The 52,945-nt window shown below is 58.5% G+C and carries 57 protein-coding genes and 2 pseudogenes; 34 read left to right on the top strand and 25 right to left on the bottom strand.

Translation table 11 applies throughout. From position 1 onward, the window contains the following. Nucleotides 1–373 precede the first annotated feature (373 nt). A complete protein-coding gene (locus ACIPLA_RS14265; RefSeq protein ID WP_401173660.1) occupies nucleotides 374–1,594 on the bottom strand; it encodes a CaiB/BaiF CoA transferase family protein in 1,221 nt (406 codons plus the stop codon). A gap of 13 nt (nucleotides 1,595–1,607) precedes the next feature. After that, on the bottom strand, nucleotides 1,608–2,789 hold the full coding sequence (locus ACIPLA_RS14260) for an acyl-CoA dehydrogenase (protein ID WP_007897013.1): 1,182 nt from the start codon (nucleotides 2,787–2,789) through the stop codon (nucleotides 1,608–1,610). 158 nt (nucleotides 2,790–2,947) lie between these two features. Between ACIPLA_RS14260 and ACIPLA_RS14255 the strand changes: the two genes are divergently transcribed. The 11 genes and pseudogenes from ACIPLA_RS14255 (at nucleotide 2,948) to ACIPLA_RS14205 (ending at nucleotide 12,920) form a co-directional block, all read left to right on the top strand. After that, nucleotides 2,948–3,847, top strand: a complete 900-nt coding sequence (locus ACIPLA_RS14255) for a LysR family transcriptional regulator (RefSeq protein WP_401173663.1) — start codon at nucleotides 2,948–2,950, stop codon at nucleotides 3,845–3,847. A 434-nt stretch (nucleotides 3,848–4,281) separates the two neighbouring features. Continuing rightward, nucleotides 4,282–5,403 carry a Re/Si-specific NAD(P)(+) transhydrogenase subunit alpha gene (locus ACIPLA_RS14250; protein WP_401173658.1) on the top strand — a complete coding sequence of 374 codons (1,122 nt, stop codon included), beginning with the start codon at nucleotides 4,282–4,284 and terminating at the stop codon, nucleotides 5,401–5,403. Between the two features lie 15 nt (nucleotides 5,404–5,418). Next, entirely contained in the window at nucleotides 5,419–5,742 is a 324-nt protein-coding gene (locus ACIPLA_RS14245) for an NAD(P) transhydrogenase subunit alpha (protein ID WP_003187010.1), read from the top strand. Then, nucleotides 5,742–7,193, top strand: a complete 1,452-nt coding sequence (locus ACIPLA_RS14240; RefSeq protein WP_218395817.1) for an NAD(P)(+) transhydrogenase (Re/Si-specific) subunit beta — start codon at nucleotides 5,742–5,744, stop codon at nucleotides 7,191–7,193. The genes ACIPLA_RS14245 and ACIPLA_RS14240 overlap by 1 nt, the downstream gene beginning before the upstream one ends. Before the next feature lie 189 nt (nucleotides 7,194–7,382). Further along, a complete protein-coding gene (locus tag ACIPLA_RS14235; RefSeq protein ID WP_401173655.1) occupies nucleotides 7,383–8,876 on the top strand; it encodes an acetyl-CoA hydrolase/transferase family protein in 1,494 nt (497 codons plus the stop codon). A 319-nt stretch (nucleotides 8,877–9,195) separates the two neighbouring features. Next, nucleotides 9,196–9,411, top strand: coding sequence for a DUF1127 domain-containing protein (locus ACIPLA_RS14230; protein ID WP_007902752.1), 216 nt, complete (start codon nucleotides 9,196–9,198; stop codon nucleotides 9,409–9,411). A gap of 211 nt (nucleotides 9,412–9,622) precedes the next feature. Beyond that, nucleotides 9,623–9,733, top strand: a pseudogene (locus tag ACIPLA_RS14225) (DUF1127 domain-containing protein); the annotation flags it as partial. A 137-nt stretch (nucleotides 9,734–9,870) separates the two neighbouring features. After that, nucleotides 9,871–10,188, top strand: coding sequence for a DUF2388 domain-containing protein (locus ACIPLA_RS14220; RefSeq protein WP_401173653.1), 318 nt, complete (start codon nucleotides 9,871–9,873; stop codon nucleotides 10,186–10,188). Between the two features lie 107 nt (nucleotides 10,189–10,295). Then, complete coding sequence (locus ACIPLA_RS14215) at nucleotides 10,296–10,613, top strand: DUF2388 domain-containing protein (protein WP_401173651.1); 318 nt, start codon at nucleotides 10,296–10,298, stop codon at nucleotides 10,611–10,613. Nucleotides 10,614–10,641: 28 nt separating this feature from the next. Beyond that, nucleotides 10,642–10,962: a DUF2388 domain-containing protein gene (locus tag ACIPLA_RS14210; protein WP_007902760.1), complete on the top strand. Its 321-nt coding sequence runs from the start codon at nucleotides 10,642–10,644 to the stop codon at nucleotides 10,960–10,962. Beyond that, nucleotides 10,959–12,920, top strand: a complete 1,962-nt coding sequence (locus ACIPLA_RS14205; RefSeq protein ID WP_401173649.1) for a DUF4105 domain-containing protein — start codon at nucleotides 10,959–10,961, stop codon at nucleotides 12,918–12,920. Before ACIPLA_RS14210 ends, ACIPLA_RS14205 begins: the two co-directional genes overlap by 4 nt. A 143-nt stretch (nucleotides 12,921–13,063) precedes the next feature. On the opposite strand, the gene trpA is transcribed toward ACIPLA_RS14205, so the two are convergent. Next, the gene (gene trpA, locus ACIPLA_RS14200) at nucleotides 13,064–13,876 is read right to left on the bottom strand and encodes a tryptophan synthase subunit alpha (protein WP_192345250.1); all 813 of its coding nucleotides are present in this window, start codon (nucleotides 13,874–13,876) and stop codon (nucleotides 13,064–13,066) included. Beyond that, nucleotides 13,876–15,105, bottom strand: coding sequence for a tryptophan synthase subunit beta (gene trpB, locus ACIPLA_RS14195; protein ID WP_218395811.1), 1,230 nt, complete (start codon nucleotides 15,103–15,105; stop codon nucleotides 13,876–13,878). The genes trpA and trpB overlap by 1 nt, the downstream gene beginning before the upstream one ends. A 112-nt stretch (nucleotides 15,106–15,217) precedes the next feature. Between trpB and ACIPLA_RS14190 the strand changes: the two genes are divergently transcribed. Further along, the gene (locus ACIPLA_RS14190) at nucleotides 15,218–16,111 is read left to right on the top strand and encodes a LysR family transcriptional regulator (RefSeq protein WP_218395809.1); all 894 of its coding nucleotides are present in this window, start codon (nucleotides 15,218–15,220) and stop codon (nucleotides 16,109–16,111) included. Here ACIPLA_RS14190 and ACIPLA_RS14185 read toward each other — a convergent pair. Next, on the bottom strand, nucleotides 16,108–16,434 hold the full coding sequence (locus ACIPLA_RS14185) for a YqjD family protein (RefSeq protein ID WP_007902771.1): 327 nt from the start codon (nucleotides 16,432–16,434) through the stop codon (nucleotides 16,108–16,110). The genes ACIPLA_RS14190 and ACIPLA_RS14185 overlap by 4 nt on opposite strands. A 154-nt stretch (nucleotides 16,435–16,588) precedes the next feature. On the opposite strand from ACIPLA_RS14185, the gene ACIPLA_RS14180 reads away from it, so the two are divergent. Together ACIPLA_RS14180 and ACIPLA_RS14175 are read left to right on the top strand one after the other, a co-directional pair. Next, entirely contained in the window at nucleotides 16,589–16,804 is a 216-nt protein-coding gene (locus ACIPLA_RS14180) for a dodecin (protein WP_007902773.1), read from the top strand. 129 nt (nucleotides 16,805–16,933) lie between these two features. Then, entirely contained in the window at nucleotides 16,934–17,158 is a 225-nt protein-coding gene (locus ACIPLA_RS14175; protein ID WP_192345248.1) for a DUF1161 domain-containing protein, read from the top strand. A 63-nt stretch (nucleotides 17,159–17,221) separates the two neighbouring features. On the opposite strand, the gene ACIPLA_RS14170 is transcribed toward ACIPLA_RS14175, so the two are convergent. Then, complete coding sequence (locus ACIPLA_RS14170; protein WP_218395807.1) at nucleotides 17,222–18,223, bottom strand: LLM class flavin-dependent oxidoreductase; 1,002 nt, start codon at nucleotides 18,221–18,223, stop codon at nucleotides 17,222–17,224. Nucleotides 18,224–18,461: 238 nt separating this feature from the next. Between ACIPLA_RS14170 and ACIPLA_RS14165 the strand changes: the two genes are divergently transcribed. Further along, nucleotides 18,462–18,893: an OsmC family protein gene (locus ACIPLA_RS14165; RefSeq protein ID WP_008152515.1), complete on the top strand. Its 432-nt coding sequence runs from the start codon at nucleotides 18,462–18,464 to the stop codon at nucleotides 18,891–18,893. A 169-nt stretch (nucleotides 18,894–19,062) separates the two neighbouring features. Then, nucleotides 19,063–19,296, top strand: a complete 234-nt coding sequence (locus tag ACIPLA_RS14160; protein ID WP_048397315.1) for a DUF1161 domain-containing protein — start codon at nucleotides 19,063–19,065, stop codon at nucleotides 19,294–19,296. Nucleotides 19,297–19,302: 6 nt separating this feature from the next. Here the strand turns inward: ACIPLA_RS14160 and ACIPLA_RS14155 are convergent, their stop codons facing one another. Both ACIPLA_RS14155 and ACIPLA_RS14150 read right to left on the bottom strand, forming a co-directional pair. Beyond that, nucleotides 19,303–19,722 (bottom strand): hypothetical protein, encoded by a 420-nt coding sequence (locus tag ACIPLA_RS14155; RefSeq protein WP_218395806.1) that lies wholly within the window; start codon nucleotides 19,720–19,722, stop codon nucleotides 19,303–19,305. Between the two features lie 40 nt (nucleotides 19,723–19,762). Next, nucleotides 19,763–20,179: a hypothetical protein gene (locus ACIPLA_RS14150; protein WP_218395804.1), complete on the bottom strand. Its 417-nt coding sequence runs from the start codon at nucleotides 20,177–20,179 to the stop codon at nucleotides 19,763–19,765. Nucleotides 20,180–20,237: 58 nt separating this feature from the next. Here ACIPLA_RS14150 and ACIPLA_RS14145 point away from each other — a divergent pair, with 58 nt between their 5' ends. Then, nucleotides 20,238–21,329: an aminopeptidase gene (locus tag ACIPLA_RS14145; protein ID WP_401173644.1), complete on the top strand. Its 1,092-nt coding sequence runs from the start codon at nucleotides 20,238–20,240 to the stop codon at nucleotides 21,327–21,329. A gap of 120 nt (nucleotides 21,330–21,449) precedes the next feature. Here the strand turns inward: ACIPLA_RS14145 and ACIPLA_RS14140 are convergent, their stop codons facing one another. The 3 genes from ACIPLA_RS14140 to ACIPLA_RS14130 form a co-directional block, all read right to left on the bottom strand. After that, nucleotides 21,450–21,908, bottom strand: coding sequence for an REP-associated tyrosine transposase (locus ACIPLA_RS14140; RefSeq protein ID WP_401173642.1), 459 nt, complete (start codon nucleotides 21,906–21,908; stop codon nucleotides 21,450–21,452). 175 nt (nucleotides 21,909–22,083) lie between these two features. Next, nucleotides 22,084–22,734 (bottom strand): HAD family hydrolase, encoded by a 651-nt coding sequence (locus ACIPLA_RS14135; RefSeq protein WP_218395799.1) that lies wholly within the window; start codon nucleotides 22,732–22,734, stop codon nucleotides 22,084–22,086. A gap of 45 nt (nucleotides 22,735–22,779) precedes the next feature. Further along, entirely contained in the window at nucleotides 22,780–23,325 is a 546-nt protein-coding gene (locus ACIPLA_RS14130) for a gamma carbonic anhydrase family protein (RefSeq protein ID WP_007902790.1), read from the bottom strand. Between the two features lie 101 nt (nucleotides 23,326–23,426). Between ACIPLA_RS14130 and prlC the strand changes: the two genes are divergently transcribed. Together prlC and ACIPLA_RS14120 are read left to right on the top strand one after the other, a co-directional pair. Beyond that, on the top strand, nucleotides 23,427–25,478 hold the full coding sequence (prlC, locus tag ACIPLA_RS14125) for an oligopeptidase A (protein WP_401173640.1): 2,052 nt from the start codon (nucleotides 23,427–23,429) through the stop codon (nucleotides 25,476–25,478). Next, on the top strand, nucleotides 25,475–25,762 hold the full coding sequence (locus ACIPLA_RS14120) for a YheV family putative zinc ribbon protein (protein ID WP_192345242.1): 288 nt from the start codon (nucleotides 25,475–25,477) through the stop codon (nucleotides 25,760–25,762). The genes prlC and ACIPLA_RS14120 overlap by 4 nt, the downstream gene beginning before the upstream one ends. A 46-nt stretch (nucleotides 25,763–25,808) precedes the next feature. On the opposite strand, the gene ACIPLA_RS14115 is transcribed toward ACIPLA_RS14120, so the two are convergent. Beyond that, nucleotides 25,809–26,453: a dual specificity protein phosphatase family protein gene (locus ACIPLA_RS14115; protein ID WP_192345241.1), complete on the bottom strand. Its 645-nt coding sequence runs from the start codon at nucleotides 26,451–26,453 to the stop codon at nucleotides 25,809–25,811. Nucleotides 26,454–26,712: 259 nt separating this feature from the next. Continuing rightward, a complete protein-coding gene (locus ACIPLA_RS14110) occupies nucleotides 26,713–27,018 on the bottom strand; it encodes a hypothetical protein (protein ID WP_218395793.1) in 306 nt (101 codons plus the stop codon). A gap of 229 nt (nucleotides 27,019–27,247) precedes the next feature. Here ACIPLA_RS14110 and ACIPLA_RS14105 point away from each other — a divergent pair, with 229 nt between their 5' ends. The 3 genes from ACIPLA_RS14105 (at nucleotide 27,248) to ACIPLA_RS14095 (ending at nucleotide 30,893) form a co-directional block, all read left to right on the top strand. Then, entirely contained in the window at nucleotides 27,248–28,306 is a 1,059-nt protein-coding gene (locus tag ACIPLA_RS14105) for a PA0069 family radical SAM protein (protein ID WP_401173637.1), read from the top strand. A gap of 244 nt (nucleotides 28,307–28,550) precedes the next feature. Next, nucleotides 28,551–29,282, top strand: coding sequence for a carbonic anhydrase (locus ACIPLA_RS14100; protein WP_008076209.1), 732 nt, complete (start codon nucleotides 28,551–28,553; stop codon nucleotides 29,280–29,282). A gap of 84 nt (nucleotides 29,283–29,366) precedes the next feature. Then, complete coding sequence (locus ACIPLA_RS14095; RefSeq protein ID WP_401173636.1) at nucleotides 29,367–30,893, top strand: SulP family inorganic anion transporter; 1,527 nt, start codon at nucleotides 29,367–29,369, stop codon at nucleotides 30,891–30,893. A 127-nt stretch (nucleotides 30,894–31,020) separates the two neighbouring features. Here ACIPLA_RS14095 and ACIPLA_RS14090 read toward each other — a convergent pair whose 3' ends face one another. After that, nucleotides 31,021–31,671, bottom strand: a complete 651-nt coding sequence (locus ACIPLA_RS14090) for a hypothetical protein (protein ID WP_192345237.1) — start codon at nucleotides 31,669–31,671, stop codon at nucleotides 31,021–31,023. 370 nt (nucleotides 31,672–32,041) lie between these two features. Here ACIPLA_RS14090 and coxB point away from each other — a divergent pair, with 370 nt between their 5' ends. The 4 genes from coxB to ACIPLA_RS14070 all read left to right on the top strand — a co-directional run bounded on the left by coxB (nucleotide 32,042) and on the right by ACIPLA_RS14070 (nucleotide 36,449). Then, the gene (gene coxB / locus ACIPLA_RS14085) at nucleotides 32,042–33,169 is read left to right on the top strand and encodes a cytochrome c oxidase subunit II (protein WP_192345236.1); all 1,128 of its coding nucleotides are present in this window, start codon (nucleotides 32,042–32,044) and stop codon (nucleotides 33,167–33,169) included. Between the two features lie 82 nt (nucleotides 33,170–33,251). Continuing rightward, nucleotides 33,252–34,844: a cytochrome c oxidase subunit I gene (ctaD, locus tag ACIPLA_RS14080; protein WP_218395788.1), complete on the top strand. Its 1,593-nt coding sequence runs from the start codon at nucleotides 33,252–33,254 to the stop codon at nucleotides 34,842–34,844. Nucleotides 34,845–34,970: 126 nt separating this feature from the next. Continuing rightward, nucleotides 34,971–35,528, top strand: coding sequence for a cytochrome c oxidase assembly protein (locus ACIPLA_RS14075; protein WP_218395786.1), 558 nt, complete (start codon nucleotides 34,971–34,973; stop codon nucleotides 35,526–35,528). 33 nt (nucleotides 35,529–35,561) lie between these two features. Next, the gene (locus ACIPLA_RS14070; RefSeq protein ID WP_218395784.1) at nucleotides 35,562–36,449 is read left to right on the top strand and encodes a cytochrome c oxidase subunit 3; all 888 of its coding nucleotides are present in this window, start codon (nucleotides 35,562–35,564) and stop codon (nucleotides 36,447–36,449) included. 3 nt (nucleotides 36,450–36,452) lie between these two features. Here ACIPLA_RS14070 and ACIPLA_RS14065 read toward each other — a convergent pair whose 3' ends face one another. Further along, nucleotides 36,453–36,656: a twin transmembrane helix small protein gene (locus ACIPLA_RS14065; RefSeq protein WP_008152470.1), complete on the bottom strand. Its 204-nt coding sequence runs from the start codon at nucleotides 36,654–36,656 to the stop codon at nucleotides 36,453–36,455. 70 nt (nucleotides 36,657–36,726) lie between these two features. On the opposite strand from ACIPLA_RS14065, the gene ACIPLA_RS14060 reads away from it, so the two are divergent. From ACIPLA_RS14060 to ACIPLA_RS14040, 5 genes are read left to right on the top strand one after another with little or no spacing between them, the layout of a single operon-like run. Then, nucleotides 36,727–37,467, top strand: coding sequence for an SURF1 family protein (locus ACIPLA_RS14060; RefSeq protein ID WP_401173633.1), 741 nt, complete (start codon nucleotides 36,727–36,729; stop codon nucleotides 37,465–37,467). Beyond that, nucleotides 37,433–38,026: a hypothetical protein gene (locus ACIPLA_RS14055; RefSeq protein ID WP_192345232.1), complete on the top strand. Its 594-nt coding sequence runs from the start codon at nucleotides 37,433–37,435 to the stop codon at nucleotides 38,024–38,026. The genes ACIPLA_RS14060 and ACIPLA_RS14055 overlap by 35 nt, the downstream gene beginning before the upstream one ends. A gap of 10 nt (nucleotides 38,027–38,036) precedes the next feature. Next, complete coding sequence (locus ACIPLA_RS14050) at nucleotides 38,037–39,116, top strand: heme A synthase (protein ID WP_401173631.1); 1,080 nt, start codon at nucleotides 38,037–38,039, stop codon at nucleotides 39,114–39,116. After that, nucleotides 39,104–40,003: a heme o synthase gene (gene cyoE, locus ACIPLA_RS14045; RefSeq protein ID WP_192345230.1), complete on the top strand. Its 900-nt coding sequence runs from the start codon at nucleotides 39,104–39,106 to the stop codon at nucleotides 40,001–40,003. Before ACIPLA_RS14050 ends, cyoE begins: the two co-directional genes overlap by 13 nt. Then, entirely contained in the window at nucleotides 40,000–40,635 is a 636-nt protein-coding gene (locus tag ACIPLA_RS14040; protein ID WP_063341991.1) for an SCO family protein, read from the top strand. The genes cyoE and ACIPLA_RS14040 overlap by 4 nt, the downstream gene beginning before the upstream one ends. A gap of 198 nt (nucleotides 40,636–40,833) precedes the next feature. Here ACIPLA_RS14040 and ACIPLA_RS14035 read toward each other — a convergent pair whose 3' ends face one another. The 7 genes from ACIPLA_RS14035 to zur all read right to left on the bottom strand — a co-directional run bounded on the left by ACIPLA_RS14035 (nucleotide 40,834) and on the right by zur (nucleotide 46,437). Further along, complete coding sequence (locus ACIPLA_RS14035; protein ID WP_123500530.1) at nucleotides 40,834–41,607, bottom strand: MetQ/NlpA family ABC transporter substrate-binding protein; 774 nt, start codon at nucleotides 41,605–41,607, stop codon at nucleotides 40,834–40,836. A 60-nt stretch (nucleotides 41,608–41,667) separates the two neighbouring features. After that, entirely contained in the window at nucleotides 41,668–42,342 is a 675-nt protein-coding gene (locus ACIPLA_RS14030; RefSeq protein WP_401173628.1) for a methionine ABC transporter permease, read from the bottom strand. Continuing rightward, nucleotides 42,342–43,349, bottom strand: coding sequence for a methionine ABC transporter ATP-binding protein (locus ACIPLA_RS14025; RefSeq protein WP_218395776.1), 1,008 nt, complete (start codon nucleotides 43,347–43,349; stop codon nucleotides 42,342–42,344). Before ACIPLA_RS14025 ends, ACIPLA_RS14030 begins: the two co-directional genes overlap by 1 nt. Nucleotides 43,350–43,640: 291 nt before the next feature. Further along, nucleotides 43,641–44,357 carry a PA5502 family lipoprotein gene (locus ACIPLA_RS14020; RefSeq protein ID WP_401173626.1) on the bottom strand — a complete coding sequence of 239 codons (717 nt, stop codon included), beginning with the start codon at nucleotides 44,355–44,357 and terminating at the stop codon, nucleotides 43,641–43,643. A 37-nt stretch (nucleotides 44,358–44,394) separates the two neighbouring features. Beyond that, the gene (gene znuB, locus ACIPLA_RS14015) at nucleotides 44,395–45,183 is read right to left on the bottom strand and encodes a zinc ABC transporter permease subunit ZnuB (RefSeq protein WP_192345226.1); all 789 of its coding nucleotides are present in this window, start codon (nucleotides 45,181–45,183) and stop codon (nucleotides 44,395–44,397) included. Then, nucleotides 45,176–45,955: a zinc ABC transporter ATP-binding protein ZnuC gene (gene znuC, locus ACIPLA_RS14010; protein WP_192345225.1), complete on the bottom strand. Its 780-nt coding sequence runs from the start codon at nucleotides 45,953–45,955 to the stop codon at nucleotides 45,176–45,178. Before znuC ends, znuB begins: the two co-directional genes overlap by 8 nt. After that, nucleotides 45,955–46,437, bottom strand: coding sequence for a zinc uptake transcriptional repressor Zur (gene zur, locus ACIPLA_RS14005; protein ID WP_008076248.1), 483 nt, complete (start codon nucleotides 46,435–46,437; stop codon nucleotides 45,955–45,957). The genes znuC and zur overlap by 1 nt, the downstream gene beginning before the upstream one ends. A gap of 67 nt (nucleotides 46,438–46,504) precedes the next feature. Between zur and znuA the strand changes: the two genes are divergently transcribed. Continuing rightward, nucleotides 46,505–47,425, top strand: a complete 921-nt coding sequence (gene znuA, locus ACIPLA_RS14000) for a zinc ABC transporter substrate-binding protein ZnuA (RefSeq protein WP_401173623.1) — start codon at nucleotides 46,505–46,507, stop codon at nucleotides 47,423–47,425. A 115-nt stretch (nucleotides 47,426–47,540) separates the two neighbouring features. On the opposite strand, the gene ACIPLA_RS13995 is transcribed toward znuA, so the two are convergent. Both ACIPLA_RS13995 and ACIPLA_RS13990 read right to left on the bottom strand, forming a co-directional pair. Further along, entirely contained in the window at nucleotides 47,541–48,491 is a 951-nt protein-coding gene (locus ACIPLA_RS13995) for a homoserine kinase (protein WP_192345223.1), read from the bottom strand. A 59-nt stretch (nucleotides 48,492–48,550) separates the two neighbouring features. Continuing rightward, a complete protein-coding gene (locus tag ACIPLA_RS13990; RefSeq protein WP_008076254.1) occupies nucleotides 48,551–48,838 on the bottom strand; it encodes a DUF2782 domain-containing protein in 288 nt (95 codons plus the stop codon). A gap of 74 nt (nucleotides 48,839–48,912) precedes the next feature. Between ACIPLA_RS13990 and polA the strand changes: the two genes are divergently transcribed. After that, nucleotides 48,913–51,681, top strand: coding sequence for a DNA polymerase I (gene polA / locus ACIPLA_RS13985; RefSeq protein WP_401173621.1), 2,769 nt, complete (start codon nucleotides 48,913–48,915; stop codon nucleotides 51,679–51,681). 300 nt (nucleotides 51,682–51,981) lie between these two features. On the opposite strand, the gene yihA is transcribed toward polA, so the two are convergent. Next, on the bottom strand, nucleotides 51,982–52,623 hold the full coding sequence (gene yihA, locus ACIPLA_RS13980; RefSeq protein ID WP_123500515.1) for a ribosome biogenesis GTP-binding protein YihA/YsxC: 642 nt from the start codon (nucleotides 52,621–52,623) through the stop codon (nucleotides 51,982–51,984). A gap of 191 nt (nucleotides 52,624–52,814) precedes the next feature. Between yihA and ACIPLA_RS13975 the strand changes: the two are divergent. Next, nucleotides 52,815–52,945: pseudogene (locus ACIPLA_RS13975) on the top strand (cytochrome c5 family protein); the annotation flags it as partial.

Below are 52,945 nucleotides of genomic sequence, written 5' to 3'. Positions count from 1 at the left end.
ACCACTTGCGCTTCCGATCTCTCGTTAGCGGGAGGCGAATTCTACAGCGTTACTCGCTGCTGTCAACACCTCTTTTTCTCCGCTTTCGACCGAGATGATCGAACCGCCAAAAGAGCCAAACAACACCGCTCTTTCAACTCCTTCTGGCTTCGATGAACTGAAGCGTAACCACTGCCGAAAACTGCGTAACTCTTTGCTTACCAAGGAGTTTTCCGTTTCGACTGCGCCGGAAGTGGGGCGAATTATAGACGTCCAGAATCTGCCGTCAACCTCTAATTACGCTTTTCTATCAATAACTTGCGGAACGCCGGAAAACTGCGCATTCCCCTCTATATAGGAGAGCAAAACCAGCCCTGCTATATAGAAGGAATGCTCAGAGCACTCCAGACGCCTTGAACCCAGCAACGACTCCGGCATCCAGACCCAACACCCGCTGCAGAACCTCCAGCGTGTGTTCACCCAACAAAGGAGGCGCACTACGGTACTCCACCGGAGTCTCGGACAGACGTATCGGGCTCGCAACCTGCGGCACCATCCCGGCCAAAGCATGGGGCAGCTCAATGGCCAACCCCCGCGCCTGAACCTGAGGATCGGCAAACATCTGAGCGAGATCATTGATCGGTCCGCATGGCACGCCTGCCTGCTCCAGCTGCACCACCCACTCAGCAGTAGTCTTGAACACGGTCGCCTGGCGAATCAGCGGAATCAATACTGCTCGGTTAGCCACCCGCAATTTGTTGGTCGCAAAACGCGGATCATCCGCCCACTGCGGCTGACCAGCCACCTGCGCAAACTTGCGGAACTGCCCATCATTACCCACAGTGAGGATGAAGTCGCCATCGGCTGTAGGAAAGTCCTGATAAGGCACGATATTCGGGTGAGCGTTGCCCAGGCGTTTAGGCGCAACGCCTGTAGTCAGGTAATTCATCGCCTGATTGGCCAGACAAGCCACCTGAACATCCAGCAATGCCATGTCTATATGCTGACCGCCACCGCCCTGATCCCGATGAGCCAAGGCCGCCAGGATCGCTACCGTTGAATAGAGCCCGGTCAAAATATCTGTCAGCGCCACACCGACTTTCACCGGGCCCGCGCCTTCATCTCCTTCGGGGCGACCGGTCAAACTCATCAGACCGCCCAAGCCCTGGATCATGAAGTCGTAACCCGCACGCTTGGCATACGGACCTGTCTGACCGAATCCAGTGATCGAGCAATAGATCAGCTTCGGATTAATCGCCTTGAGCGACTCATAGTCCAGCCCATAAGCCGCCAGGCCACCGACTTTGAAATTTTCAATGAGGATGTCCGACTTCGCCGCCAGCTCACGCACGAGCTGCTGCCCCTCTGGCCGCGTGAAGTCGATGGTCACTGATTGCTTATTGCGATTGGCGGCCAAGTAATAGGCCGCCTCGCTGGTATTCTCGCCATAGGCATCTTTAAGGAACGGAGGCCCCCAGGCGCGCGTGTCATCGCCATTGCCCGGGCGCTCGACCTTGATGACTTCGGCGCCAAGGTCCGCCAGGATCTGCCCGGCCCAAGGCCCGGCAAGCACCCGCGATAAATCCAGTACCCGTAGATGCGAAAGCGCGCCCATGACCGTTCTCCTATTAATAGAACGCCTGGATGCCGGTCTGCGCGCGACCGAGGATCAATGCGTGGACGTCATGCGTACCTTCATAGGTATTCACCACTTCCAGGTTGACCAGATGCCGAGCGACACCGAACTCATCGGAGATGCCGTTGCCGCCCAGCATGTCGCGCGCCATACGAGCGATATCCAGGGATTTACCACAGGAGTTGCGCTTCATCATCGACGTAATCTCGACGGCAGCAGTGCCTTCATCCTTCATACGACCCAGACGCAGGCAGCCTTGTAGCGCCATGGTGATTTCGGTCTGCATGTCAGCCAGCTTCTTCTGGATCAACTGTGTGGCCGCCAATGGACGACCAAACTGCTTACGATCCAGGGTGTACTGGCGAGCGGTGTGCCAGCAGAACTCGGCAGCGCCCAGTGCGCCCCAGGAAATGCCGTAACGCGCCGAGTTGAGGCAGGTAAAAGGACCTTTCAAACCACGGACATCCGGGAAGATGTTCTCTTCAGGGACAAACACGTTGTCCATGACGATCTCGCCGGTGATGGATGCACGCAGGCCAACCTTGCCGTGAATCGCTGGAGCGCTCAGACCTTTCCAGCCCTTCTCCAGTACAAAACCACGAATATCGCCCGCGTCGTCCTTGCCCCAAACCACGAACACATCGGCGATCGGGCTGTTGGTGATCCACATTTTGCTGCCGGTGAGGCTGTAGCCGCCTTCGACTTTACGTGCACGAGTAATCATCGCGCCCGGGTCGGAACCGTGGTCAGGCTCGGTCAGACCGAAGCAACCGATCCATTCACCCGAGGCCAGCTTCGGCAGGTATTTCTGCTTCTGTGCTTCGGTACCGAATTCGTTGATCGGCACCATGACCAGCGAGGACTGCACACTCATCATCGAGCGATAGCCGGAGTCGACACGCTCAACCTCGCGAGCAATCAGACCGTAGCTGACGTAATTCAGGCCGCTGCCACCGTATTGCTCAGGAATGGTGGCACCCAACAGCCCCACTTCACCCATCTCGCGGAAGATCGCCGGGTCGGTCTTCTCATGACGGAAAGCTTCGAGAACGCGCGGCGCGAGCTTCTGCTGAGCGAACTGCTGAGCGGTGTCGCGAATCATGCGTTCTTCTTCAGTGAGCTGTTGATCCAGCAGCAGGGGATCGATCCAGTTGAAGCTAGCTTTACCGCCCATGAGTGAGTCCTCTCGAATCGGGTCAAATAACGTGGAGTGATCCTAGGCCGGGTTTGGCTTCACGACAAACGAGGATTTTGCATACTGTTGTGCTAATTTCTCACTCCGTAACGTCGCAAAAATAGCCTATATGCGATGTATTAGTGAGGTTGACGTACATGCGCAGGAAGATCCCCAGTACAACCGCCCTGATCAGTTTTGAAGCTGCAGCGCGCCACGAGAGCTTTACCAAGGCCGCCCAGGAACTTTCACTCACGCAGGGAGCGATTTGCCGACAGATCGCCAGCCTTGAGGAGTTCCTCAGCGTCGAACTGTTCCGACGCTCGCGGCGCGGAGTGAAGCTGACGGAGGCCGGGCTTTCCTACAGCCGCCGAGTGGCCACCCAACTCGACGCGGTTGAACGCGATACTTTGTCAGTGATGGGCCAGCAAGGCGCCAACATGATCGAACTGGCGGTGGTGCCAACCTTCGGCACTCAATGGCTGCTGCCTCGACTCAAGGATTTTCAGCACAAACACCCGGAAGTGACGGTCAACCTCACCAATCGCACGCGCCCCTTCCTGTTTGCCGACACCGACTTCGACGCCGCGATCTATTTCGGCGACGCCGACTGGCCGGGTACCGAGTCCCACAGGCTAATGGGCGAAAATCCGATGCCGGTGTGCAGCCCCACGTTACTGGGAAAAAAAACCAATCTGACCCCCAGTGAAATCGCCGAACTGCCCCTGCTACAACAGACCACCCGCCCTTATGCCTGGCGCCAGTGGTTCAACTCTCAAAACCTGAATATCCCGCGAGACATGACAGGGCCGCGTTACGAGCTATTCTCCATGCTTGCTCAAGCTGCGATGCACGATATGGGGATCGCGCTAATTCCACCGTTCTTGATTCAGCGCGAATTGACAGAGAAGCGTCTGGTGATTGCCAACGCCCAGGCACTATCGAGCATTAAGGCCTACTACCTGATGATTCCCGAGCGAAAGGTCGAATCAGCCTCTTTAAAGGCATTTCGCGATTGGCTGGTGAATCAGGCACAAGGCTACAGCCTAGAAGGGTAAAGGCTCACACTTATTAGCTGACCCCGTAGTCAGGAAGACAAAAGCACTACAGATATAAGTATTTGTCGCATATTGGCAGACTGTACTGAGGAGTAGCACAAACGTCCTACAAAGGCCTGAATACGTGGCCTTGAGCCTCCATTGGAAGGCAATGACACCTCATTCACCGTGCCGATGTGTAAATTCTTGAATTTTGGACAGAATCCTCACAAGCCACGGCCTGCAAGGGATTGCACCGATCGGTGCGACATTCGGTCACGGGGTGACTTGTAGTTAATTTTCCGTCACCCGTCATAATCCCTTGAAGGGCACAAAGTTCGCCTGCAAAATGCCGCGCCCCGCCCTGATTTAGCGGGATCGTGCTGATCGGCCGCCCCAGCCGCACCATCCGAAGTGCCTGGGTTTACTCAATAAGATCACGCAGGAGATTTGACGTGCACATTGGTGTTCCTCTCGAAACCCAGACGGGTGAAACACGGGTTGCTGCAACCCCGGAAACCATCAAGAAGCTGATCGGCCAGGGTCATAAGGTCACTGTGCAAAGCGGCGCCGGTATTAACGCCAGCGTTGTCGACAGTGCTTATGAAGCGGCAGGCGCGACCATTGGCAGTGCCAATGATGCATTTGGCGCAGAGCTGATTCTCAAGGTGGTCGCCCCCAGCGACAGCGAACTGACGCTGATAAAAAGCGGCACCGTTGTGGTGGGCATGCTCAATCCGTTCAGCAATGAAACCATTGCCAAGCTGGCTGAGTGCGGCATTACCGCTTTCGCACTGGAGGCCGCGCCGCGCACCTCCCGCGCTCAGAGCCTGGATGTGTTGTCCTCCCAGGCGAACATCGCCGGCTATAAAGCCGTGTTGCTGGCTGCTCACTACTACCCACGCTTCATGCCAATGCTGATGACCGCTGCGGGCACCGTGAAAGCGGCGCGTGTGCTGATTCTCGGTGCTGGCGTGGCCGGTTTGCAGGCGATTGCCACGGCGAAACGTCTGGGTGCCGTGATCGAAGCGTCTGACGTGCGTCCTGCCGTGAAGGAACAGATCGAATCTCTGGGTGCGAAATTCGTCGATGTGCCGTACGAAACCGATGAAGAGCGCGAATGCGCCGTCGGTGTCGGCGGTTACGCACGCCCCATGCCGGCCAGCTGGATGCAGCGCCAAGCCTTGGCCGTGCACGAGCGCGCCAAGCAGGCTGACATCGTCATTACTACTGCACTGATCCCGGGCCGCAAGGCGCCGACGCTATTGAGCGCGGAAACCGTGGCACAGATGAAGCCAGGCTCCGTGGTCATCGACCTCGCGGCCGCTCAGGGCGGCAACTGCCCGCTGACCGTGGCCGATCAGGTCGTGATCGAGAATGGCGTGACCATTTGCGGCCCGACCAATCTGGCCGGCGCCGTCGCGGCCGATGCTTCGGCACTGTACGCACGCAACCTGCTGGACTTCCTGAAGCTGGTCTTCAACAAAGAAGGCCAGTTTGAAGTGAACCTCGAAGACGACATCGTCGCCGCGTGCCTGATGTGCCGCGACGGCCAAGTCATCCGCAAAAACGCCTAAGCAGGGATTCAGACGATGGAAGAGCTTATCTCCCCCGGTATCTACAACCTGATCATCTTCGTGCTGGCGATTTATGTCGGTTATCACGTGGTATGGAACGTTACCCCTGCACTGCATACGCCATTGATGGCAGTGACCAACGCCATTTCAGCGATTGTGATCGTCGGCGCCATGCTGGCGGCCGCGTTGACCGTGACCCCACTGGGCAAGACCATGGGCACCCTGGCGGTGGCTCTGGCGGCGGTGAACGTGTTCGGTGGTTTCCTCGTGACTCGCAGAATGCTTGAGATGTTCAAGAAAAAAGCCCCGAAAGCCGTAAAAGAAGAGGCGCCCAAGTAATGAGCATGAATCTGGTAACGACGCTCTACCTGATCGCGTCGATCTGCTTCATCCAGGCCCTCAAAGGCCTGTCGCACCCAACCACATCGCGGCGCGGCAATGTCTACGGCATGCTCGGCATGGCGTTGGCGATCCTCACTACTATCGGCCTCATTTATAAGCTGGGCGCGCTCTCTTTTGAGCAAGGCAGTGCTACTGCCGGCATCGGTTACGTCATCGTGGGTCTGCTGGTCGGCGGCACCGCCGGTTCGATCATGGCCAAGCGCGTTGAAATGACCAAGATGCCGGAACTGGTCGCCTTCATGCACAGCATGATCGGTATGGCCGCAGTGTTCATCGCTATCGCGGCGGTGGTCGAGCCGCAGTCTCTGGGCATCGTTAAACACCTGGGTGATTCGATTCCGGCGGGCAACCGTCTGGAACTGTTCCTCGGCGCAGCCATCGGTGCAATCACCTTCTCCGGTTCGGTGATCGCGTTCGGCAAGCTCTCGGGCAAGTACAAGTTCCGCCTGTTCCAGGGCGCACCCGTACAGTTCAGCGGTCAGCACAAGCTGAACCTGCTGCTGGGTCTGGCGACGCTGGCACTCGGCATCACTTTCATGCTGACTGGCAATCTAAGCGCGTTTGCTCTGATGCTGGCCCTGGCCTTCGTGATGGGCGTGCTGATCATCATCCCGATCGGCGGTGCAGATATGCCGGTGGTGGTGTCGATGCTCAACAGCTACTCCGGCTGGGCAGCAGCGGGAATCGGCTTTTCGCTGAACAACTCGATGCTGATTATTGCCGGCTCGCTGGTGGGCTCAAGCGGTGCGATCCTCTCGTACATTATGTGCAAGGCGATGAACCGCTCCTTCTTCAACGTACTGCTCGGCGGTTTCGGCAATACGGCAGACGCTGCCGGCCCGGCAGGTTCGAAGGAAGCCCGCCCGGTGAAATCCGGCTCGGCCGACGATGCGACCTTCCTGCTGACCAACGCCGACACCGTGATCATCGTTCCAGGCTACGGCCTGGCGGTCGCTCGGGCACAGCACGCTCTGAAAGAGCTGACCGAGAAGCTGACCCATCGCGGCGTGACCGTGAAGTACGCGATCCACCCGGTCGCCGGCCGCATGCCTGGGCACATGAACGTACTGCTGGCCGAGGCCGAAGTGCCTTACGACCAGGTGTTCGAGATGGAAGACATCAACTCCGAGTTCGGTCAGGCCGACGTGGTGCTGGTGCTGGGTGCCAACGACGTGGTTAACCCGGCGGCCAAGAACGATCCGAAATCGCCGATTGCCGGCATGCCGATTCTCGAAGCGTTCAAAGCCAAGACCATCATCGTTAACAAGCGCTCGATGGCCAGCGGCTACGCTGGTCTGGACAACGAGCTGTTCTACCTGGACAAGACCATGATGGTTTTCGGCGATGCCAAGAAAGTCATCGAAGACATGGTTAAAGCCGTCGAGTAATACCCTTCGGCAACCTGAACGCCCCGACTCGTCGGGGCGTTTTTGTTTGTGGCTGTTACCGATCCTGTAACGGTGTTTTGTCTGAAAGGCCCAGAATAGACGGCCCGAATGCGACCTTGGTAGCGGGACGGACACTGATCAAATTCACTAGACTGCGCACCTTGCTTCCGTTGCCCGAGATAACAATCCATGTACCGTGACCGTATTCGCTTGCCTTCGTTGTTGGATAAGGTGATGAGCGCCGCCGAGGCTGCCGCTCTGATTCAGGACGGCATGACCGTCGGCATGAGCGGCTTTACCCGAGCCGGCGAAGCCAAGGCTGTGCCTCATGCCCTGGCCGAGCGTGCCAAGGTCGCGCCGCTGAAAATCACCCTGATGACCGGTGCCAGCCTGGGCAACGACCTCGACAAACAACTGACTGAAGCCGGCGTACTGTCGCGACGCATGCCGTTCCAGGTGGACAGCACCCTGCGCAAGGCGATCAATGCCGGCGAAGTCATGTTCATCGACCAGCACCTGTCGGAAACCGTAGAGCTACTGCGTAACCAACAACTCAAGCTACCGGACATCGCGGTGATCGAAGCCGTGGCAATCACTGAGCAGGGCCATATTGTGCCGACCACCTCGGTAGGCAATTCGGCCAGCTTCGCGATTTTCGCCAAGCACGTGATCGTCGAGATCAACCTGGCGCACAACCCGAATCTCGAAGGCCTGCACGACATCTATATCCCGACCTATCGGCCGACCCGCACCCCGATTCCGTTGGTGAAGGTCGACGACCGCATCGGCAGCACCGCCATCCCGATACCGCCGGAAAAAATTGTCGCGATCGTGATTACGAACCAGTCCGACTCGCCATCCACTGTCCTGCCGCCGGACGGCGACACTCAGGCCATTGCCGATCACCTGATCGATTTCTTCAAACAAGAAGTGGCTGCCGGTCGCATGACCAACAAACTCGGCCCGCTGCAAGCCGGTATCGGCACTATCGCCAATTCGGTGATGTGCGGCTTGATCGACTCGCCGTTCGAAGACCTGACCATGTACTCCGAAGTGCTGCAGGATTCGACTTTCGACCTGATCGACGCCGGAAAGCTGAGCTTTGCGTCGGGCAGTTCGATCACCCTGTCGAGCCGGCGCAATGCCGATGTGTTCGGGAATCTGGAGCACTATAAGGACAAGCTGGTCCTGCGCCCCCAGGAAATCTCGAACCATCCCGAAGTAGTGCGGCGCCTGGGCATCATTGGTATCAATACTGCGCTGGAGTTCGACCTGTACGGCAACGTCAATTCCACCCACGTCTGCGGCACTCGGATGATGAATGGGATCGGCGGCTCCGGCGATTTCGCGCGCAATGCGCACTTGGCGATCTTTGTCACCAAGTCGATTGCCAAGGGCGGCGCGATTTCCAGCGTGGTCCCCATGGTCAGCCACGTCGACCACACAGAACATGACGTGGACATTCTCGTGACCGAAGTAGGTTTGGCCGACCTGCGGGGCCTGGCACCGCGTGAGCGCGCCCGGGTCATCATCGACAACTGCGTTCACCCGGACTATCGCGCAGCCTTGAATGACTACTTCACTGCCGCTTGCGCAGTCGGCGGGCATACCCCGCACATCCTTCGCGATGCCCTGAGTTGGCACATAAACCTGGAAGAAACCGGGCGCATGCTGGCGGTGTAATTAATACAGATTGCAGCTGACGCAAACACAGTTTCGTCAGCGCGCGGTGACAACACTCCATATCGTCAAAAACTGTACTGCTGTACCGGTCTTTTCCTACGGCATTCACCTACCTTTTGCGTTGAAATGATCAAAAACGCACCTATTTGGTGCACATAGGTACAGTTGCCTCAATTTCGACCAGTACACTGCCTTTTAACAGTTAACTGGTCTCTCACAATACAGGTGAACTGTATCTACAGAGACTGGCCAAACGGGAGGATCATTGGCATCAGTTAAACCACTACCTAATCCCGCCATAAGCGGAAGGATGTCAACCATGGAACGTACACTCAGTTCCGAACTGTTCTTCGAAGATACTGCTGCAAAAACCCAGGCTTCCATGCCTCTGCGCGTTATCGCCAACCTGATGCTGTGGCAGCGCCGCATCTCCAGCCGCCATCAACTGGCTCGCCTGGATTCGCGTCTGCTGGCTGACGCAGGGATTAGCGAAGCACAGCGCTACGAAGAGCTGAGCAAGCCGTTCTGGCGCTAAGTTAGCGTCGCTGGCTCTGATCCTACGGATCCACCGCCAGCAACCCGAATTGAACAAACAAAACCCGTCGTGGGAAACCACGACGGGTTTTGTCGTTTTGGAGCGTTCACATTGGGCCGTACAGAAGATATAACCTTAAATAGGTACAGTTTATACATTCAACAAATTTAACCAGTACAATTTCATCGGAGTGTGTCTGGGCCATAGGCGTAGGGCTCGAACCCGACGGTTGCTGGGCCAACTCAATGATCAACAGCTCTCGGATCTGGGCATTAGCCATGCCGAGCGCCTCAACGAAGTGGACAAACCGTTCTGGCGCTAATTTCCTCCCTTGGCAGACAGGGGCTGTTCTAACCGATATGCACAGGCCTAATATCCAGATAGAACGTGGCGATCGCTTTACGACAGGCGTCTGATCCTGAGCCACCTCTAAATCGGTCTATCCAAAGGAGCTACCCCATGTCCCGTCTACGTCTGCTCAGCGCTGCCGCCCTGCTTGCCGTTGCTGCCAATTCCCACGCCACCAGTTTTATCGTGACCACCGATACCATTGTTGACGGACTGAAGGCGTCCTCTGACGCAACGTCGGATGTCTCGTCTTCCTTTCGCGACGACAAAGTCGTCCGTGCTGCTCGTGACGATGCCGCCAGCTTCGTTGCCAGTGAAGGCGCCATTCGTGGTGTAAAACTGGAAAGTGCTCTCGACCATATCCGCCAACAGGCTCCACAACTGAATGCGACCGATGCACAGCTGGCCCAGGCCATCCTGACGATCTAAGCGACAGCCCTGAAGTGGGGCACGCCCGTCGTGTCCCAATGTTTCGGCGCTGGCTCTAGCCCGGGCATTGCGCTAGCCTTGGGACTCGCTTTTAGCTATCGAGTCTCATGCGTTTTCTTTCAAGTATTTCGATCACTGCGGTTTTTCTTGCGGCTTGCTGGTCGGGTTCGGCCCACGCCTTCGATGCTTTCAACCTGTCTACGCAAGGCACCGTGGCCAGTGGTTATGCCTCCAGCATGGTGACCTCAGCGCCCTTCGACCATAAACTGCTGATCGCCGCCCGGGATGACGCTGCCGCGTTCATTGCCAGTGACGGTCAACTGCGAGGATCACAACTGGAGGCCGCGTTGATTTACCTGCGCCGGACCCAGCCAAAACTTCATGCCAGCGACCTTGAACTGGCGCAAGCAATTCTCGTCCAATAGTTATCCCTTGTTCCTCCGGAGTCGTTCCATGCGTAGCCCGCTGATTGCTGCCACCCTTGGCCTGCTGTTGTTGGCCAATGTGGCCCAGGCGCAAACCCTGGTAGCCACCAGTAACATCATCATTCGTGCTTCCGAACGCACGCTTGATTTCACTTCCGACACCACCACGTCCATCCGCGATTCGAAGATCGTCCGTGAAGCCCACGACGATGCAGCCAGTTTCGTCGCCAGCGAGGGTGAAATCCGTGGTGCGCACCTGGAAGCGGCCTTCGACACCTTGCGCACTCGCGTGCCGGAAGCCCGCGACGCCAGTGATCAGGTTCTCGCCGAAGCCATTCTCGCACTGTGAAGTCGCTCGGCGCCTGGCTGCTGGCCGGGGTTGTGTTGCTGCTTGGCAACACAGCTCAGGCCAGCCTGCAACTACGGCTCAAGACCGACGGTCTGAGCCCCGCGCAACAGCAGGCCAGTCAGGCGCTGCTCGATGAAGCCATGCAGGCGTTACCGCCGCGCTTCATCGAGCAACTGGACCGGCGCATTGACGTCGGCTGGACCGACGACATGCCGAGCGATGCTTACGGCCAGGCGTCACTGGTGTCCGAACTCGACCTGAACCGCAATTTGCTCGCCAGCCTCACCAATGGCAGCGCCGCGACCCAAAAAACGTATCGTCCCCACGGCACCGTCCGCCGGGAAATGCTCGCCACGGTGTTGCACGAACTCACCCATATTTATGACCGTGCGCGTCTGTGGCCAGACGCCGAGCGCACGCTGATCCAGCGCTGCAAGCAACGTAACAACAGCTCCGGGCTGATCGGTATCCCCGACCAATGCCGTGGGCAGACGGAGCGACGCTGGACCCTCAGCGATGACCCTCGTCTGCTGGATTTGGCCGGCTGGCCGCAATACGTCGGTCGGCGCGGCGAGCGCGAACAACACAACCGGCAGATTGCCCGCACCCCGGACATCTACGAGACGAGCAGCCCGAAGGAGTTCGTCGCGGTCAACATGGAGTACTTCCTTCTCGACCCAAGCTATGCCTGCCGTCGTCCTGCGCTGTATCGCTACTACAAAGAACATTTCGGTTGGGCGCCCGCCGCCAAAGACACATGCGCCCAATCATTCGCCTTCCTCAATGCGGGTAACGACTTCGCCAAGCAGCCCTTGGGCCAAGTCGATCCGGAGCGGGTTTACGCGGTTGACTATCTTCTGGCCGAAGCCAACCAGAACTGGGTCAGCCGCTGGGGCCACAGCATGCTGCGACTGGTGATCTGTGCACCGGGTCGGCCACGTGGGCCGGATTGTCGACTGGATCTGGATCAGCATCTGGTGTTGTCCTACCGCGCCTTCGTCGGTGACCTACAGCTGTCGAGCTGGGATGGACTGGTGGGTAAATATCCGTCGCGCCTGTTTGTCTTGCCGCTGGCCCAGGTGATCGACGAATACACCAAAACCGAATTGCGCAGCCTCGCATCGGTGCCGCTGAACCTGTCGCATAGCGAGATCGAAGATGTAGTGGAACACGCCGCGGAGATGCACTGGAGTTACGACGGCAACTATTTTTTCCTGTCCAACAACTGCGCGGTAGAAGGCCTGAAATTACTGCGCAGCAGCACCAACAATGCGCAACTGGTCGGCCTCGACAGCATCATGCCCAACGGCTTGCTGGAAGTGCTCAAGGGCCGTGGATTGGCAAACACCAGCGTGCTGGATGATCCCCGCGAAGCACTGCGCCTGGGCTATCGCTTCGACTCCTTCCGCGAGCGTTATCAAGCGATGTTCGAAGTGCTGAAAAAGCATTTGCCGATCAAGCAGGACAAGGTCGAGGACTGGCTGTCCCTGAAAGCTGATGAGCGTCGCAAATGGATTAATCAGGCTGATTTGCGCACCAGCGCGGCGTTATTGCTGCTGGAACAGGCCAGTTTCCGTCAGCAGATGGTGTTGGCCCAGGACGAAGTGAAGCAACGTTATCTGGGCGCTCGGGAATTGAAGAATGGCGGCATGGACAAGGCCAATGCGACCTTGCAGGAGATTCTCGCCAACAGCGGCTTCCTCAGTCGTCCGGCCGAACTGCTCGGCACCGGCGGTTATGGTTTGCCGCAACCGAACGAGTGGACGCGTCTGGAGTCGGAAAGCAATCTGCGCCAGAAGCAGCTGCAAGCGCTGACCGGGGATCTCGACAAGGAAGTGAGAGCGTTGCTCGAACCGAGTCGAGCCGCCGAGATGGCCGCCAACGAAGCCAACCTGAAGCAGGTTGGCGAACATTTGCGCAAGCTGCACAAGGCTGCAGGTGGGTTGGAGTTGCCCTGAAAGCAAAAGATCACAGCCTTCGGCAGCGCCTGCCGAAGGCTGCGATCTTTTTGTGGGCTCCAGAACGTAGCCCTGAAGCCCTCGGTCTTGCTGTTTAGTCTGTGCCGCGAGGCTCTAATTCCTCTGTATCAGGAACTTTACCTTCAGCTGACCCGTGCTTTACGCACGCCTTCGGACAAGGCTGCGCACAAGCTGAGTACGCCCTCCACAGCCTGATCCGGTGTTGAGGCATTAGCGATGTGATCGATCAGCGCCGACCCCACCACCACACCGTCAGCCAGACGCGCGATGGACGCCGCTTGCTCTGGAGTACGGATACCAAAACCGATGCTGATCGGCAGATCGGTATGGCGACGCAGACGGGTGACGGCTTCTTCGACATGTTCCAGAGTCGCCGCGCCCGCACCGGTCACACCCGCCACCGACACGTAGTAAACAAAGCCGGAACTGCCGTTCAAAACAGTCGGCAAGCGCACGTCATCAGTCGTCGGAGTGGTCAGACGGATGAAGTCCAGGCCCGCCGCCTGTGCCGGGTCGCACAATTCACCGTTATGCTCGGGCGGCAAGTCGACCACGATCAGGCCATCGACACCGGCCTCTTTGGCTTCAGCGATGAAACGTGGTACGCCGTACATGTGAATCGGGTTGAAGTAACCCATCAGCACCAGCGGCGTCTCGCTATTGCCTTCGCGGAACTCGCGAACCATTTGCAGGGTTTTCGCCAAGTTTTGTTTGGCGCCCAAGGCACGAATGTTGGCCAGTTGAATCGCCGGGCCATCGGCCATTGGATCGGTGAAGGGCATGCCCAACTCGATCACGTCGGCACCCGCTCCCGGCAAGCCTTTGAGGATCGCCAGAGACGTGTCATAGCTCGGGTCGCCAGCGGTCACAAAGGTCACCAGGGCGGCGCGGTTCTGTTCCTTGAGTTCGGCAAAACGCGTTTGCAGGCGGCTCATCAGTGTTTCTCCTGCTTGGATTGCTGAGAGTGTTCCATGTGGTGCATCACGGTCTGCATGTCTTTGTCACCACGGCCGGACAGATTGACCACCATCAGGTGATCTTTCGGCAGCGTCGGTGCGCGTTTGAACACTTCGGCCAGGGCATGGGCGCTTTCCAGTGCAGGAATAATCCCTTCTAGACGACAGCATTTGTGGAACGCATCGAGGGCTTCGTCGTCGGTCACCGAGGTGTACTGGACGCGGCCGATGTCATGCAACCAGGCGTGTTCCGGGCCAATGCCTGGATAGTCGAGGCCGGCAGAGATCGAGTGAGCGTCGATGATCTGGCCATCGTCGTCCTGCAACAGGAAAGTTCGGTTGCCATGCAGCACACCCGGTACGCCGCCGTTCAGGCTGGCTGCGTGCTTGCCGGTTTCGATGCCGTAACCGGCGGCTTCGACGCCGATGATCTCGACGCTCTTGTCATCGAGGAACGGGTGGAACAGGCCCATGGCGTTGGAACCACCACCGATGCACGCCACCAGGCTGTCGGGCAGACGGCCTTCCTGGGCTTGCAACTGCTCGCGGGTTTCCTTGCCGATCACAGCCTGGAAGTCGCGAACCATGGCGGGATATGGGTGCGGGCCGGCGACGGTGCCGATCAGGTAAAAGGTGCTATCGACGTTGGTCACCCAGTCACGCAGGGCTTCGTTCATCGCATCTTTGAGGGTACCGGTGCCAGCGACCACCGGGATCACTTCGGCGCCCAGCAGCTTCATGCGAAACACGTTGGCTTGCTGGCGTTCGATGTCGGTGGTGCCCATGTAGATCACGCAATCGAGGCCGAAACGCGCAGCCACGGTGGCGGTCGCCACGCCGTGCATGCCAGCGCCGGTCTCGGCAATGATGCGTTTCTTGCCCATGCGCCGCGCCAGCAGGATCTGGCCGATGCAGTTGTTGATCTTGTGCGCGCCGGTATGGTTCAGCTCTTCGCGCTTGAGGTAAATCTTCGCGCCGCCGCAGAACTCTGTCAGACGCTCGGCGAAATACAGTGGGCTTGGACGTCCGACGTAATCACGCTGAAAGTAGGCCAATTCTTCTTTGAACGCCGGATCTTCCTTGGCCGCTTCGTATTCGCGGGCCAGATCGAGGATCAACGGCATCAGGGTTTCGGCGACGTAACGGCCACCGAACGCGCCGAACAGGCCGTTGGCGTCGGGGCCGTTGCGCAGGTTAGTCTGGGTCATGGGTCGCTCCAGTTGTATTCGAGAGGTGACGATGGGGTTCACTCTACCCCTGACATCCCGCACTGAAAACCGATAAGATCGCCGCAACCTGTCAGAAAAACTCACAGATACCATGAGCCACGACCTTCCTCCGCTGAACGCCCTTCGCGCCTTCGAAGCCACTGCCCGCCTGAACAGCGTCAGTCAGGCCGCCGAACAGCTGCACGTCACTCATGGTGCGGTCAGCCGACAGCTCAAGGTACTGGAAGAACACCTCGGCGTGAGCCTGTTCATCAAGGATGGGCGCGGCCTGAAACTCACAGATGCCGGTGTCCGTTTGCGCGATGTCAGCGGTGAAGCCTTCGAGCGATTGCGCAGCGTTTGCGCCGAACTGACCCAAAGCACCGCCGATGCACCGTTCGTGCTCGGCTGCTCGGGCAGCCTGCTGGCGCGCTGGTTCATTCCGCGTTTGGGGCGGCTCAATGCGGATCTGCCGGATCTGCGTTTGCACCTGTCGGCTGGCGAAGGCGATCTCGATCCACGGCGGCCCGGCCTGGACGCTTTGCTGGTGTTTGCCGAGCCGCCATGGCCGGCGGACATGCAAGTTTATGAACTGGCCAGCGAACGCATCGGCCCGGTCATGAGCCCACGATTCGTCGGCTACGAAAGGCTGCAGAGCGCACCGGCAAACGCCCTGCTGACCGAACCCTTGCTGCACACCACCTCACGTCCGCAAGCCTGGCCGAGTTGGGCACAGCAAAGCGGCCTCGACGCCAAGGCGCTGAGGTACGGTCAGGGTTTCGAGCATTTGTATTATTTGCTTGAGGCGGCAGTGGCCGGGCTGGGTGTGGCCATCGCGCCTGAGCCGCTGGTGGCAGAAGACTTGAAGGCCGGTCGCCTGGTTGCGCCATGGGGTTTCTGTGAAACCCCGGCGCAACTGGCGTTGTGGCTACCCAAGCGCGCCGCGGACGGGCGCGCTCGGCAATTGGCGCAGTGGCTTAAAAACGAACTGCGTCAGGCACCTTAATTACCGCGCTTGCACAACAGATAGGCCGCCAGAAGCCCCAGCGCACCAACGGCGACACCGGCTGTAGTCCAAGGGTGTTCCTGGGCGTAGTCACGTGTCGCGATCCCGGTTTCACGGGTTTTGACCTTGACCTCTTCATAGGCATCGGAGAGCAGATGACGCGAATGCTTCAACGCGTTTTCGGCGTTGATTTTCAGCGTTTTAAGGGTTTTACGCGATTCGTCCGAGGCGTCGTCCTTCAGGCTTTCCAACGATTTCAGCAGACTCTCGATCTCGGCTTCCATGCTTTGCAATGAGGCTTTACGTAACGAGGTGTTGGCCATGGTAAATCTCCTGCATTGTTTGAGTTGCGTGTGTTGGTTGGGACTTCAGGGGTTTGAGAAAGTGCAGTAAATCTGAAATTCCCCACGGATTGTTCGACAGAAGACATAAGAAAAATCACTGCTAGGCTGTATTTCACACCCTTAGGAGAACGCCATGACTGACCATCACACCTACAAGAAAGTCGAGCTGGTTGGCTCATCCACCACCAGCATTGAAGACGCCATCAACAATGCCCTGGCCGAAGCCAACAAGAGTCTGAAGTACATGGAATGGTTCGAAGTGACCGAAACCCGCGGGCACATCAAGGACGGCAAAGCGGCACACTTCCAGGTGACGCTTAAAGTCGGATTCCGGATTGCCAGTAGCTGAGCTTAAGCCAGTCTTCTGAACTTGCGCGCCGGCCGAATGCCATAGGGAATGGCAAAGCGCTACGTGGTGAGTGCGTCCGGCCGATAGCTGGATGCGCTCCCCTATTGATCCGACCAGGGAGTGCAACCCATGAAGAAGTTTATTTTGGCGATAGGTTTGTTGAGCCTTGCGGGAACAGCCTTTGCCCAAGGCAAGTCGTGCGACGAGCTGAAAGCCGAAATCTCAGCGAAACTGGATGCCAAGGGCATTTCCAATTACACACTGGAGATCGTCGACAAAGGCGCTGCTGCTGACGGAAAAGTCGTTGGCACCTGTGAAAAAGGCTCCAGGCAAATCGTCTACAAGCAGGGCTGACCGCCCTCGAAAATGAAAAAGCCGACGCAATGGCGTCGGCTTTTTTGTGGGTGCGATTGCGCTTCAGCCCTTCATGACCTGCGCCAGCAACTCATAGGAGTGCAGGCGATCGGCATGTTCGTACAGGTCACAGGTAAAAATCAGCTCATCGGCCTGCGTCTGTTCGATCAGCACTTCCAGCTTGGCGCGAATTTTCTGCGGGCTGCCGACCATGGCCAGGCCAAGGAAATCACCGACCGCTTCTTTCTCATGGGGCAGCCACAGACCGTCCATGGTCTTCACTGGCGGGCGTTGTACCAGGCTTTGGCCACGCATCAACGCGAGAATCCGCTGGTAGACCGAAGTGGCCAGGTAATCGGCCTGCTCATCAGTGTCTGCAGCCACCAGCGGCACGCCGAGCATCACGTAGGGCTTATCCAAAACCGCTGAAGGCTTGAAGTGGTTGCGGTAGACGCGAATCGCCTCATGCATGAAGCGCGGTGCGAAATGTGAAGCGAAGGCGTAGGGCAAACCGCGCTCACCCGCCAACTGCGCACTGAACAGGCTCGAACCCAACAACCAGATCGGGACATTCGTGCCGGTACCCGGCATGGCAATGATCCGCTGGTCTGGCGTACGTGGGCCGAGGTAGCGCATCAGTTCAGTCACGTCTTGCGGGAAGTCGTCGGCGCTGCCGGAACGTTCACGGCGCAAGGCGCGGGCGGTCATTTGATCGGAGCCGGGGGCGCGCCCCAGGCCCAGATCGATCCGCCCCGGATACAGGCTTTCAAGGGTGCCAAACTGCTCGGCGATCACCAGTGGCGCGTGGTTGGGCAGCATCACGCCCCCCGACCCGACACGAATGGTCGAAGTGCCGCCAGCCAGATAGCCCAGCAGAACCGAGGTCGCCGAACTGGCGATCCCGTCCATGTTGTGGTGCTCGGCGACCCAGAAGCGGTTGTAGCCGAATTTTTCCACGTGCCGCGCCAGATCCAAAGAATTGTGCAGGGACTGGGCCGCACTGCCGTTCTCCCGCACGGGCACCAGATCCAGGGTCGAGAACTTGATATCGGATAGTCGTTTCATAAACCTGCTTCTCCAATGGGTAAGCAGGTTTTTTCACGAACGAAAACCTGCCGAGTCTATAAGCGTGTTCTATGCAATGAGGGCATATACCCGAGTTTCAATAGGAGAGACAAAAATCCTACGCGATTAGAGGACCGATCAGATGAGGTGAACTTTGCCTGACGGTCTATCCTCAGAACCCTGGTAACCGAAAACCACGAAGGCGCGACGTTTCGCGCCGGATCTTGAGGAGGCAGACATGGCTATCACAAAGAAAGCATCGGCTCATTGGGAAGGTGATCTGAAAACCGGTATCGGCTCGATTTCCACGGAAACCGGCGTCCTCAGAGAAGCCCCCTACGGCTTCAAGGCCCGTTTCGAAGGGGGTAAAGGCACCAATCCGGAAGAGCTGATCGGCGCGGCTCACGCGGGCTGTTTCTCCATGGCGTTTTCAATGATTCTCGGCGATGCCGGCCTCAAGGCCGACAGCATCGACACCAACGCCGAAGTGACCCTGGACCAGGTAGACGGTGGCTTTGCAATCACCGCGGTAAAGCTGATTCTCAAGGCGAAAATCCCCGGGGCGACCCAGGCGCAATTCGAGGAACTGAGCAATAAAGCCAAAGAAGGCTGCCCGGTGTCCAAAGTGTTGAATGCGAAAATCAGTCTGGATGCGACGTTGGTCAGCTGATAATAATGGGTTGATACGCTAGCTGAGATCGCAGCCTTCGCGGGCTCCCTTGCGCAGGTTGCGGTCTTTTTTTGTCCTGAAACATAACCTGACAGACAAAACTGTGGTCGAATAAATGACAGCAGCTTCAGCGCATCACCATGCGCGCTGCCTTAAGGGAGCTTCAACCATGAAACGTTTTGCCTTGGCGGTTATCTGTTGCACGCTGGCCACATCGGCCCTCGCGGCACCGAAATCCTGTGAGGAACTCAAGGCCGAGATCGAAGCCAAGATCCAAGCCAATAACGTCTCGTCCTACACCCTGGAAATCGTCACCAACGACGAAGTGCACGATCAGAACATGGTCGTCGGTTCATGCGAAGGCGGCACCAAGAAAATCATCTACCAAAAAAATGACCGTTGATTCGTCTCACATGACGCAGTTGGCCAGCCGATCTTCGGCGACAATTTCCCGCTTGGCATTGTAGAGCCGGGCGCTGGGGGTGAACGCTATAGAACGCGCTTCCAGCAGGTAACGCTGGCCGGCCTCGAAATGGTCGTAATTGATGGTCAGGTAGCACAGCCGCTCCAGCGGAGCATTCATCAAGCCTGAGCCACCACCAAACACTTCAAAATCGAAACGCACTCTCAGTTCATGGCTACCCGGGGTGACCTGAAAGTAGCGCCCATCGCTCAGCCGCTGGTTGTCCAGCCGATCGGCCATCAGCAGTTTCCCGCCGGGGCTCGGCGTAGCGAAGTCGACCCATGCCATTTGTGGATCGACCGCCGGCAACGGACTCGTGCAACCGACAAAGGCGCCTGCAGCGAGCAACAGCAACAACCTGCGCATGATGAATTTCCCAAGGACTGATCATTCAGCATAGCGTCGATCAAGTACGTTGGCAGCCTGCCGGTGTGCCCTGTCCAATCACTTTTCGCTGTTGATCATAGAGCTTCGCCCACGGCCGAAAGCCGATGTATCCCGCTTGCAGCTGATATCGCTGACCGGCGTTGAATTCCTTGAATTTCACATTCAACTGGCAGTCGCGCCACAGCGGCTCGGCGTTGGGGCCAATGTTGGTCGGCTGGACAGCAAACAAGTAGCGAACCGTCAGCTCATGGCTACCGGGCTGCACCTCGAAGTAACGCTTGTCGATGGAAGCCTTGTCATCGACTTCTACCGCTTGCAGCGCGGTGTCTTCCTGCCGTGTATCCAGATCGATCCATGCCTGTGAAGGATCAGGGGTGGGTAGTCCAGCACAACCGGCCAGCATCAGCAGGCCTCCCGTCAGCATCAACTTGCGCATAGCGGAGCTCCAATAGGCGGGATAGTCTTGCGGGCAGACTTTCCAGGGATGATTCATTTTGATCAGGCCGCGTCCAAGCCTTGGGTTACTTGATCGCGTTTTACGCATTTTGTTTCCGGGGATGCTTCTTTTGTTATTTAACGGCTGCGCCAGCATCAGCTACTACGGCCAATTGGCCAGTGGTCAGCTGCACTTGCTGCGGGCACGGGAGCCGGTTTCCAGTGTGATTGCCGATCCCGGTCGCGATCAGCAATTGCGCGCGCATCTGGCCCAATCACAAAAGGCCCGGACATTTGCGAGCCAACACCTGCACCTGCCGGACAACCAGAGCTACCGCCTGTATGCCGACATTGGCCGACCGTTTGTAGTCTGGAACGTCTTTGCCACGCCGGAGTTTTCGCTGAAGCCGCAGAACCATTGCTTCCCAATCGCGGGCTGCGTCGCCTATCGCGGGTATTACAGCCAGAGTGCTGCCCGCGGTGAGGCCGCGTTGCAACGATTGCAAGGTATGGACGTGTCGATTGGCGGCGTCGAGGCCTATTCGACGCTCGGTTGGTTCAACGACCCGATCATGAGCTCAATGATGGGTTGGGGCGACGAACGGTTGGCCACGCTGATTTTCCACGAACTCGCCCATCAACGTCTTTATGTGAAAGACGACACCGAGTTCAACGAGTCCTTCGCCACCTTCGTCGAGCAGGAGGGCTCTCGCCAATGGCGCGCATTTCGAGGCATGCCACCGGATAATGGAGCTTTGGTGCGGCAACGCGATCAGTTCATCCAATTGGTTCTGGACACCCGCAAGAGACTGGAGCGGCTATATGCTCTGCCACTGCCTGCCGAGCAAATGCGCGAGCGCAAAGCGGCAGAGTTCGAACAATTGCACCGTGAATACCGGACGCTACGCGACAGCCAATGGGCCGGGAACAAACGCTACGATGCCTGGATTAACACCCCGATGAACAATGCCCGGCTGTTGCCGTTTGGTTTGTATGACCAATGGGTGCCAGCGTTTGCCGCGCTATTCAGACAGGTCGAGGGGGATTGGGTGAGGTTTTATGCGGCGGTGGAGAAATTGGGCGCTTTACCGGTTGAGGAGCGTAAGGCGGCGTTGAACGTGTTGGCCGGATCAGCGAGCTCCGGTGGCTGAGCGGGCCTCTTCGCGGGCAAGCCTCGCTCCTACAGTCGGGCGACGACGGTGCAGGCGACGGACATTCCGTAGGAGCGAGGCTTGCCCGCGAAGAGGCCGGCCCAGGTTCCCCAAAGTCGGCTACAGCCAAATCGCATCCCACAACGGATAGTCCCCGACCTTTTCTACCAATCCCGCTCGCAACGGATTGGCAACGATATATCGAGCAACTGCCTGCAAGTCTTCTTCCTTGCGAATGGCGCGATCATGATAGCCATGCTGCCAAACCGGACCTTGACGGCGAATCGAGCGATTGACCGTCACCGCGATCCGGGACTTGGTACGGGCCATCAAAGTGGATAGTTGAGTGTTCTGTAACTCAATCAACCAATGAAAATGATCTGGCATGACCACCCAGGCTAACGATGTTGCAAGCTCTTCTCGCTCAGCAGTTCTAAAAGCATCGACCACCAGACGCCCGTTCTTGAAGTTTCGAAACAAGGGTTCTCGATTCAAAACCACGGCAGTCAGCAGGTAAATCTGTCCTGACTCCGAATATCGCCCGGAGCGCAATCGATGAGCATGTTTGAGTTCTGGCAATGATGATCCTCCTTGATCGTGGCCGGAGTGTTAAGGCTAGGACGATTAGAAGGGATTGGAGTGAGAACAGTTGCTCAGGATGTGTCTGGGGGAACGCCTTCGCGGGCAAGCCTCACTCCTACGGAATTTACGCGTCTTCCCGTAGGAGCGAGGCTTGCCCGCGAAGGCAATTCAACTAACGCTGCAAAAACGCCTGATGCATCTCCTCCAGCGTCTCAAAGTGATACGCCGGTGCTTCTGCGCTCAATTCTTCCCGGCTGCCAAACCCATAACCCACCGCCGCCGCGTCCAGTCCATTGCTGCGGGCGCCGATCAGATCGTGTTTACGGTCGCCAATCATCAGGGTATTGGCCGGGTCCAGGCCTTCTTCGTTCATCAAGTGCGCAATCAGCTCGACCTTGTTGGTCCGCGTGCCATCCAACTCGCTGCCATAAATCACGTTGAAATGCTTGGCGAAGTCGAAGTGCCGGGCGATTTCCCGGGCGAAAACCCATGGCTTGGAAGTCGCGATGTACAGCTGTCGCCCTTGCTCACCGAGGGTTTCCAGCAGCGGCGTGACGCCGTCGAACACGCGGTTTTCATACAGACCGGTGACCTTGAAGCGCTCGCGATAGAAATTCACCGCTTCCCACGCCTTGGGCTCGTCGAAGTCGTAGAACTGCATGAACGCCTGCAACAATGGCGGGCCTATGAAATGTTCAAGCCTTGTCAGGTCCGGTTCATCGATCCCTAGTTTGCTCAGGGCGAACTGGATGGAGCGGGTGATGCCTTCACGCGGGTCGGTCAGCGTGCCATCGAGGTCGAACAGTACGGTTTGGTAATGCATGAAAATTCCTGGGCAATAGGGAGGCACTTTCCATTATCAAGCGGCTTAGAGTTGGTCGTAGCCTTCGGCCAGGTGCAGATCCTTCAGCTTCACGTAGTTCGCCGCGCTGTAGGTGAAAAAGGCTTTTTCCTTGTCAGTCAGCGGCCGGATCTGTTTCACCGGGCTACCAACATAGAGGAAACCGCTTTCCAGGCGCTTGCCCGGGGGTACCAGGCTGCCAGCGCCGATGATCACATCGTCCTCGACTACCGCGCCGTCCATGACGATGCTGCCCATGCCGATCAGAATCCGGTTCCCCACGGCGCAACCATGAAGCATGACTTTATGCGCGATGGTCACATCGTCACCGATCAGCAACGGGAAGCCATCGGGGTTGAATGGTCCGGCGTGGGTAATGTGCAACACGCAGCCGTCCTGCACGCTGGTGCGCGCACCGATTCGGATGCGGTGCATGTCTCCGCGGATCACTGTCAGCGGCCAGACGGAGCTGTCTTCGCCGATTTCGACGTCGCCGATCACCACCGCCGAGCCGTCGACAAAGGCGCCTTTGCCCAGCAGCGGCGTGTGGTTCTGATACTTGCGAAGGGTCACGATAGGCTCTCTCTCTTTTGCTGATAGCTGCGGTGAGCGTCGATTGTAATTAAGATGGGGCCATGTTTCTTCCCGCATGTTTTCCAGCCAAGGTGCCAACCGTGAGCGTGAACAACCCTCTTCTGCAGTCCTACGACCTGCCTCCATTCTCGGCGATCCGTGCCGAACACGTGCAACCGGCCATTGAAAAGATCCTGGCTGACAACCGCGCTGCCATCGTCGACATCCTGAAAATCCAGGGCAAACAACCGACCTGGGCCGGCCTGGTGCTGGCGATGGATGAGCTCAACGATCGTCTGGGCGCCGCCTGGAGCCCGGTCAGCCATCTCAACGCCGTGTGCAACAGCGCCGAGTTGCGCGAAGCCTACGAGTCCTGCCTGCCGGCCCTGAGCGCCTACGCCACCGAGCTGGGCCAGAACCGTGAACTGTTTCAAGCCTATGAAGCGCTGGCCAACAGCCCTGAGGCCGCCGGTTTCGATGTGGCGCAGAAAACCATCCTGGAACACGCTTTGCGCGACTTCCGTCTGTCGGGTATCGACCTGCCTGAAGCCGAACAAAAGCGTTATGCCGACGTGCAGAGCAAACTGTCGGAGCTGGGCAGCCGCTTCTCCAACCAGTTGCTCGACGCTACCCAGGCCTGGACCAAGCACGTCACCGACGAAGCCGCCCTCGCCGGCCTGACCGATTCGGCCAAGGCGCAAATGGCCGCCGCCGCGCAAGCCAAGGACCTGAACGGCTGGCTGATCACCCTGGAATTCCCGAGTTACTACGCGGTGATGACCTACGCCCAGGACCGCGCCCTGCGTGAAGAAGTCTATGCCGCCTACTGCACCCGTGCGTCGGACCAAGGCCCGAACGCCGGTCAGAATGACAACGGCCCGGTCATGGAAGAAATCCTCGACCTGCGTCAGGAACTGGCAAAACTGTTGGGTTTCTCCAGCTTCTCGGAGCTGAGCCTGGCCACCAAAATGGCCGAGTCCAACGATCAGGTGCTGGGTTTCCTGCGCGACCTGGCCAAACGCAGCAAGCCGTTCGCCGTCCAGGATCTGCAACAGCTCAAGGCCTACGCCGCCGAACAAGGTTGCCCGGACCTGCAAAGCTGGGACAGCGGTTTCTACGGTGAAAAACTTCGCGAACAGCGCTATAGCGTCGCCCAGGAAACCCTTCGCGCGTACTTCCCGATCGACAAGGTTCTGGGTGGTTTGTTCAGCATCGTCCAGCGCCTGTACGGCATCGAGATCGCCGAGCTGAAAGGCTTCGACACCTGGCATCCGGACGTTCGCCTGTTCGAAATCAAGGAAAACGGCCAGCACGTCGGCCGATTCTTCTTCGACCTGTATGCCCGCGCCAACAAGCGCGGCGGCGCCTGGATGGACGGCGCCCGCGATCATCGCCGCACGATCAATGGCGTGCTGCAAAGCCCGGTGGCGAACCTGGTGTGCAACTTCACTCCGGCCGACAGCGGTAAACCGGCCCTGCTGACTCACGATGAAGTGACCACCCTGTTCCACGAATTCGGTCATGGCCTGCATCATCTGCTGACCCGCGTCGAGCATGCAGGCGTGTCTGGCATCAACGGCGTCGCCTGGGATGCGGTCGAGCTGCCAAGCCAGTTCATGGAAAACTGGTGCTGGGAGCCGGAAGGTCTGGCGCTGATTTCCGGTCACTACGAAACCGGCGAGCCGTTGCCTCAGGACCTGCTGGAGAAAATGCTCGCGGCGAAGAACTTCCAGTCCGGCCTGATGATGGTCCGCCAACTGGAATTCTCGCTGTTCGACTTCGAACTGCACGCCACCCACGATGACGGCCGCAGCGTGCTGGAAGTGCTCGAAAGCGTGCGCGACGAAGTCTCGGTCATGCGTCCGCCGGCCTACAATCGCTTCCCCAACAGCTTCGCCCACATCTTTGCCGGTGGTTACGCGGCGGGTTACTACAGCTATAAGTGGGCTGAAGTATTGTCGGCCGATGCCTTCTCGAAATTCGAAGAAGACGGCGTGCTCAATGCCGAAACCGGTCGCGCCTTCCGTGAAGCGATCCTGGCGCGGGGCGGTTCTCAGGAACCAATGGTGCTGTTCGTCGACTTCCGTGGCCGTGCGCCATCGATTGACGCACTCTTGCGCCATAGCGGCCTGAGTGAGGACGCGGCAGCATGAGTGAGGAATCTGTGATCACCAAAAAACGCTTTATCGCCGGCGCGGTCTGCCCGGCCTGCAGCGAGCCGGACAAGTTGATGATGTGGAGCGAAAACACAGTTCCGCATCGCGAGTGCGTGGCCTGCGGTTATTCCGATACGCTGAATGAACAAGGTCTGTCGGTGCCCAAGGAATTGGGCACGCGGGTCAATACTTCGGCACTCAAGGTGCCGGACGCCAAGGTTCAGGCCGTGCAGTTTTTCCCGAACCCGAAGTTGAAGAAGAAACCAGACGAGCAACACTGAGTACCGAAAATCACCTTCCACTGCGCAATGCAGTGGGAGGTATTACTTACTCGACATGGGCCGATTTGAACCAGTTCTTCATCGAACAACTGGCAAACGGACTGGTGCTGCAATCACCATTGGCCAGCGCCGTACGAAGTTTGTCGATATCGGCCTGCATCATGTAACGCACACCATCCTTGAAATGCGTGCTGTCACCAAAGCCGCCTTGGGTCATTTCGTTCAGGGCATCTTCCTTGCTCCAGCCTTGCACCACCACCCGGTACATCGCGGCCATCAGGCCAGTGCGGTCCGAGCCGTGTTTGCAGTGCATAAGCACCGGCCCTTTTGATTCGGCAGTTTGAATCGCACGCAGCACCTTAAGTACATCCGCATCATCCACATGATTGGTGCGATAAGGCAGGTGTACTTGAGTGATACCGGGTGCGGACAACCAGCTTGAGTCCGGTTCGGGCAGGAAGTTGATTACAGTCCCGACGTTGAGTTTTTCCAGCAATTGCACCGAGCCAGCGTCAGGCAATGCGCTGCGATAGAGCATCGGGGACATCTCAAAGAGATTGTGTTGCCTCTCCACTGGTTGAGCCCACTCCGCCGGACGGGGCGAGGAGCTGTCGTCAGCGAGGGCCAACGTCAGGTTGAACAATGAGACCAGCGACAAACACATCGCAGATATATAACGCGCTAGAGGCATGTTTGGATAACTGTTCAGGAAGAGGTGGGAAGATGGCACCCAGCTTCAGTCCTGAACGGTCAAAGGTCTGTGAGCTGACTGTCAAAGAAATGTGAATCAGTCTTTTGAAGCTGCATTGGGGGGGGGAAATCCAGGTTTAATCCGTCAACTCGGATTATCTTCAATACTTAACTAACTGCACCTTGCAATCACGCCTCTAAGCGTTAAATAAAACAAGCCAATCCTGCATGAACTTTCATGCAGGTCTGGCACTATGAAGTCAAGGATTTACAATATTTGAATAAGCCTTGGCCAAAGCCAACAGTTTTGCCTTGTCGTCGCTGTCGATATCACCATCGCCGTCCACATCGCTGTTGACCGACTTTATGCTGAACGACCCGCCGCCATCGCTGGAGACGGCCTCTACGTAGACGGAATCGACCAAGGCCTCTGTCTGTACCTCGTTGACCTCATCCCAACCCAACTCTTTACGGGCAAGTTGCATCGATACTCGCGCTTGTTGTGGATCGACAACACTGGGGGCCAGTAATTGCAAAAAGATACCACGCTGATTAAAAAACGACATAGATTAATTCCTTTTAATAAGTATCCACGAGACTTCGTGTGCAGTCGATAATACTGAGCTTATTAATTTCAGACTATCCGTTATCTATTTCATCGAGTTGCAGCAAGATGCAATTATTGAACAGTTAAGGCAGGCGCTAAACGCTGATCAAATGCTCAAGTGCCGAACGGCACTGGCCGCTTTTCCTCGCCTCGTATACTGTATGCACATACAGCAAAGGTATTAGTCGATGAACACTCCTCTGCCACCCCGCGGTCGCGGCACCGCCACCAATCCGCACAATCGCTTCGCGCCCAATCGTACGGTGGTCGAGGATGACGGCTGGTATCAGGAAGCGCCGATCACCCAAGGCACCGAGGTGCGCATCGAGACGGCAAAAACCATCATTACCCGCAATAATTCGCCAGACCTGCCGTTCGATCGCTCGATCAACCCCTATCGCGGCTGCGAGCATGGCTGCATCTATTGCTATGCACGGCCCAGTCACGCCTATTGGGATCTGTCACCGGGGCTGGATTTCGAAACCAGACTGATCGCCAAGACCAACGCCGCCGACGTGCTGGAAGAACAACTGTCCAAACGCGGCTATCAATGCGCGCCGATCAACCTTGGCTCCAATACCGACCCTTATCAGCCGATCGAGCGCGAACACAAAATCACCCGTAAAACCCTGGAAGTGCTGCTGCGTTACCGCCACCCGGTGACCATCATCACTAAAGGCTCGCTGATTCTTCGCGATCTGGACTTGTTGGCTGAACTCGCCGAGAAAAGGCTGGTGGCTGTAATGATCAGCCTGACCACGCTGGATGATGAACTCAAACGCATCCTCGAACCACGTGCCGCGGCGCCCAAAGCGCGACTGCGGGCGATCCGGGTGATGCGCGAGGCCGGTATTCCTGTGGGGGTCTTGTGTTCACCCATGATTCCGATGATCAACGACAGCGAACTCGAAAGCCTGCTGGCCGAAGCTCATGCGGCCGGCGCGCAAAGTGCGGCCTACATGATGTTGCGCCTGCCGCTGGAAGTGGCGCCGCTGTTCGAAGAGTGGCTGGCCGCCCACTATCCTCAGCGTGCAGCTCATGTGCTAAGCCTGATCCGCCAAAGCCGTGGTGGCGAGCTTTACGACAGTCGGTTTGGCGCTCGTATGCGTGGTGAAGGGCCGTTTGCCGACCTGTTGGCGCAACGCTTCGCCAAAACCATCAAGCGTCTGGGGCTCAATAATCGGGAAGGTTTCAATCTGGATTGCGAAGCCTTTTGTCCGCCGGGTCGCCAAATGTCGTTGATTTAAGGACAATTAGCCCTATGGTTGAGTAGTGAAAACGATACACCGCTTTAGGCTGGTCACGTTTTTTGTGACCTGGAACACTCGTTCTAGAGCGTTTTATTCAGTTTGAGTTAAGTTTCAACGGCTACCTTGTTCATCGAGTGACTGATGGGTCTGGCTCTTCGACCTGGATGTTTTTTAAACAGCCACTGGCTTCACACCGGACAAAACGGGAAAATTCCCCTGACTCCGCCAAAGAGGATGAATCATGAGTGACAAGGATAAACAGCCGTTGGCTGCGTCGGCTTCAGCCCAACCCGAGGCGGAAACCGCCGATGCAGCGCTGCAGCATATCGTTGACGGCTTTTTGCACTTTCATCACGAGATCTTTCCGCAGCAGGAAGAACTCTTCAAAAAACTCGCCACGGCCCAGCGGCCTCGGGCGATGTTCATCGCGTGTGCCGATTCACGCATCGTTCCCGAACTGATTACCCAAAGCGCTCCCGGCGACTTGTTCGTGACCCGCAACGTCGGCAATGTCGTGCCACCTTATGGGCAAATGAACGGCGGTGTTTCCACGGCCATCGAATACGCGGTGCTGGCCCTCGGCGTACAGCACATCATTATCTGCGGGCACTCTGACTGTGGCGCCATGCGTGCAGTGCTCAACCCGCAGAGCCTGGAAAAGATGCCGACGGTAAAGGCCTGGCTGCGTCATGCCGAAGTGGCGAAAACCATGGTTCAAGACAACTGCCATTGCACGGATGAAAACGAGAGCATGCACATCCTCACCGAAGAGAATGTGATTGCTCAGTTGCAACATTTGCGAACGCACCCATCAGTGGCCTCGCGCATGGCAAACGGTCAGCTGTTTATCCATGGTTGGGTCTACAACATCGAAACCAGCGAAATCCAGGCTTACGATGCGGATCAGGGTTGTTTCCTGCCGCTCGATGGCAGCCATCCCATTCCGGTGGCGACGCCCAAAGCGCGCTTCTAAATCCTCCTAAGTATGGTTTAGCCGAGGCTGCCGATCTGGCGGCACGGCTTTGCCACGCCTGAAAAAAACTCCGGGAGAGCCACAATGCGTGCCGCTCAACTAAAAGCTGTTCTGCCACGGGAGCTGCTGGCTTCGGTGGTTGTATTTCTGGTCGCCCTGCCCTTGTGCATGGGCATCGCCATCGCCTCGGGGCTGCCGCCGTCCAAAGGCCTGATCACCGGCATTATCGGGGGCCTGGTAGTCGGCTGGCTTGCCGGTTCGCCGCTGCAAGTCAGCGGCCCGGCAGCGGGTCTGGCGGTATTGGTGTTCGAACTGGTGCGCCAACATGGCATTGCCATGCTCGGGCCGATCCTGCTGCTGGCGGGTTTTCTGCAATTGGTGGCCGGGCGTTTGAAACTGGGTTGCTGGTTTCGGGTCACCGCTCCAGCGGTGGTGTACGGCATGCTCGCCGGGATTGGGGTGCTGATCGTGCTGTCACAGGTGCATGTGATGCTCGATGCCGTGCCCAAGCCTTCGGGGCTGGATAACCTGGCAGCCTTCCCCGCTGCGCTGATTCAGGCTTTGCCGTCGTTTGGCTGGCAGGCGGGTTTGCTCGGACTGTCGACCATTGCCGTGATGTGGCTGTGGGAAAAATTTCGCCCGCATTCTCTGCGTTTCATTCCGGGAGCATTACTGGGGGTCGGTCTGGCAACGGTCGCCAGTCTGATGCTCGCATTGCAGATCAAACGCGTGGAAGTCCCCGCCAACCTGGCGGAAGCCATCGACTGGCTACGCCCGGCAGACTTGCTCAATCTCGCAGACCCGGCCTTGCTGATCGCCGCCTTCGCCGTGGCCTTTATTGCCAGCGCCGAAACCCTGCTCTCGGCCGCCGCCGTGGATCGCATGCACAGCGGTCAGCGCTCGGACTTTGACCGCGAATTGTCGGCGCAAGGTGTGGGCAACATGCTCTGTGGGTTGCTCGGCGCGCTGCCGATGACCGGGGTGATCGTGCGTAGTTCGGCCAACGTTCAGGCCGGCGCCACCACCCGACTGTCGACGGTGTTTCATGGCCTATGGTTGCTGGCTTTCGTGCTGCTGCTGTCGAGCGTGCTGCAAAGCATTCCGGTGGCGAGTCTGGCGGGGGTTCTGGTTTACACCGGTTTCAAATTGGTAGATCTCAAGGCCTTTCGCGGTCTGGGCCGTTATGGCCGGATGCCGATGTTCACCTATGCGGCGACCGCACTGGCAATCATCTTCACCGACCTGCTGACCGGCGTGCTGATCGGCTTTGGCCTGACACTGGCCAAACTGGCCTGGAAGGCTTCGCGCCTGAAAATCAGCCTGATCGATCTGCCGGCAGACGGCGAGATGGAGCTGCGACTGGTGGGGGCGGCGACCTTCCTCAAGGTACCGGCGCTGACCCAAGTGCTGGGGAGCATTCCCGCAGGTGCAACGGTGCATGTGCCGCTCAATAACCTGAGCTACATCGATCACTCGTGTCTGGAGTTGCTTGAGGAGTGGGGCCGGGCCAATGCGGCGAAGGGTTCGAAGCTGTTAATCGAAGCGCGGGGGTTGAAGCGCAGGCTTGAAGGACGGTTACGTACCACAACCGGAGTAGGCTCAGCCGCTTAAGCTACTTGTAGGAGCGAGCGGTGCGGCGATCCGACTTGCCCGCGAAGGCGGCGTGTCAGTCGACATCAATGTTGAATGTCACGCCGTCTTCGCGGGCAAGCCTCGCTCCTACAGGTATTGCATAGACTTAGGCCGCTGGCTGATCCAGCTCAAGGCCCACGCCTAATTGGCGCGACAGGCACGGCCAGCGCTTCCACGCAGCGCCGGTGTCCGGGCTGTTGAGTTTCTCGCGGTAGGCCTCTACCGACTCCAGCGCGAAACTCTCATCGTTAAGCATCTCGTCCACAGCGTGATGCACCGCCTCATCCAGTTGATTGGCAAATTCCTCGCCGATCAGTTGGTGGGCAATCAGGTTGGCAACTGTCATGTCCAAGGGGATCAATGGCTGGCCAAAATGCTTGATGTACAGATCGTTGACCTCTTCGACCAACCGATGTGCCAGATAGGCTTCGTCCAGCAGGCTGTCCAGGCCGACGTGACCAGCCATGATTGCCGGCGGCTGGAGGAAAAACTGCTCCGCGATTGTCAGCACCGGCTTGATCTGCGACTCGATGCCCGCTTCCCTGGCGACTTCATTGGCTGCGTCCAGCAGGTCCGGCACTTGTTCTATATACGCGGCCACAAAACGCGTCATGACGCCGTTGGCATCGACATCCGGCAATTGGATGGCGGAGTGAAGGTGCGGCAGTTGGGTTTCCAGTTGTCGAGTTAACAGGCCGGTCTCGGCCTCGTGTTGTTGGGCTTTTTGGATCTGCTCGCGCAATGCGGCGGTGTTCATGAAAACTCCAGGAAACAAGGCAATGAAATAGGGAAGACATAACTTAGCTGGCTTATGAAAAAGCCTAAGACGCATTTGTCATAATTATTTCATCCTTGAGACGTCTACGTTATATCGATTTGCCACCACTCGTCTGCATCCTTCTCCATTCGTGACATGGAACGCAAGTCCAACCTGTTTCAGTCGATTTACGTCATCGCATTGCGAGGTGGCAGTCGCTGTCTATACTCGGATCTGAATGGAGTTAGCTGATGACGCCCGACTGCATATGCAGCAAGGCTCGGCGATTCAAGTTCGTAGTCTGAAAAAGCCGCTCCCTTGCCGCAGGTGAAAGCCGGCGGGATAAAAAGAACTATAAGGGGAACCCGCAATGATGCGACATCCACATGTCTGGATGGGCCTCCTGTTGTGGTCGATTTTCAGTCAGGCGCAAGCGGCCTGGACTGTGAATATGGCGCCTGGAGCGACTGAAATAAGTCACGCAGTATTCGACCTGCACATGACCATTTTCTGGATCTGTGTAGTGATCGGCATCATCGTCTTCGGCGCCATGTTCTGGTCGATGATGGTCCACCGCCGCTCTACCGGGCAGGTGGCCGCAAAATTTCATGAAAGCACCACCGTCGAAATTCTCTGGACCATCGTGCCCCTGCTCATTCTGGTGGCCATGGCGGTTCCCGCAACCGCCACCCTGATCCAGATGTACGACAACACTGAGCCGGATATCGATATCCAGGTCACCGGTTACCAGTGGAAGTGGCACTACAAGTACCTGGGTCAGGACGTCGAATTCTTCAGCAACCTGACCACCCCCGCCGATCAGATCCACAACAAGGAAACCAAGGGCGAGCATTACCTGTTGGAGGTCGACAAGCCGCTGGTGCTGCCGATCGGTGCCAAGGTGCGCTTCCTGGTGACTTCCGCCGACGTCATCCACTCCTGGTGGGTGCCGGCCTTCGCGGTCAAGCGCGATGCGATCCCGGGCTTCGTCAATGAATCCTGGACCCGTGTCGAAAAGCCCGGCATCTACCGTGGCCAATGCGCCGAACTGTGCGGCAAGGATCACGGCTTCATGCCCATCGTGGTCGAGGTCAAGGAAAAGGCCGATTACGAAACCTGGCTGGGCGAGCGCAAGGCGGAAGCTGCGCAGCTCAAAGAGCTGACCAGCAAGGAATGGACCCTCGACGAGCTCAAGGAGCGCGGTGACAAGGTCTATCACACCACCTGTGTGGCCTGTCACCAGGCTGAAGGCCAGGGCCTGCCGCCGATGTTCCCGGCACTCAAGGGCTCGAAAATCGCCACCGGACCGATCAAGGATCACCTGAGCATTGTCTTCCACGGCAAGCCCGGCACCGCAATGGCGGCGTTCGGCAAGCAACTCTCGGAAGTCGATATCGCAGCGGTCGTGACCTACGAACGTAACGCCTGGGGCAACAACAAAGGCGACATGGTCACCCCTAAAGAAGTGCTGGAGCTGAAACAGGCGGAAAGCAAATGACCCGGTCTATTGCGTGCGTAAGGAACCGCTCGGGACATGACGCCCCGGCCCGCCCAGCCCATCCGTTTGCAGGAGACAGGACATGACAGTTGTAGTCGATGACCATGTTCATACCGGCACCGCCCATGCCCACGGCCCCGCCAAAGGCCTGATGCGCTGGGTGCTGACCACCAACCATAAGGATATCGGCACGCTGTACCTGTGGTTTGCGTTCTCCATGTTCCTGCTGGGTGGCTCGTTCGCCATGGTAATCCGTGCCGAACTGTTCCAGCCGGGACTGCAAATCGTCCAGCCGGAATTCTTCAACCAGATGACCACCATGCACGGTCTGGTGATGGTGTTCGGTGCGGTGATGCCGGCCTTCGTCGGCCTCGCCAACTGGATGATCCCGTTGATGATCGGCGCACCGGACATGGCCTTGCCGAGGATGAACAACTTCAGTTTCTGGCTGTTGCCGGCAGCATTCCTGCTACTGGTATCGACCCTCTTCACCCCTGGCGGCGGGCCGAATTTCGGCTGGACCTTCTATGCCCCGCTGTCGACGACCTACGCGCCGGAAAGCGTGACGTTCTTCATTTTCGCCATCCACTTGATGGGGATCAGTTCGATCATGGGGGCGATCAACGTGATCGCGACCATCCTCAACCTGCGCGCCCCCGGCATGACGCTGATGAAAATGCCACTGTTCGTCTGGACCTGGCTGATCACCGCGTTCCTGCTGATTGCAGTGATGCCAGTGCTGGCCGGCTGCGTGACCATGATGCTGATGGACATCCACTTCGGCACCAGCTTCTTCAGTGCCGCCGGTGGCGGTGACCCGGTGTTGTTCCAGCATGTGTTCTGGTTCTTCGGTCACCCCGAGGTGTACATCATGATCCTGCCGGCCTTTGGTGCCGTCAGCTCGATCATTCCGGCTTTTTCGCGCAAGCCATTGTTCGGCTACACCTCGATGGTCTACGCCACGGCGAGTATTGCGTTCCTGTCGTTCATCGTCTGGGCGCACCACATGTTCGTGGTCGGCATTCCGCTGGTGGGCGAGTTGTTCTTCATGTACGCAACGCTGCTGATCGCGGTGCCCACCGGGGTCAAGGTGTTCAACTGGGCCAGCACTATGTGGCAAGGCTCGCTGACCTTCGAGACGCCGATGCTGTTCGCCGTGGCGTTCGTCATTCTGTTCTCCATTGGCGGGTTCTCCGGGTTGATGCTGGCCATCGCCCCGGCGGACTTCCAATACCAGGACACCTACTTCGTGGTCGCGCATTTCCATTACGTGCTGGTGCCGGGGGCGATCTTCGGGATCTTCGCCTCGGCCTACTACTGGCTGCCGAAATGGACCGGCCACATGTACGACGAAACCCTTGGCAAGCTGCACTTCTGGCTCTCGTTCATCGGCATGAACATGGCGTTCTTCCCGATGCACTTCGTGGGCCTGGCAGGCATGCCGCGGCGGATTCCGGACTACAACCTGCAATTCGCCGACTTCAACATGGTGTCGTCGATTGGTGCGTTCATGTTTGGCGCCACACAGATCTTCTTCCTGTTCATCGTGATCAAGACCATTCGTGGCGGCGAGCCGGCACCGGCCAAACCGTGGGATGGGGCCGAAGGCCTGGAGTGGAGCATTCCATCGCCGGCGCCGTATCACACCTTCACCACACCGCCGGAAGTGAAATGAACGCGCTGGCCTTTGTGGGAGCGGGCTTGCTCGCGAAGCAGGCGACGCGGTCTGGTAGACGGACCGCGTCATCGTTCTTCGCGAGCAAGCCCGCTCCCACAGGGTTCAATGTGGAGGGCTTGCACCATGGCTGATTCGATTTCGATGAAGAAACTGGTCACTCGCCTGTTGCTGGTGGTGGTGGCGATGTTTGTCTTCGGCTTTGCCCTGGTGCCGATCTACGACGTGATGTGCAAGGCGTTCGGCATCAATGGCAAAACCTCCGGGCAGTATGAAGGCGAGCAAACGGTCGACGACTCGCGGCAGGTTCGCGTGCAGTTTCTGTCGACCAATGCCGCCGACATGACCTGGGATTTCTATCCCAAGGGCGATGAACTGGTCGCGCACCCCGGGGCGGTGAACGAGATGATTTTTATCGCCCATAACCCGACTGATCGCCCGATGAGTGCTCAGGCAGTGCCGAGCATCGCGCCCAGCAACGCAGCCGCGTACTTCCACAAGACCGAATGTTTCTGCTTTACCCAGCAAGTGCTGCAGCCCGGTCAGCGAATCGAGATGCCGGTACGGTTCATTGTTGACCGCGACATGCCCAAGGAAGTGAAGCACCTGACGCTGTCCTACACGCTGTTCGATATCACCGCACGTCATCCGCCCGTGGCTGTTGCAGCAAGCACCGGCGGCTAGACGTTAAAGCGTGCCCGATAAGGAGAACAATAAATGGCAACTCATGAACATTATTACGTTCCGGCCCAGAGCAAATGGCCGATTATCGCCACGGTCGGCATGTTCGTCACGGTGTTCGGCCTGGGCACCTGGTTCAACGACCTGAAGGCTGCGCGGCCGGAATCCCACGGCCCGCTGATCTTTTTCGTCGGCGGATTGCTGCTGGCCTACATGCTGTTCGGCTGGTTCGGTACGGTGATCAAGGAAAGTCGCCAAGGGTTGTACAGCGCACAGATGGACCGCTCGTTCCGCTGGGGCATGAGCTGGTTCATTTTCTCGGAGGTGATGTTCTTCATCGCCTTTTTCGGTGCGTTGTTTTATGTGCGCAACATCGCGGGGCCGGCACTGGGCGGTGAAGGCACCAAAGGCCTCGCTCACATGCTGTGGCCGGCGTTTGAATTCACCTGGCCGCTGCTGAACAACCCGGACTCGAAACTCTTTCCTCCCCCCAAGGAAGTCATCAGCCCCTGGGGCCTGCCGCTGCTCAATACCGTGCTGCTGGTGAGTTCCAGCGTCACCGTGACCATTGCTCACCACGCCTTGAAAAAAGGCCATCGCGGCGCACTGAAAATCTGGCTGGCGCTGACCGTGTTGCTCGGTTGCGCGTTTCTCGGTTTCCAGGCCGAAGAATACCTGCACGCCTACCACGAACTGGGCCTGACTCTGGGCTCCGGCATCTATGGCGCGACCTTCTTCATGCTCACCGGTTTCCACGGCGCCCACGTGACCATCGGCACCATCATTCTGTTTGTCATGCTGATGCGGATCATGCGCGGGCACTTCGATGCCGACCATCAATTCGCCTTCGAGGCGGCGAGCTGGTACTGGCACTTCGTGGACGTGGTGTGGATCGGTCTTTTCGTTTTCGTCTACGTGCTCTGAGGCTTACCAAGGTACGTGCGACACCAGTTGGCCGCTGAAAAAACCCCAGGCAATCAAGCCGACGGTTATGGCGGCCAGCGCAACACGAACACTCAAGGCAATGACGAGGCGGTTCGAGCTGCTGTCGTCCTTGACCAGAAAAAACAGGCCGCTGAACAGGCTGACAACCGTGGCAATCAGCATCAGGACGATGGCTGCTTTGAGCATGGTGACACTCCGGGGGACAGGCGATGCATTTGAGTATAGCTATCGCGATTACCGACTTTCTGGCGACGCCATGAAACGCTTCCGGCCGGGCCTCTTGCCGACCCTGGTGGTCGCGATGCTGCTGCCTTTGCTGGTGTCACTCGGGTTCTGGCAGTTGAGCCGGGGCGCGGAGAAAAGCGCGTTGCTGCAAAGCTACGCCGAGCGCCGGGTAGCCGAACCGATGGCCAGCACTGAACTGCAACACGCCGAAGATCCGGCCTTCCGCCGGGTTCGCCTGCATGGCCAGTTCGATGCCGAACACAGCCTGCTGCTGGACAACCGTCAGCGCGACGGCAAGGTCGGGGTCGAGCTGCTGCAACCGTTTCAGGACCGGGCAACCGGGCTCTGGCTGCTGGTCAATCGCGGCTGGTTGCCGTGGCCGGATCGGCGCACACCGCCGTCATTCGCCACACCGACTCAGGCATTGAGCCTCGACGCCTGGGTCTACGTTTCCCCCGGCGCAACGTTCCAGTTGCATACCGACCCAGACGCCACGACCTGGCCACAACTGGTCACCGCCATTGAACCGGCCAGGCTCTGGGCGGCGCTTGACCGTGACGGTTTCGCCTACGAATTACGCGCACAAAGCGGCCCCGCGACCTACCAGGCCGATTGGCCGGTGGTGGCCATGGGGCCGGAAAAACACTTGGCTTATGCCGTGCAGTGGTTCGCCCTGTCGATAGCCCTGCTCGGCCTTTACCTCTATCTCGGTTGGCACAACGCAAAGGAGAACAATAATGGGAGCGGCCATGAATCCACCCGGCATGTCTGAGGCGAAAACGCCGGTAAATCGTCGGCGCGGGCGCTTGCAGTTGTTACTGATCCTGTTGGGAGTGGTGGGTCCGATGATCCTCGCCACCGGCATGTACAAATTGCAGTTCTGGGTGCCGGAGGGCCGCAGTTATCACGGCGAACTGATCGGCAACGGCCAGACCCGCACCGACATCGGCGTACCGGCGCAAGAAGACCGCTGGCAGTTACTGGTGACAGCGCCCAAGGACTGTTCAGTGGACTGCCAGCAGCTGGTGTATCTGGCGCGCCAGATCCAGATCGGCCTCGGTCGCGATGCTTCCCGCGCCAGCCATGCGCTGGCCATCGCACAGCCGCTGAACAGCGATTACGAGACTAAACTTCAACGTGAGTACCCGCAGCTGCAACGTTATTCCCTGGACCCGCCGACCTACAGCAAAGGCGCTCAGAGCAATGACACGCCGCACCTGTGGATCATCGACCCTCACGGCAACCTGGTGCTGCGCTACGACCCGACGGTGAAGGGCAAGGACCTGCTCAACGACCTGCGCCATTTGCTGAAACTGTCGAACATCGGATAAGGGCATCGTCATGGCCAAACCTGGATTTCGCCTCGCGCTGTTTGCCACCTTGCTGGCACTGATTGTGGTGTTGCTCGGCGCCTACACCCGCCTGACCCATGCGGGTCTTGGTTGTCCGGACTGGCCCGGCTGCTACAGCTTTATCAGCGTGCCGAATAGCGAAGCCCAACTGGCCCATGCCGAACTGCACTTTCCCGACGCCCCGGTGGAAGCCAACAAAGGCTGGAACGAGATGCTTCATCGCTACTTCGCCGGCACATTGGGGCTGCTGATCGCGGTGCTGGCGGGCCGCGCCTGGACCCATCGTCATCACCCGGGGCAGCCCGTGAAACTGCCGTTGTTTGTGCTGGCGGTGGTGTTCGCCCAAGCGGCATTCGGCATGTGGACGGTGACGCTCAAGCTCTGGCCGCAAGTGGTCACCGGGCATTTGCTCGGCGGCTTTGCGACCTTGAGCCTGTTGTTTCTGTTGACCTTGCGCCTGTCCGGCGTGTTGCCGGCGCTCACCGTGCCACGGCGTTTGCAGCACTGGGCCACCGCTGGCTTATTGCTGGTGATCCTGCAAATTGCCCTGGGTGGCTGGGTCAGCTCCAATTACGCGGCGGTGGCCTGCATCGACTTTCCAACCTGCCACGGGCAATGGCTGCCACCGACTGATTTCGCCAACGGCTTTCACCTGACCCAACACATCGGCCCCAATTACCTGGGCGGGCAACTGGACAGCGATGCCCGCACCGCGATTCATCTGACTCACCGCATCGGCGCATTGCTGGTCACCCTCGTGCTGCTCGGTCTGGCCTGGCAACTGAAGGCTGTCGGCATGACGCGCCTGGCCGCCATGGTGCTGATCGCCCTGGCCGCACAAATCACTCTGGGCATCAGCAATGTGGTGTTCCACTTGCCTCTGCCGGTGGCCGTCGCCCACAACGCCGGTGGCGCAGCGCTGTTGCTGACGATGGTGCTGGTCAATTATCACGCGCGAACCAGCCTGGTTCGGGTCAAGCATCAGCCCCCAGTACGCTGGCGTCTCAGCCTGCGTAAACACTCGGCCGGGCCCATAACAATAAAAGGAGAAATGCCATGGCGACCCTGATCGGCGAACGTCACAGTCAGGCAATCTGGCGCGATTACCTGGAGCTGACCAAGCCGAAAGTGGTGGTGCTGATGCTCATCACCTCGCTGGTCGGCATGTTTCTCGCGACGCGCGCCGGGGTGCCGTGGACGGTGCTGGTGTTCGGCAATCTGGGGATTGCCTTGTGTGCAGGCGGTGCGGCGGCGGTCAACCATGTGGTGGACCGGCGCATCGACGCGGTCATGGCCCGAACTCGCAAGCGGCCCTTGGCCGAAGGTCGGGTTTCTCCAACCGCTGCGCTGACTTTCGCTCTGGTGCTGGCAGTGCTCGGCCAAGCTCTGCTGCTGGCCTTCACCAACCCGTTGACGGCATGGCTGACCCTCGCCTCCTTGCTCGGTTATGCCGTGGTTTACACCGGCTTCCTGAAACGCGCGACGCCGCAGAACATCGTCATCGGCGGCCTCGCTGGTGCGGCCCCGCCGCTGCTCGGCTGGACCGCCGCCACCGGCCATGTCAGCGCCGAACCGTTGCTGTTGGTGCTGATTATCTTCGCCTGGACCCCGCCGCACTTCTGGGCGCTGGCGATTCACCGCAAAGAGGAATACGCCAAGGCTGACATTCCGATGCTGCCGGTGACCCATGGCGAGCACTACACCAAAGTCCACATCCTGCTTTATACCTTTGCGCTACTGGCCGTCAGCCTGATGCCCTACGTGATCCACATGAGCGGCGTGCTCTACCTGATTTGTGCCCTCGCACTGGGCGCGAGGTTTCTGCAATGGGCCGTGGTGCTGTACCGTGGCACTCGGCCGCACGCGGCGATCAACACGTTCAAGTACTCTATTTACTACTTGTTCCTGCTGTTTATCGCGCTGCTCGTAGACCACTACTTACTGTTGAACCTATGACTCGAACCCAGAAAACCGTCTTCATTCTCGTCGCCTTGATCGCGCTGATCCTGGGCCTGACCATCAATAAAGTTCTGACCGGAAAAAACCAGGGCGACCCGACGGCACTGATCGATGCGGGGATCATCCTGTTGCCCCAAAGCCGTAACCTGCCGGACGTGAAGATGACCGATCAGGACGGTAAACCGGTAGCGATCAACGAGCTGAAAGGCAAATGGAGTGTGTTGTTCTTCGGCTACACCTTCTGCCCGGACATCTGCCCGACCACCCTCGCCCAACTGCGGCAGATCAAGAGTGAACTGCCGGCGGATGCTGTGGACAAGTTGCAGGTCGTTTTGGTCAGCGTCGACCCGAACCGCGATACGCCCAAGCAACTCAAGCAATACCTGGGCTACTTCGATCCACAGTTCATCGGGCTGACGGCATCCTCGGTCGAAGACCTTCAGAAGCTGGCCAATGCGGTGAGTATTCCGTTTATTCCGGCGGACACCAGTAAGCCGAACTACACCGTCGACCACAGCGGCAACCTCGCAGTGATCGGGCCGGACGGGACTCAACGCGGGTTCATTCGTGCACCGTTGAACAATCAGAAACTGGTGGCGCAGTTGCCGGTGATGCTCAAGCGCGAGTAACCAACACCACCCTCTGTAGGAGCCAGGCTTGCCGGCGAAGGCGATCTCACGGGCGCCTTCGCCGGCAAGCCTGGCTCCTACAGGATTGGGTGTTTCAGGCATAAAAAAACGGGGACGCAATCAATGCGTCCCCGTTTTTGATCGTTCCCACGCTCCGCGTGGGAATGCAGCCAGGGACGCTCTGCGTCCCCTTCAACGTCAGAACGCCGGCACTACCGCACCTTTGTACTTCTCGAGAATGAAGGCTTTCACTTCCGGGCTGTGCAGGGCAGCAACCAGTTTCTGCATCGCGGCGCTGTCCTTGTCGTCTGGACGGGCAACGAGGATGTTCACGTACGGCGAGTCGCTACCTTCGATAACCAGTGCGTCCTTGGACGGATCAAGCTTGGCTTCCAGCGCGTAGTTGGTGTTGATCAGCGCCAAGTCTACCTGAGTCAGCACGCGCGGGATGGTCGCGGCTTCCAGTTCACGGAATTTCAGGTCCTTGGTGTTCTCAGTGATGTCCTTCACGGTCGACAGGATGTTGTTCGAATCCTTCAACTTGATCAGGCCAGCCTTCGCCAGCAGCAACAGCGCACGGCCGCCGTTGGTGGCGTCGTTCGGGATCACCACGTTGGCGCCGCCCGGCAGCTCGGTCAGCGCTTTGTACTTGCTGGAGTAAGCGCCCAGCGGCTCCAGGTGTACACCGGCAACGCTGACGAGGTTGGTGCCCTTGGCCTTGTTGAACTCATCCAGGTACGGCTGGTGCTGGAAGAAGTTGGCGTCCAGACGCTTCTCGGCCACCTGCACGTTCGGCTGGATGTAGTCGGTGAAGACTTTGACCTTCAGATCCACGCCTTCTTTGGCCAGGGCCGGTTTAACGAACTCGAGGATTTCCGCGTGAGGCACCGGGGTGGCCGCGACGGTCAGGGTGTCGGCAGCGTGTGCGGAAAAGGCTGCAACGGCAGCGAACGCGACGAGTAGTTTTTTCATTCAGCTAACTCCTTGTGAGGCGCCCGTTTGGCGCCTGCCAGCGAATGGCCGGCTCATGACTTATTTACGTGAGAAGTGGACAACCAATTTGTCGCCAACGGTTTGCAGCACTTGAACCAGCACCAGCAGCAACACCACCGTCACAACCATCACATCCGTCTGGAAACGCTGGTAACCGAAACGGATCGCCAGGTCGCCCAGGCCGCCAGCGCCGACCACACCGGCCATTGCCGTGTAGGACACCAGTGTAATCGCTGTCACCGTAATCGCCGCGAAGATGCCCGGGCGGGCTTCCGGCAGCAAAGCATTGATGATGATCTGACGTGTCGTTGCGCCCATGGCCTGGGTCGCCTCGATGATGCCGCGATCCACTTCACGCAAGGCGGTTTCCACCAGTCGCGCGAAGAACGGCGTGGCGCCCACCACCAGCGGTGGAATCGCACCGGCGACCCCCAGAGAGGTGCCCGTGATCAACACAGTGAACGGAATCATCACGATCAGCAGAATAATGAAGGGCAGCGAACGCAGAATGTTCACCAGCAGCGACAACATCGCGTAGACGCCTTTGGCTTCCAGCAACTGGCGCGGGCTGCACAGGAACAACAGCACGCCCAGCGGCAGGCCCAACAGCACGGTGAATAGCAGCGAACCGCCGAGCATCAACAGGGTATCGCCGGTAGCCAGCCAGATTTCGTACCAGTCGATATTGGAAAAGAAACTCATCAGGACTTCCATCAGCGCAGCACCTCCATATGGACGTCAGCTGCGGTGAAGTGAGCAAACGCCGCTTCCATGTCGCCACCGGTGACGGCCAGGGTCAATTGCCCGTAAGGGACGTCTTTGATGCGATCGATGCGACCGGCCAGGATGCTGTAGTCCACGCCCGTTTCCCGGGCGACGGTACCCAGCAACGGCGCGTAGGTCGCTTCGCCCTGGAAGGTCAGACGCACGATACGCCCAGGTACGTGAGCGAAGTCGTCGCGCTGTTCGCTTTCGTCGATTTGCTCGTCTTCCTGCACGAAGCGCTTGGTGGTCGGGTGCTTGGGATGCAGGAACACCTCGGCCACCGGACCTTGCTCGACGATCTTGCCGGCGTCCATCACCGCCACCTGATCGCAGACCCGACGGATTACATCCATTTCGTGGGTGATCAGGACGATGGTCAGTTTCAGCTCGCGGTTGATCTCGGCCAGCAGTTGCAGGACCGACGCCGTGGTTTGCGGGTCCAGGGCACTGGTGGCTTCATCGCACAACAGGATTTTCGGTTTGGTCGCCAGGGCGCGGGCGATGCCGACACGCTGCTTCTGACCGCCGGACAATTGCGCCGGGTACTTTTTCGCATGGTCAGCCAGGCCGACCCGCGCCAGCAACTCCGCCACACGCCGGTCGATTTCGCGACGGGACAGTTCACCGGCGAGGGTCAGCGGCAGCGCGACATTGTCGGCCACGGTTTTGGAGGCCAGCAGGTTGAAGTGCTGGAAAATCATCCCGACCTGCTGACGGAAGCGCCGCAGGCTATCGGCATCCAGCGCGGTGACTTCTTCACCATCGACGATGATCTTGCCGCCACTGGAGTTTTCCAGGCGATTGATCAGACGCAGCAGGGTACTTTTTCCCGCGCCGGAATGGCCGATCAGACCAAAAACCTGACCATTCTCAATCGTCAGACTGGTCGGATGCAGGGCGGGAATATCCTTACCGGCGACGCGGTAAGTTTTGTGGACGTTTTGAAACTCGATCACGTAGCGAACCTTGTGGGGCGCGTTAGAAAAGGATCAGCGGTTAGCCGGGCGCGCATTTTAGCCTGTCCGTATAGAGGTTCTTAGCATTTATTTCGCATTCAACCAGCGATTTGGCAATAACGCGATCAAAGGTAGGGAGCCAAAGGCCTAGGCTAGGCGGTTCCGGCTTGAGGATTTTTATCGAACAGGAGGACGCCTTCGCGGGCAAGCCTCGCTCCTACAGGTTTAGTGTCGTTCGTTGATTACGGAAACGATACCAACCTGTAGGAGCGAGGCTTGCCCGCGAAGCTTTTAAGGCTTACGCGGACTCAAAACCATCTGCGCCGGAATGTTGCGCAGAATCTGTTTCTCCAGCTTCAGATCAAACTCCGAATCCAGCTTCTTCACCCGTTTGGTCAACAGCGTGGCCAGCCATGGGTAATCCTGGGTGCGCGGAGCCTGAATGCTCACGTCGCACTGATAATTCACCACATCGGCGGCGATGGCATCCAGTTGACGACGAAGCTTGCTCATATCGGTGAGGTTCAACGCCACCGTAGTGCTTTCAGCCGTCGGGTCGATGACTTTGGCCTGAGGTTTGGCTTCGGCAGCCTTGAGAGCTGCTTCGGCTTTATCCAGTTCAGCCTTGCGCGCATGGACAATGGCGTTGTTGACGCCACCGGTCAGCGCCGGGGCCTTGGGCATCAATACCCGGGCGCGGCTCAGCGCCGTGGCCGCTGCATTGACATCACCTTTTTGCAGCACGATCTGGCTGCGCAGCAAATAAGCTTCGGCCAATTGCCGCTGGTATTGCTCGAGGGATTGATCGTTGGGCGACTCGGCCTGCAAAGCCGCCAATTGTCCTTCGGCGGTGGCCAGTTCGCTGCTGGCCAGGCTTTGTTCCAGCTGTGCGATCGCCGTGGCCCGCGCATCGGGGGCCTCGGTGGCCGCCGGTGGCGTGCTTTGGCAAGCGCCCAGCAGCAGCGAAAATGCGACAAGGAGCAGATAACGGGAGGCGAACGGCTTCATTCCTGCGACTCTCTATTTGCGCAAAAAACGAGCAAGTCTACACCCCTCGACGGGGCAGGACAAAACTCAGCAGAAACAGCGCGGCGGCCGTCACCACAATCGACGGGCCGGCCGGGGTGTCCTTGAACCAGGACAACGCCAGCCCGCCACACACCGCGAGCATGCCCAGCAGGCTCGCGCCCAATGCCATCTGCTCCGGCGAGCGGGCGTGACGCTGTGCCGCAGCCGCCGGAATAATCAGTAACGAAGTAATCAGCAACACGCCGACGATTTTCATCGCCACGGCGATCACCACGGCGATCAGCAACATCAGGGCCAGACGCAACGCCGCCACCGGCAAACCTTCCACCTTGGCCAGCTCTTCGTGCACCGTGATCGCCAGCAAGGGTCGCCATAGCGTTACAAGTAATACCAGCACCGCCGCACTGCCGCCGAGGATCCAGGCCAGATCGGTCGGACTGATCGCCAGCAAATCGCCGAACAGATAGGCCATCAGGTCGATCCGCACTTCATGCATGAAGCTTAGTACCACCAAGCCAAGCGAGAGCGTACTCGGTGCGAGAATTCCCAACAGCGTGTCGGAAGCCAACGGTTGCCGTTGTTGCAACGTCACCAGCAATACCGCCAGCAACAAGCAGCCTACCGTGACGGCAACGGTCGGGCTGACATCCAGCAGAAAACCCAGTGCCACGCCGAGCAATGCGGCATGGGATAGCGTGTCGCCGAAATAGGCCATGCGTCGCCAGACCACGAACGAACCCAACGGGCCCGCGACCAGCGCCAGGGCCAGACCTGCAAGCAGGGCAAAGAGCAGAAAATCAGCCATGCTTGCAGCTATCTCCATGAACGTGAGTCGACGGGCCCGCGCTGACCACCGAGCCATGCAGGTCGTGGGCGTGGTCGTGATGGTGATGATAAATCGCCAGGCTTTGTGCGTTTTTTCCGAACAGCTCGACGAATGCGGGATCGCCGCTGACCTGCTCGGGATGTCCGGAACAGCAGACGTGGCGATTCAGGCACACCACCTGGTCGGTGGTGCTCATCACCAGATGCAAATCGTGAGAAACCATCAAAACGCCGCAACCATGACGATCACGCAAGCGTGTGATCAGGCTGTAGAGCTCGGCTTGACCGGCCACGTCGACGCCTTGTACCGGCTCGTCAAGCACCAGCAATTCTGGCTCGCGCAGCAATGCCCGCGCCAGCAGTACCCGCTGCATTTCGCCACCGGAAACACTTTGCACCGGGCTGTCGATGACCTGTTCGGCACCGACTTCCTTGAGGGCGACCAACGCCCGAGCCCGGTCCACGCCCGGCACCAGACGCAAGAAGCGCAGCACCGAAAGCGGCAGGGTTGGGTCGACATGGAGTTTTTGCGGCATGTAACCGACGCGCAACTTCGGCTTGCGCCAGACGCTGCCGCTGTCCGGTTTCAACAGGCCGAGCACCGCGCGCACCAGCGTGGTTTTGCCGGCACCATTGGGGCCGATCAAGGTCACGATCTGCCCCGGCTCGACACTCAGCTCGATGTTGTCCAGCACGTTTTGCCCGGCAAAGGTGACAGCCACCTGCTCGAGACGAATCAGCGCGTTGCTCATCAAGCCCCCTGGCAACCCGAGCAGAGACCGATGACTTCAACGGTCTGGGCTTCGACGATAAATCCGACATCTTTGGCGCTATCGATAATCGCGTCGCTGATGGATTTCTGTTCGAGTTCGATGGCGGCGTGGCATTCGCGGCAAATCAGAAACTGCCCCTGGTGGGCGTGTTCCGGGTGATTGCAGCCGACGAAGGCGTTCAACGAGGAGATGCGATGTACCAAGCCGTTTTCCAGCAGGAAATCCAGCGCGCGGTACACGGTAGGAGGCGCGGCGCGGCGGCCGTCCTGCTCGCTGAGCACCGCCAGAATGTCATAGGCACCCAACGGTTTGTGGCTTTGCCATACCAGTTCCAGCACTCGCCGACGCAAAGCGGTCAGACGCAGCCCCTGACGTGCGCACAAGACATCGGCCTCAGACAATGCGCTATGCACGCAATGAGAGTGGTCGTGGGGACGGCTGGCAATCGGTGTTTTAGGCATGAGCTGGCGACGAGTTTTGTGAGAGACGTTATTATGTTACCCGTTCTCGCCTCTTTGAGTGGTCATCGTGTCCCGACTTTTTTCTATCTTTGTCGCATTTGTCGCCAGTTTTCTGCTGATCGGCTCAGCTCAAGCCGAGGTTAAAGTCCTCACCAGCGTCAAGCCTCTGCAGCTGATAGCCGCGGCGGTGCAGGACGGCGTAGCGGTTCCGGAAGTTTTGCTGCCGCCCGGTGCCTCGCCCCATAACTATGCCTTGCGTCCATCCGATGTACGGAAAGTGCAATCGGTGGATCTTCTGTACTGGATCGGCCCGGACATGGAAGGTTTCCTGCCCCGTGTGCTGAAAGGTCGTACGTTGCCCAGCGTCGCGGTGCAAGACTTGCCTGGTTTGAAACTGCGACATTTCGCCGAAGATAACCACTCCCACGCCGAAGAAGCCGACGAGCATGACCACGATCACCGCCCCGGCAACCTGGATGCGCATTTGTGGTTGTCACCGACCAACGCCCGCGTGATCGCTACCAAAATGGCCGCCGATCTGAGTGCCGCCGATCCGGCCAACGCGGCGCGCTACCAGAGCAACCTCAAGGTGTTCGATGAGCGTCTGGATGCTTTGGATCTGCGCCTGAAGGCTCGTCTGGCGGGTATCGCGGGCAAGCCTTACTTCGTGTTTCACGAAGCCTTCGACTACTTCGAAGACGCTTATGGCCTCAAGCACACTGGCGTATTCAGTGTCGCAGCCGAAGTACAACCCGGCGCCCAGCACGTGGCGGCGATGCGCACGCGGTTGCAGGAAGTCGGCAAGACTTGCGTGTTCAGCGAACCACCGCTGCGCCCGCGCCTGGCAGAAACCCTGGTGGCCGGGCTGCCGGTGAAACTGGCGGAACTGGATGCGCTCGGCGGGTACACGCCAGCGACCGCTCGAGGGTATGAGCAACTGCTGGAAAAGCTGGGGAATGATTTGGCGGGGTGTTTGGAGTCGTTGTAGGCGCGGGATCTGCGGCGCCCCATTCGCGGGCAAGCCTCGCTCCTACAGAATCGCGTCGTTCACAACATTGGCGAACGACGCGATTCTGTAGGAGCGAGGCTTGCCCGCGAAGCTTTTAAAGGGCGAAAGGCAGTGGTGTGTGGATCTTCTGCCGCTGCATCAGCCGCAACTGAAATTCCATCGGATCGTGAATCAACACGTCCTGCCCGGCGAAAGACTCCGCGGCGATCAACCGCGACAACCAGAACCGTACGCACGCCACGCGCAGCATGGTCGGCCATAGCTCGGCTTCGGCAGCGGTAAACGGTCGCAGCGCGGCATAAGCGCCCAGCAATGCCCGCGCCCGAGCGCCATCAAGCTGCCCTTGCTCGTCCGAACACCAATCGTTCAAGGCAATCGCCACGTCATAGAGCATCGGCCCGGAACAGGCGTTGTAGAAGTCGATCAACCCGGTCAGGTGCGTGCCTTCGAACATCGCATTATCGCGGAACAGGTCCGCATGGATGTTGGCTCGCGGCAGCGCCAGAATTTTCGTCTTCTGCTGTGTGATTTCATCCAGCGCCCGTTGCAGTAAATCGCTTTGCTCGGCATTCAGGTGCGAAAGTAACTGCGTGCCCTCCTCCAGCATCCAGTCCAGGCCGCGATCGGTTTTGCGTTTGATCATGTTGGCTTGGGTCGCCAGGTGCAGATGAGCCAGCAGCTCGCCGACCTGAGCGCAATGCTGCGCGTTGGCGTCCTTGATGTGCTTGCCCGCCAGACGGGGCTGCAACAGTGCAGGTTTACCGGCCAGTTCGCGCAAGGCGACGCCGTCAGTGGTGCGCAGGGCATAAGGCACCGGCAGGTTGGCGTCGTGCAGCACGTCGAGCAGTTCGATGAAAAACGGCATCTCCTGCACCGGACCGCGCTCGACCAGAGTCAGGACAAACTCGCCCTGCTCCAGGCTGATAAAGAAATTGGTGTTTTCGCTACCGGCGGCGATCCCCTGGAAATCAAGCAGGCGGCCAAGCCCGTAAGGGGCGAGAAAGGTTTCCAGCTCGGGCCGAGCCAGGGGGGTGAACACAGACATGGTTAAAACTGCCAGTACGGGCGCCGCGACTGCCGGCGCCGATTTAAGTTAGGAGCGGTTTACCACTCGAATATTTTCCACGACGGAATCAGCATATCCGGCTGGTCCGAGCGGATGAAGTTACCGTCGGAGCCATCAGCGCGCACCAGGAAATACGGTTTGCCGACTTTCGGGGTCACCTTGATGGCATACAAAAAACCATTTTGCCGATACTCCTGAATGGTTTTATCGCCTTCCGTGCGGATTGTTACATCCGGGTCTGCCGAGGGCGCATCGTCCGCCGCCATGACAGCCAATGGAGTGATTGCAAACAAGCCAGCCAGCAACAAGCGATTTAGTGTGCGCATGATAACCTTGTCCCTTTGTCGTCAACGGTCCCGCTATTCTAGCGCCGGACCCGCCGAAAAGGTTGATCCTGCTCATGAGCCAAGCCCCCCTCGTCCTGGTGGACGGTTCTTCTTATCTGTACCGCGCCTTTCACGCGCTGCCACCGCTGACCACGTCCAAAGGCCTGCCGACCGGTGCGGTCAAAGGCGTTTTGAACATGCTCAAGAGTCTGCGCAAGCAGTATCCGGACAGCCCGTTCGCCGTGGTGTTCGACGCCAAGGGCGGGACGTTCCGCGACGCAATGTTCGCCGAATACAAGGCCAATCGCCCAAGCATGCCCGACGACATGCGGGTTCAGATCGAACCGTTGCACGCCAGCGTCAAGGCCTTGGGCTTTCCATTGCTGTGCGTGGACAATGTCGAAGCCGACGACGTGATTGGCACCCTGGCCCGCAGCAGCGCGGCCGCCGATCGTCCGGTGGTGATCTCCACCGGCGACAAGGACATGGCGCAACTGGTCGACGGGCACATTACCTTGGTCAATACGATGACCGGTAGCGCGCTGGACGTGGAAGGCGTGAAGGAGAAATTCGGCGTCGCTCCCGAGCAGATCATCGATTATCTGGCACTGATGGGCGATTCGTCCGACAACATCCCGGGCGTTCCGGGTATCGGCCCGAAGACCGCTTCCGGCCTGCTGGTCGGCGTGAACGGTGGCCTGACCGAGCTCTATGCGCAGCTCGACATCGTCCCGACCCTGCCGATTCGCGGCGCCAAAACCCTGCCGGCCAAGCTCGAAGAGCATAAGGAGATGGCGTTCCTCTCCTATCAATTGGCAACCATCAAGATCGACGTACCGCTGGACATCGGTCTCGATGACCTGCAAATGGGCCAGCCGGATCACGACAAACTCGCCGAGCTCTACACCCTGCTGGAATTCAAAAGCTGGTTCGAAGAGAACCAGCGCGACGCGAAGCGCTCGGGTCAGGAAATTGTCGAGGTCGCCCAGGAACAGCCGGGCGCCGCCGAAGCGAAGTACGAAACCATCCTCGACCAGAAGCACTTCGAGGCCTGGCTGGACAAGCTCGACAAGGCGCCGTTGATTGCCTTCGTCACCGAAACCAACGGCAGCGATGCCCAACATGCACAACTGGTGGGTCTGTCGTTTTCCGTCGCGGCCAACGAAGCGGCCTACATTCCGCTGACCCATTCCTACATGGGCGTGCCGGAGCAACTGGATCGCGATACGGTGCTGCTGGCGCTGAAGCCGCTGCTGGAAAACCCGAATAAGCTGAAAGTCGGCCAACACGCCAAGTTCGAAACCAACATTCTCGCCAACTGCGCCATCGGTGGCGATCAGACCAGCGGGATTATTGTTCAGGGCATTGCTTACGACACCATGCTCGAGTCTTACGTCCTGGACTCGACGGCCACCCGCCACGACATGGACAGCCTGGCGCTCAAGTACCTGGGCCAAAGCAAGACCGACATTCAAGGGATCGCGGGCAAAGGCGTCAAACAGCTGAGTTTCGACCAGATCTCTCTTGAGCTGGCAGGCCCCTATGCCGCCGAAGACGCTGACGTCACCTTCCGTCTACACCAGGCTTTGCAGGAAAAACTGGCAGCAACGCCAAGCCTGGGCAAAGTGCTCAACGAGATTGAAATGCCGCTGATGCCGGTTCTGGCCCGAATCGAACGCCAGGGCGCGCTCGTGGATGCCAACTTGCTGGGCATCCAGAGTGTCGAACTGGGCGAGAAACTGGTCGCCCTTGAGCGCGAGGCCTTTGCCATTGCCGGTGAAGAGTTCAACCTGGGTTCGCCGAAGCAACTGGGCGTGATCCTCTACGAAAAGCTCGGTTTGCCTGTAATCAGCAAAACCGCCAAAGGCCAGGCCTCGACTGCCGAAGCGGTGTTGGCCGAATTGGCCGAACAGGACTACCCGCTGCCCAAGGTGCTGATGCAATACCGCTCGCTGAGCAAGCTCAAAAGCACCTACACCGACCGTTTGCCAGAGCAGATCAACGCTCGCACCGGGCGCATTCATACGTCTTACCAGCAAGCCGTCGCCGCCACCGGACGCTTGTCATCGATCGACCCGAACCTGCAGAACATTCCGATTCGCACTGCCGAAGGTCGTCGGATTCGTCAGGCGTTCGTCGCGCCGAAAGGCTACAAGCTGCTGGCCGCGGACTACTCGCAAATCGAACTGCGGATCATGGCGCATCTGGCCAAGGACGAAGGTTTGCTGCATGCCTTCCGCAATAACCTCGATGTACACCGGGCAACGGCCGCAGAGGTGTTTGGCGTCGAACTGGACGCGGTCACCAACGATCAGCGTCGCAGCGCGAAAGCCATCAACTTCGGTTTAATCTACGGCATGAGCGCGTTTGGCCTGGCCAAGCAGATCGGCGTGGACCGCAAACAATCCCAGGCCTACATCGACCGCTACTTCGCCCGTTATCCCGGCGTACTGGAATACATGGAGCGCACGCGCGCCCAGGCCGCCGAGCAAGGTTTCGTCGAAACCATCTTCGGCCGTCGTCTCTACCTGCCGGAAATCAACGCAAAAAACCAGGCACTGCGCAAAGCGGCCGAGCGCACGGCAATCAACGCCCCGATGCAAGGCACCGCGGCAGACATCATCAAGAAAGCCATGGTAACGGTGGATAACTGGCTGACTTCGTCAGGCCTGGACGCCAAAGTCATCTTGCAGGTACACGATGAATTGGTGCTTGAGGTGCGTGAGGACCTGATCGATCAGGTGCGTGAAGACATTCGCATGCACATGAGCAGCGCCGCCCAACTGGATGTACCGCTTCTGGTCGAGGTAGGTGTAGGCAACAACTGGGATGAAGCGCACTGATCGGCCTGAACGACGCCTGTGCTGCGGCCTTATGCCGCAGCACAAAATAACGAAGGGCTATAGTGCGGAAAATGACATCGATTATTTCCAATGGTTTTTGAAAATAGTCTGAACTAAATCCGTGAACCGCCACTCAGAGATACTGAATGGCTGGTGAAGCCCTTCGATGCTCCTATGTTGTGTTAAGTGTTGGCAGATATCTGGACCCCGCCCTAGCGGTCCGGAACTTGAACCCCGGAACTTCTCCCTCCCCATATGAAGTCCGGGGTTTTTTTTGCCTGGCTTTTCACCTGTAAAGCCTTACTCGGCAGCCTCGCTGCCCTTGTCCGCCAACTCCATCCAGCCCGCCAGTACAGTGTAGGCGTCTTCCAGCCCCATTCGTTTCGGTGCCGAAAACAGCTGGATAGTGATCGTATCGCCCCAGCCCTTGCGGATTTGCGCCTGAACCTTGAGCAGCGCGTTTTTCGCCGCGCCATAGGTCAGCTTGTCTGCCTTGGTCAGCAAAATATGCATCGGCATGCCGCTGGCGACGGCCCAATCGAGCATCAGCAGGTCGAAATCGGTCATTGGATGACGGATGTCCATCATCAGAATCAAACCTTTCAAACTCTCGCGACCGCCCAGATAGGCTTCCAGGTGACGCTGCCAGTGCAGCTTCAGCGGGATTGGCACTTTCGCGTAACCGTAACCCGGCAGGTCGACCAGACGGCGTTCATCGTCTAGCTTGAAGAAGTTCAACAGCTGCGTGCGACCCGGAGTTTTCGAGGTCCGCGCCAGGCTGGCGTGTGTCAGGGTGTTCAATGCGCTGGACTTGCCGGCGTTGGAACGCCCGGCGAAAGCCACTTCAAAGCCTTCGTCGTCGGGACATTGGTCGACTTTGGCGGCACTGAGCATGAAGGTGGACTGTTGGCACAGACCGAGGATGGGGTTCTTGAGTTGCATGGGATTTCCGATGTGGGCGGCGCCGGGAATGGACGCGGCAAGCTGTGTCGTTTCCGTTTCAGTGACGCCAGTATATAATGCCGCAGATTTTGTGTGCGCTTTGTCCCAGCGTAGGATGAAGTTCACGAGAGCGATTAACCTTGATTGCGCATTAGAACGCAGCACGCTCTCAACCCTGAAAAGGTCGTTTTATGACGAAATGGCTGCTAGCTGCCGGTGTCTTGATGCCGCTTTACAGCGCTCAGGCTACACAGGATCCGGAAGCTGTGTACAACCGTGTTTGTGGTGCCTGTCATTCCGGCCAACTACCCATGGCGCCCCG

The sequence above is a fragment of the Pseudomonas sp. NPDC086112 genome, assembly GCF_044746425.1.
Taxonomy (GTDB): Bacteria; Pseudomonadota; Gammaproteobacteria; order Pseudomonadales; family Pseudomonadaceae; genus Aquipseudomonas.
This window is presented reverse-complemented; position numbering and strand designations above follow the sequence as displayed.

Excerpts from the sequence above, each read along its gene's own strand:
- ACIPLA_RS14265 (WP_401173660.1), bottom strand. The coding sequence starts at position 1,594 with ATGGGCGCGCTTTCGCATCTACGGGTACTGGATTTATCGCGGGTGCTT.
- ACIPLA_RS14260 (WP_007897013.1), bottom strand. The coding sequence starts at position 2,789 with ATGGGCGGTAAAGCTAGCTTCAACTGGATCGATCCCCTGCTGCTGGAT.
- ACIPLA_RS14255 (WP_401173663.1), top strand. The coding sequence starts at position 2,948 with ATGCGCAGGAAGATCCCCAGTACAACCGCCCTGATCAGTTTTGAAGCT.
- ACIPLA_RS14245 (WP_003187010.1), top strand. The coding sequence starts at position 5,419 with ATGGAAGAGCTTATCTCCCCCGGTATCTACAACCTGATCATCTTCGTG.
- ACIPLA_RS14240 (WP_218395817.1), top strand. The coding sequence starts at position 5,742 with ATGAGCATGAATCTGGTAACGACGCTCTACCTGATCGCGTCGATCTGC.
- ACIPLA_RS14235 (WP_401173655.1), top strand. The coding sequence starts at position 7,383 with ATGTACCGTGACCGTATTCGCTTGCCTTCGTTGTTGGATAAGGTGATG.
- ACIPLA_RS14230 (WP_007902752.1), top strand. The coding sequence starts at position 9,196 with ATGGAACGTACACTCAGTTCCGAACTGTTCTTCGAAGATACTGCTGCA.
- ACIPLA_RS14220 (WP_401173653.1), top strand. The coding sequence starts at position 9,871 with ATGTCCCGTCTACGTCTGCTCAGCGCTGCCGCCCTGCTTGCCGTTGCT.
- ACIPLA_RS14215 (WP_401173651.1), top strand. The coding sequence starts at position 10,296 with ATGCGTTTTCTTTCAAGTATTTCGATCACTGCGGTTTTTCTTGCGGCT.
- ACIPLA_RS14210 (WP_007902760.1), top strand. The coding sequence starts at position 10,642 with ATGCGTAGCCCGCTGATTGCTGCCACCCTTGGCCTGCTGTTGTTGGCC.
- trpA (WP_192345250.1), bottom strand. The coding sequence starts at position 13,876 with ATGAGCCGCCTGCAAACGCGTTTTGCCGAACTCAAGGAACAGAACCGC.
- trpB (WP_218395811.1), bottom strand. The coding sequence starts at position 15,105 with ATGACCCAGACTAACCTGCGCAACGGCCCCGACGCCAACGGCCTGTTC.
- ACIPLA_RS14190 (WP_218395809.1), top strand. The coding sequence starts at position 15,218 with ATGAGCCACGACCTTCCTCCGCTGAACGCCCTTCGCGCCTTCGAAGCC.
- ACIPLA_RS14185 (WP_007902771.1), bottom strand. The coding sequence starts at position 16,434 with ATGGCCAACACCTCGTTACGTAAAGCCTCATTGCAAAGCATGGAAGCC.
- ACIPLA_RS14180 (WP_007902773.1), top strand. The coding sequence starts at position 16,589 with ATGACTGACCATCACACCTACAAGAAAGTCGAGCTGGTTGGCTCATCC.
- ACIPLA_RS14175 (WP_192345248.1), top strand. The coding sequence starts at position 16,934 with ATGAAGAAGTTTATTTTGGCGATAGGTTTGTTGAGCCTTGCGGGAACA.
- ACIPLA_RS14170 (WP_218395807.1), bottom strand. The coding sequence starts at position 18,223 with ATGAAACGACTATCCGATATCAAGTTCTCGACCCTGGATCTGGTGCCC.
- ACIPLA_RS14165 (WP_008152515.1), top strand. The coding sequence starts at position 18,462 with ATGGCTATCACAAAGAAAGCATCGGCTCATTGGGAAGGTGATCTGAAA.
- ACIPLA_RS14160 (WP_048397315.1), top strand. The coding sequence starts at position 19,063 with ATGAAACGTTTTGCCTTGGCGGTTATCTGTTGCACGCTGGCCACATCG.
- ACIPLA_RS14155 (WP_218395806.1), bottom strand. The coding sequence starts at position 19,722 with ATGCGCAGGTTGTTGCTGTTGCTCGCTGCAGGCGCCTTTGTCGGTTGC.
- ACIPLA_RS14150 (WP_218395804.1), bottom strand. The coding sequence starts at position 20,179 with ATGCGCAAGTTGATGCTGACGGGAGGCCTGCTGATGCTGGCCGGTTGT.
- ACIPLA_RS14135 (WP_218395799.1), bottom strand. The coding sequence starts at position 22,734 with ATGCATTACCAAACCGTACTGTTCGACCTCGATGGCACGCTGACCGAC.
- ACIPLA_RS14120 (WP_192345242.1), top strand. The coding sequence starts at position 25,475 with ATGAGTGAGGAATCTGTGATCACCAAAAAACGCTTTATCGCCGGCGCG.
- ACIPLA_RS14115 (WP_192345241.1), bottom strand. The coding sequence starts at position 26,453 with ATGCCTCTAGCGCGTTATATATCTGCGATGTGTTTGTCGCTGGTCTCA.
- ACIPLA_RS14110 (WP_218395793.1), bottom strand. The coding sequence starts at position 27,018 with ATGTCGTTTTTTAATCAGCGTGGTATCTTTTTGCAATTACTGGCCCCC.
- ACIPLA_RS14105 (WP_401173637.1), top strand. The coding sequence starts at position 27,248 with ATGAACACTCCTCTGCCACCCCGCGGTCGCGGCACCGCCACCAATCCG.
- ACIPLA_RS14100 (WP_008076209.1), top strand. The coding sequence starts at position 28,551 with ATGAGTGACAAGGATAAACAGCCGTTGGCTGCGTCGGCTTCAGCCCAA.
- ACIPLA_RS14095 (WP_401173636.1), top strand. The coding sequence starts at position 29,367 with ATGCGTGCCGCTCAACTAAAAGCTGTTCTGCCACGGGAGCTGCTGGCT.
- ACIPLA_RS14090 (WP_192345237.1), bottom strand. The coding sequence starts at position 31,671 with ATGAACACCGCCGCATTGCGCGAGCAGATCCAAAAAGCCCAACAACAC.
- coxB (WP_192345236.1), top strand. The coding sequence starts at position 32,042 with ATGATGCGACATCCACATGTCTGGATGGGCCTCCTGTTGTGGTCGATT.
- ctaD (WP_218395788.1), top strand. The coding sequence starts at position 33,252 with ATGACAGTTGTAGTCGATGACCATGTTCATACCGGCACCGCCCATGCC.
- ACIPLA_RS14075 (WP_218395786.1), top strand. The coding sequence starts at position 34,971 with ATGGCTGATTCGATTTCGATGAAGAAACTGGTCACTCGCCTGTTGCTG.
- ACIPLA_RS14070 (WP_218395784.1), top strand. The coding sequence starts at position 35,562 with ATGGCAACTCATGAACATTATTACGTTCCGGCCCAGAGCAAATGGCCG.
- ACIPLA_RS14065 (WP_008152470.1), bottom strand. The coding sequence starts at position 36,656 with ATGCTCAAAGCAGCCATCGTCCTGATGCTGATTGCCACGGTTGTCAGC.
- ACIPLA_RS14060 (WP_401173633.1), top strand. The coding sequence starts at position 36,727 with ATGAAACGCTTCCGGCCGGGCCTCTTGCCGACCCTGGTGGTCGCGATG.
- ACIPLA_RS14055 (WP_192345232.1), top strand. The coding sequence starts at position 37,433 with ATGGGAGCGGCCATGAATCCACCCGGCATGTCTGAGGCGAAAACGCCG.
- ACIPLA_RS14050 (WP_401173631.1), top strand. The coding sequence starts at position 38,037 with ATGGCCAAACCTGGATTTCGCCTCGCGCTGTTTGCCACCTTGCTGGCA.
- cyoE (WP_192345230.1), top strand. The coding sequence starts at position 39,104 with ATGGCGACCCTGATCGGCGAACGTCACAGTCAGGCAATCTGGCGCGAT.
- ACIPLA_RS14040 (WP_063341991.1), top strand. The coding sequence starts at position 40,000 with ATGACTCGAACCCAGAAAACCGTCTTCATTCTCGTCGCCTTGATCGCG.
- ACIPLA_RS14035 (WP_123500530.1), bottom strand. The coding sequence starts at position 41,607 with ATGAAAAAACTACTCGTCGCGTTCGCTGCCGTTGCAGCCTTTTCCGCA.
- ACIPLA_RS14030 (WP_401173628.1), bottom strand. The coding sequence starts at position 42,342 with ATGGAAGTCCTGATGAGTTTCTTTTCCAATATCGACTGGTACGAAATC.
- ACIPLA_RS14020 (WP_401173626.1), bottom strand. The coding sequence starts at position 44,357 with ATGAAGCCGTTCGCCTCCCGTTATCTGCTCCTTGTCGCATTTTCGCTG.
- znuB (WP_192345226.1), bottom strand. The coding sequence starts at position 45,183 with ATGGCTGATTTTCTGCTCTTTGCCCTGCTTGCAGGTCTGGCCCTGGCG.
- znuC (WP_192345225.1), bottom strand. The coding sequence starts at position 45,955 with ATGAGCAACGCGCTGATTCGTCTCGAGCAGGTGGCTGTCACCTTTGCC.
- zur (WP_008076248.1), bottom strand. The coding sequence starts at position 46,437 with ATGCCTAAAACACCGATTGCCAGCCGTCCCCACGACCACTCTCATTGC.
- ACIPLA_RS13995 (WP_192345223.1), bottom strand. The coding sequence starts at position 48,491 with ATGTCTGTGTTCACCCCCCTGGCTCGGCCCGAGCTGGAAACCTTTCTC.
- ACIPLA_RS13990 (WP_008076254.1), bottom strand. The coding sequence starts at position 48,838 with ATGCGCACACTAAATCGCTTGTTGCTGGCTGGCTTGTTTGCAATCACT.
- polA (WP_401173621.1), top strand. The coding sequence starts at position 48,913 with ATGAGCCAAGCCCCCCTCGTCCTGGTGGACGGTTCTTCTTATCTGTAC.
- yihA (WP_123500515.1), bottom strand. The coding sequence starts at position 52,623 with ATGCAACTCAAGAACCCCATCCTCGGTCTGTGCCAACAGTCCACCTTC.